Origin of the sequence: Streptomyces sp. NPDC026673 (genome assembly GCF_040638135.1) — a bacterium.
Lineage (GTDB): Bacteria > Actinomycetota > Actinomycetes > Streptomycetales > Streptomycetaceae > Actinacidiphila.
On record NZ_JBEZXR010000001.1, the window covers coordinates 56,432 to 114,102 of the forward strand.

Below are 57,671 nucleotides of genomic sequence, written 5' to 3' on the forward strand. Positions count from 1 at the left end.
TCTTGACACGCGTTCACGATGTGGAACGGGCCCTCGGGTGAGAGTCCCGGTCCGTAGGGCTTCAACGGTACCTGCTTCCGAGGCCGCACGGTACGTCGCCCGCACGACGCGCGTCGGAGCAGGGGCTCGCCGCGGCCCCGTCCTGGCTGGTCAGTCGCGATTTTACCTTCTTCCGCCACGGTCTGGCTGCCGGGGCGTGGTAACGGTCGAATGTCCAGCCTGCAGTCCTCGACGCGGCTGCCCGCCGGGAGCCGCCGGGAAGTTGTGGAGGACGCGCACACCGTACGTCGCGGACGGCCCGCGCGCGTCCGCTTTGTGACGGAAGACACGCCCCCCGTCCGACGCGGACGGGGGGCGTGTCGACGGGTCCGCGGGGGACTACCGCGGCGCCCGGCAGGTCACGGGCGCAGCCAGCTCTCCGCCGGGGTGCGCTCGGCCATGCGCTGCTCGGCCAGCCGGTCGGCGGCGGCGGCCGGCGGAATGCCGTCGGCCGACGCGCGCTCGAAGATGGCGAGTGTGGTGTCGAAGATCTTCGTCGCCTTCGCGCGGGCCCGCTCGAAGTCGAAGCCGTGCAGCTCGTCGGCGACCTGGATCACGCCGCCCGCGTTCACCACGTAGTCGGGCGCGTACAGGATGCCGCGATCGGCCAGGTCCTTCTCGACGCCCGGGTGGGCGAGCTGGTTGTTGGCCGCGCCGCAGACGATCGTGGCGGTCAGGGCCGGCACCGAGTCGTCGTTGAGGGCGCCGCCGAGCGCGCAGGGGGCGTACACGTCCAGCGGGGTCCGGATCAGGACGTCAGCGTCGGAGACCGCGGTTACCTGCGGGTGACGGGAGGTGATCCGGTCGACGGCCTCGCCGCGAACATCGGTGATCACGACCTCGGCGCCGTCCTTGAGCAGATGCTCCACCAGGTGGTGGCCGACCTTGCCGACCCCGGCCACGCCGACCCTGCGGCCGCGCAGCGTGGGGTCGCCCCACTTGGCCTGGGCGGAGGCGCGCATGCCCTGGAAGACGCCCCAGGCGGTCAGCACGGAGGAGTCGCCGGCGCCGCCGTTCTCGGGCGAGCGGCCGGTGGTCCACCGCGGGGCCGTGCGGGAGACCACGTCCATGTCGGCGACGTAGGTGCCGACGTCGCAGGCCGTGACGTAGCGGCCGCCGAGCGAGGCCACGAAGCGCCCGTAGGCGAGCAGCAGCTCCTCGGACTTGTCCCTGTCCGGGTCGCCGATGATGACGGCCTTGCCGCCGCCGAGGTCGAGCCCGGCGAGCGCGTTCTTGTACGACATGCCGCGGGCGAGGTTGAGCGCGTCCTCGACCGCCGCTTCGTCGGAGGAGTACGCGTGGAAGCGGGTGCCGCCGAGGGCCGGGCCCAGGGCGGTGGAGTGGATCGCGATGACGGCCTTGAGGCCACTGGCGCGGTCCTGGCACAAGACGACCTGCTCGTGACCGCCCTGTTCCGATCGGAACAGCGTGGAGACGATGCCGGGTGTCTGACGTACGTCGGTCACTGTGGTGACTCCCGAATGTCCAGAGGTCGCCCTCCGGGTGGGTGGGGGAGGGCCGGTTGGCAGAAGAGTAGAGCCACCCGACCCAGAGCATGTTCCCAGTGTCGTGGATCACTCCCCGTGCCGGAAACGACGTGGGACGATGCCAGGGCGGAAGCCGTCACGAGGGAGCGGGTGTGGGCTTGTCATCGGTGCTGGTCCCGTACGCGGCGTATCTGCGGGTGTACGAGCCGCTGGCGGCCTTTCCGGAGCCCGATCGCGGCTACTGGTACCGGTATGCCGCCCAGGGCCCGGAACGGACCGCACAGGACGAACTGAGGCAGTCGCTGGCCGGTCTGCTCTCCGTCCCGCCGATCGCCGTACCGGTGCGCGAGAGCGGGGACGCCTTCGTCGCGGTCGTGGACGGCGTGACGCACGTCTGCCCCTGGCGCACCCGGCTGCGCGGCTGGCTGGCCCTGTCCGAACTGGCCGACGAGTTCCCGGCCCCCGTGGTCGACGCGGTGCTGCCCAGGGCCGTACGCGAGCAGGCGGAGGCCGACTTCGAGACGTGGCGGGCCGAGAAGCCCGAGAACGCCGACGCCCGGCCCTGGATCCGCGGCGCGACGTGGCACGTCCCGGTGCGCTGGTTCGTGCTGTTCGAGGACTCCGAGCGGGAGTACGAACCGGCGGGCGCCGGTGAGTCCAAGCAGCCGGTGATGCGCTACCGGACCCCCATGGTCCAGGCCCGCCGGCGGACGGCCCGCGCCCTGCGGGTGCTCAAGGATTCACTCGAAGAGGGACCCCTGATCGACGGCCTGGTAGATGTAGGGCGTTGGCTCGAGGAGTTCCACCCGCGCTCGCTGGTCGAACTCGACTACGGCGGGCTCGTCCACGCCATCCCGCAGGACTCCCTCGCCGGGGACCGTTCCGCCGTCGACGTGGCGGACGCGTTGGCGGCGCTCCGGGAGGGGGACGGCACCAGGGCGGGCGAGGCCTACGAGCGGCTCACCGACCGGTGGCGGGCCGTTCGCGAGCTGCAGTACGCGAGTTGAGGGTCCGCCGGCCATCCGGCGCCGGGGGCAGGGACTTTGGTCCTGAGTCCGGCGACCGGTACCTTTGGCCTAAGCGTGACCTAAAGCACGTTTAGGGGTCTTGCCCTCATCCCCACAGCCCATGACAATATGGGACATCGGGTCCGTAAGGACCTCTTTCCACTCGCTCTGGGTGGAATGTCCGGGATTGCATCCCTTGAGGTGGGGCTGTGGCTCGTGGTTCGGCTGTGACTGATCGTCACTCAGGTGTGACTGTCCGTTATAGCCCGGTCCATCGGCTTCCGTCGAGCTTAGACACCTCGGAGGGCAAATCCATCGGTTTGGCCGACACGGCTGGACAGATGGTGTAGTTGTAGTGCCAAGGACAAGCCGTTCGTCCTATTACCGACTCGGCCCGCGTCCGCCATTTCGGGCAACGCGGGTCAAGGTGCAGAATTTAGAGGAAAGAACCGTGTTGGTTCGGTTCTCTCGAGGAGGCCGCTCATGACCGCTCGCACCCCTGATGCCGAGCCGCTGCTGACCCCCGCTGAGGTTGCCACGATGTTCCGCGTGGACCCGAAGACGGTCACGCGCTGGGCCAAGGCTGGCAAGCTCACGTCCATCCGCACGCTCGGCGGGCACCGCCGCTACCGCGAGGCGGAGGTCCGTGCACTGCTTGCGGGCATTCCGCAGCAGCGCAGCGAGGCCTGACCTGAACAAACGGGCGTCCACGCGGGGCCCCCAACCCGCCGCAACGCCCGCTCCGAAGGGTCCCTGCCCCCATCAGGGACGTCCGTAGGAACGTTGATCGCACCGGAGTCCGCCGGCTCCGGTGCGATCTTTTTTGTGCGCGCGATGTGTCCGTCTTGTGAGGGCTGGGCCCCGTGTGTGGTGTGCAATTGCACATATTAAATTGACGGTCCCACAGGAGACCCCAGGTTCCCCCAGAGTCAAAACTCTTCGCGTGACTCCCGTCACATGCCCGGGTCTTGTTGCGTGCTCGCCTCGTGCGCTAGAGGCGCCTCCGGTCGCCGCAGTGCCAGCCGCATCAGCCGGTGACACACCGGGCAGTGCCGGGTGAGGTGCCGTCGCCCGCCCCCCGCGGCGGCCGCCAGATGCGCGCGCAGCAGCGCCCGCGTCACGTCCCGGGGCGTCGGGCCCGGATCCCTCGGCGTCGCCGTCATGTGCCAGGCGTACCACGCGGGAACGTTCCGAACCAGGGGACCCGCTTCCTCCGCCTCCTGCCTCCGGCCGGAGGCACCCCCTCCCGGTTCCGGCCGCGTCGCCGCCCGCGGGACGCTTCCGCCGGCGCTCGTCCTGCCGGGGGCCCACCCTCCGGTCTGCGCCTCCGCCGTGCGCCGGAGGTGTCCCGTACGCAGCGAAAAGGCCCGCATCCCTCACGGGATACGGGCCTTCATCTACTGCGGTCCTGACGGGATTTGAACCCGCGGCCTCCACCTTGACAGGGTGGCGAGCACTCCAAACTGCTCCACAGGACCTTGCTTCGCGGCCGTTGTTCCTTGGCCGCGAGGAAGACTGTACAGCAGGTCAGAGGGTGATTGCGAACCCGATCAGCCCCAGGCTTCGTCGAGGGCCTTGAAGATGCGTTTGTCCGAGACGGGGAACGCCGTCCCGAGGGCGTGCGCGAAATAGCTGACCCGCAGTTCCTCGATCATCCAGCGGATGTCACGCACCCGCTCGGGGACCGGCCGCCCGGCCGGCCGGGCGGCCAGCAACTCGGCGTACTCGGACTGGATCTCCCGGACCTTCTCCATGCGCGTGGTGTCGCGCTGGACGCCCGTGGGCATCTGCTGGAGCCGGCGGTCGACCGCCACCAGGTAGCGGAGCAGGTCCGGCAGCCGGCGCACGCCCGCGGCGGTCACGAAACCGGGCCCCACGAGGGCCGCCAGCTGCTCCTTGACGTCCGTGAGGTTGGCGACCAGGGCGAGGCTCTGGGTGGCCTTCAGACGACGCTCACAGGCCTGCCAGGCGGCCAGCACCTGGCGCACCTGGGCGACCGTCCTGACGGTCAGCTCGACGAGGTCGGCGCGCACCGAGTCGTACAGCTTCCGGAAGGACTCCTCGTCCCAGGCCGGGCCGCCGTGCTCGGCCATCAGCCGGTCGGCGGCCGCGGTGACGCAGTCGTCGAACAGGGCGGCCACCGAGCCGTGCGGGCTGCGCGACAGGGCGAGCTTGTCCTGGTTGGACAGCCGGTCCGCGGCGAACTTCGCCGGGTTCGTGGGCACGTTCAGCAGGATCAGCCGGCGGGTGCCGCGCCACATCGCCGCGGCCTGTTCGGCCTCGGTGTCGAAGAGCTGCACGCCCACGGTCTCGCCCTCGTCGACCAGCGCCGGGTACGCCTTGACCGGCTGCCCGGACCGCCGGGTCTCGAAGGTGCGCGGCAGGGCGCCCACCGTCCACTGCGTCAGCCCCGTACGGCGCTCGATGCCGATGGAGCCCGCGGCGTCGAAGGCCTTGCTGATGGCGGCCTTGGTCTTCGGCCGCAGCTGCAGCTTGAGCGCGTCGAGGTCCTTGTCCTCGGCCAGCTTGCGGCGGCGCTCGTCGGTCACCCGGAAGGTGATCTTCAGATGGTCCGGGACCCTGGCGAGGTCGAAGTCCTCGGCGGTGACGGGCACGCCCACCATCCGCTGCAGCTCCCGCGCGAGGGTCTCCGGAAGGGGGTCCTGCACGGGGACGACGCGGTCCAGGAAGGCCTTCGCGTAGTTCGGCGCCGGCACGTAGTGGCGGCGGATCGCCTTGGGCAGTGAGCGGATCAGCTCGGTGACGACCTCCTCGCGCAGGCCCGGGATCTGCCAGTCGAAGCCGTCCGGCGTGACCTGGTTGAGCACCTGCAGCGGGATGTGGACGGTCACGCCGTCCGCGTCCGCGCCCGGCTCGAACTGGTACGTCACACGGAACTTGAGCTTCCCCTGGCGCCAGGAGTCGGGGTAGTCGTCCTTGGTGACGGCCTCGGCGTTCTCGTTGATCAGCATGGAGTGCTCGAAGTTGAGCAGCTCCGGCTCCTCGCGGCGCCTGTGCTTCCACCACGAGTCGAAGTGCGCTCCCGAGACCACGTGTTCGGGGACCAGGCGGTCGTAGAAGTCGAAGAGCGTCTCGTCGTCGACGAGGATGTCGCGGCGCCGCGCCCGGTGCTCCAGCTCCTCGACCTCGGCCAGCAGCTTGCGGTTGTCGAGGAAGAACTGGTGGTGGGTGCGCCAGTCGCCCTCGACGAGCGCGTTGCGGATGAACAGCTCGCGACTCGTCTCCGGGTCGATCTTCCCGTAGTTGACCTTGCGGTCGGCGACGATCGGCACGCCGTACAGCGTCACCTTCTCGAAGGCCATGACCGCGGCCTGGTCCTTCTCCCAGTGCGGCTCGCTGTAGGACCGTTTCACCAGATGCTGGGCGAGGGGCTCGATCCACTCGGGTTCGATGCGGGCGTTGACCCGCGCCCACAGCCGCGAGGTCTCCACCAGCTCCGCCGACATGATCCACCGCGGCGGCTTCTTGAAGAGCGAGGAGCCGGGGAAGACCGCGAACTTGGCGCTGCGGGCGCCCAGATACTCGTTCTTGCTGTCGGTGTCCTTCAGTCCGAGGTGCGACAGCAGGCCGGCCAGCAGCGACTGGTGCACGTGCTGGAGGTTGACCTCGTGGTCGCCCTCGGCCAGCTGGATGCCCATCGTCTTGGCGACCGTGCGCAGCTGGCTGTAGATGTCCTGCCACTCGCGGATGCGCAGGTAGTTGAGGTACTCGGTGCGGCACATCCGGCGGAAGGCCGAGGAGGACAGCGCCTTCTGCTGCTCGCGGATGTAGCGCCACAGATTGAGCAGCGCCATGAAGTCGCTGGTCTCGTCGGCGAAGCGGCGGTGCTTCTCGTCGGCCTGCTGCTGCTTGTCCTGGGGGCGCTCGCGCGGATCCTGGATCGACAGCGCCGCCGCGATCACCATGACCTCGCGCACCACGCCGTTGCGCTCCGCCTCCAGCACCATGCGGGCCAGCCGCGGGTCCACCGGCAGCTGGGAGAGCTTGCGGCCGGTCTGGGTGAGCTTCTGCCCGTCCAGCGCGCCCAGCTCCTGGAGCAGCTGGACGCCGTCCTTGATGTTCCGGGCGTCCGGCGGGTCGATGAAGGGGAAGCGGGCGACGTCGCCGAGGCCGGCGGCGGTCATCTGCAGGATGACGGAGGCCAGGTTGGTGCGGAGGATCTCGGCGTCGGTGAACTCCGGCCGGGACAGGAAGTCGTCCTCGGAGTACAGCCGGATGCACACGCCGTCCGCGAGGCGGCCGCAGCGGCCCTTGCGCTGGTTGGCGCTGGCCTGGCTGATCGGTTCGATGGGCAGCCGCTGCACCTTGGTGCGGTGGCTGTAACGGGAGATGCGGGCGAAGCCCGTGTCGATCACGTACCGGATGCCCGGGACGGTGAGCGAGGTCTCGGCGACGTTGGTGGCCAGCACGATGCGGCGGCCCGCGCCGCGCTGGAAGACCCTGTGCTGCTCGGCGGAGGAGAGCCGCGCGTAGAGCGGCAGCACCTCGGTGAAGCGCAACTGCCGCTTGTTGAGGGCGTCGGCGGTGTCGCGGATCTCCCGCTCGCCGGAGAGGAAGACCAGGATGTCGCCGGGGCCCTCGGCCTGGAGCTCGTCGACCGCGTCGCAGATCGCGGTGATCTGGTCGCGGTCGTCGTCGGACGCGTCCTCCGCCAGCAGCGGGCGGTACCGCACCTCGACCGGATACGTACGTCCGCTGACTTCGACGATCGGCGCGTCGCCGAAGTGGCGGGAGAAGCGCTCCGGGTCGATGGTCGCGGAGGTGATGACGACCTTGAGGTCGGGGCGGCGGGGCAGCAGCTGGGCGAGGTAGCCCAGGATGAAGTCGATGTTGAGGCTGCGCTCGTGGGCCTCGTCGATGATGATCGTGTCGTACTGCTGCAGCTCGCGGTCGGTCTGGATCTCGGCCAGCATGATGCCGTCCGTCATCAGCTTGACCAGCGTTCTGTCGCCGACCTGGTCGGTGAAGCGGACCTTCCAGCCGACCGCCTCGCCCAGCGGGGTGCGCAGTTCCTCCGCCACCCGCTCGGCGACCGTGCGGGCCGCGATCCGGCGGGGCTGGGTGTGGCCGATCAGACCGCGGACGCCACGGCCCAGTTCCAGGCAGATCTTGGGGATCTGGGTGGTCTTGCCGGAGCCGGTCTCGCCCGCGACGATCACGACCTGGTGGTCGCGGATCGCCTCGAGGATCTCGTTCTTCTTCTGGCTGACCGGCAGCTGCTCGGGGTAGTCGATCGCGGGTATGGCGGTGCGCCGCGACTCGACCTTCAGGGCGGCCTTGTCGATCTCCGCCCCGATCTCCGTCAGCACGGCGGAGCGGGCCTCGGGCTTGCGGATGCGGCGTGCGCCGTCCAGGCGACGGCCGAGGCGGTGCGCGTCGCGCAGGGTGAGCTCGGCCAGTCGTGCGCCGAGCTCGCCGAATGCGGGGGAGGGGGGCTGCGTAGACATACGCGTTCCAGCATCGCATCCGCCGCAGCCCGCGGGCGAACGCATTAAGAGGCCGCGCGGACAGGCGGGGCGGCGTCGCGTTCCGACGGCTCTCGCCCGGCGGCGTTGTGGTCGGTCGCCGGTCGCCGGCCCGGCCGGCGTTCGTGGGCTCGTCCGGCGATGCCCGCGCGGGCACGGCGGCTCGGACTCCGGGCACAGCGAAACGCCCGCCTCGAGAACCTCGAGACGGGCGTTCCTCCCTTTGCAGGGGCTGTGGCTGGGGCCGGGGTCGAACCGGCGACCTATCGCTTTTCAGGCGATCGCTCGTACCAACTGAGCTACCCAGCCAGCGCGGTCCTGACGGGATTTGAACCCGCGGCCTCCACCTTGACAGGGTGGCGAGCACTCCAAACTGCTCCACAGGACCTTGCTTTGCGCTCTGCGCGAGAGACATCCTCCCACACGTTTGTGCGTGCTCCCAACGGGATTCCGCCGCGCCGTGCGAGCTGCGGATCGCCTGAGTGTGACTGCCGGTCGGTGATTCTCGGTGACCGGTCGGACACGCACTGGCGGGCCGATCTCGCTGGACCAGCGTATCAGACCCCGGACGGTGCCACGCACGTGTGACCTGCGGCCCTGTCCGGGGCGGCACCTCTTTCGGGTCCGGAAAACACAGAAGGCAGCGCCACCGGTGGACCGGTCGCACTGCCTACGCGTGCATGGTCTGCGGGACGACGCAGACGATGTGGGTGCCCCCAACGGGATTCGAACCCGTGCTACCGCCTTGAAAGGGCGGCGTCCTGGGCCACTAGACGATGAGGGCTGAACGGCCCGCCGGGCGGAAGTCGGCCGTCGGGACAGGTCAGCAGCATATGGGATGCGACGGGGGATCGCCAAAACGGTTTACGGGCTGGTCGTCGCCGTGGCGGAGGGCGTTGGGGAGGGGGTGGGCGACGGCGGGCGTCCCGGCGTGACGTCCTCCGGGAGGTGCCGGGAGACCTCGGCGGTGGACAGGCCGAGCCCGCCCAGGGTGATCTCGTCCCAGGCCTGGAGCGTGTGGGTGTCCCGGTCCAGATAGAGCACGGAGGCCTCCACCTTCTGGGGGGTGTCCCCCTCCACCGCGCGCAGTCCGCCGCCGCCCGTCGTGCCCTGGACCATCAGCCGGCTGCCCTGCTTCAGGACGCCGACGTCCCGGGTGTGGGTGTGCCCGGCCAGGAGCAGCGGGACGATGCCGTCCGACTGGGCGGCGGCGATCGGGTTGTGGGCGATGGCGATGTCGACCTTGGCGCCCGTGGCGTTCTGCCGCCGTACGGCGTCGGCCAGCTTCTGCCCGGCCACCCGTTCCGCCGGGTCGCCGGCCGCCGCGACCGAGCGGTCCGGGGTGAACTGGGGGTCGCCGATGCCGGCAATGCGCAGTCCCTTCACGACCACGGAGCGGCCGTCGTCGACCACGTGCGCGTTGGCCCGGCTCGCGACCGCGCGCTGGCTGTCCATGGAGTCGTGGTTGCCGCGGACGAAGACGTAGGGCGCGCCGAGGTCGGGGATGGCGGAGGTGAAGCCGTTCTCGGCGGTGGTGCCGTGGTCCATCAGGTCGCCGGTGTCCACGATCACATCGATCTTGTACTCGGTGACGACGGACTCGATGATCTGCCAGGCCACCGGGTTGAGATGGATGTCCGAGACATGCAGCACGCGCAGGGTCGTCGGGTCCGGGTTGTACGCGGGCAGCGTGGACGTCGCGTCGTACAGCCGGGTCATGTTGGTCACCAGGCGGGCGAGTTCCTGCTGGTAGATGTCGAAGTCGCTGACGATGCTGCGCGCGTTGCCGACCACCGAGGGGGCGCTGCTCAGCAGCCCGGAGAAGCGGGGCTCCAGGACGCTGCGCGGGTTCCAGGTGCCGTACGCGGTGCCCGCGCAGGCCACCAGCACGGCCAGGGACAGCCCGCCCGCGGCGAGCGCGCGGCGGGGCCTGCGGTAGACGACGAGGCCAAGGGCGGTCGCGCCGGTCAGCGCGGCCACCGAGGAACGCAGCGCGAGTTCGGCCGTGCTGCGCTCGACGTCGGCGGTGACCTCGCTCTGCAGTCCGCTGAGCCGTTCGGGGTGCCGTACGAGGGTCCTGGCCCGCTCGGGGTCGAGTGTGTCGACGTCGACGACCAGGCGGAGCGGGCCGTCGTGGCTGTCCAGCTGGAGGGCGCCCAACGGTGAGACGTTCACCTTGGTGTCCCCGGTCCAGGACGGATGCAGCGACATCCGGGTGTTCATCGGGCCGACCGGTTCCTCGACGCTGCCGAGCACCACCAGGCCGAGCCAGCCGCCGACCAGCGTCACGGCCAGCAGCCCGAGCGCGCCGAGGTACGGGCGGGCGGGGGCGGCGGGCAGTGCGGGCGCGGGCGGGGCGGCGGTGCGGCGACGGCGCCACAGGTCACGGATGCGGGGCACACGAGAGCGAACACGGACCATTGCCGACGTATGCCCCGGGCCGTCACGGGCCATGCCCCGCCGCCGGGGTCCGGCGCGCCCCGTGCCGCGAGCGCGCGCAGTCCGGACGCCGGGGGTCCGCGGCGCCAACGTGCCGGGAGCGGGCGCCTCAGCCCCAGCCGAGTTCGTGCAGGCGCTCGTCCTCGATGCCGAAGTGGTGCGCCACCTCGTGGACGACGGTCGTGGCGACCTCGTCCACGATCTCCTCCTTCGTGCCGCACATGCGCAGGGTCGGGCCCCGGTAGATCGTGATCCGGTCCGGCAGGACGCCTGCGTACCACTCCCCGCGCTCGGTCAGCGGCGTCCCCTCGTACAGCCCGAGCAGCTCCGGGTCGGAGGGGTCGGGCTCGTCCTCGACGAACACCGCCACGTTGTCCATGACCCGGGTCAGCTCGGGCGGGATCCGGTCCAGCGCGTCGCTGACCAGTTCCTCGAACGCTTCGCGTGACATCTCCAGCACACCGCCATTGTCCGGGACGGACGGCCGTTCGGGCAGCGTTCGACGCGGATTGGCGTCGGGCGGGCGAGGTGCCTTCGACGGCGGCGCCGGCCCTGCGCGGCGGGGTGCGGCCCGTACCGGCGGGTGCGGCGGACGAGTTGGAGCCGCGCGCGGCGCGTCGCCCGGGCGGGAGACCGGACCGCGCGGGCCGTCGGGGTGACCGTCGGGGTGACCGGTGGGGGCGTGCGACGGGGGCGTGCGACGGGGCGTCGGCGCCCCGCGCATCGTCCCTGCCCGTGGGCCCGACGCCGGCGGAGCGGCGGGTGCGCGCCGCGCGGGGCGTGTCCCCGAGGGCCGCGTGCCCGTTGGACAGCGCGGAACCCGATTTCCCGACGACCGCCGGTGGATCCGCCGGTCTCGTCAGATTCCCCAGAGGTGCCCCCGTGACCCCTGCCACCGCCCGCGCGCGTACGGCGGCCGTACTGCTCCTGCCCGTGTTCGCCCTTGGCTCCGTGACCGGCTGTGTGAGCGTGGACGGGAAGGGCGGCGACGCCCAGCCGAAAGGTGCCTCGTCCGGTGTGGCCGGAGAGGCGGGCGGGACGGGGGGTACCTGGGAGGACGGCGGCATGGTGATGCCGGGCGCGGGCGGCCCGGGCGGGGCGGAGGGACGGTCGGGGGGACACTCCCCGGGGTCCGGTTCGCCTTCGGCGTCCGCCGAGGAGTCGGTCCCGGGGCCGACCCAGGGGCCGGGCTCCCACAGCGGGAAGCCCTCGGGACGGCCGTCGTCCTCGGGGCGGCCCTCGCACTCCGCGCCCCCGTCGGACCGGCCCTCGACGACCCCCTCGCCCGGCGACACCTCCCCGCCGCCGTCCGGGGGCCCGTCGCCGGAGCCGTCGCCGTCCAGCGCCCCGTCGGTGAACGGGGCAGCATGAGGCATACAGGGGACCGAGAGGACCGAATTGGCCAAAGCGGTCTCGTATGCGTATGCTGGCAGATCGTTTGATCCCACTGCCCGGCGCCGAACCGAAGCGCGCCGCGTTGGCGCGTTCCTTTTCTCCTGTGGCTGACCGCATCGAGGCGGTTGTAAGCAACCTCCGGAGCTGGCGCGTGCCGAAATCTCCGAGAGGTTTTAGCTTCAGCATGTCTATTGACACTGCCGACCGTTCCGCCATGCCCATCGACACCGACGGCACCGACGAGGCCGTCACCGAGGAGCACTCCGCTCCCGAGACCCCCACCGTGACCTTCGGCGACCTCGGTCTGCCCGAGTCCATCGTCCGCAAGCTGGCGCAGAACGGGGTGACCACCCCCTTCCCGATCCAGGCGGCGACGATCCCCGACGCCCTGGCCGGCAGCGACATCCTCGGCCGCGGCCGCACCGGGTCCGGCAAGACCCTCTCCTTCGGTCTGCCGCTGCTCACCTCGCTGGCCGAGGGCCGCACCGAGCGGAAGCGCCCGCGCGGCGTGATCCTCACCCCGACCCGCGAGCTGGCGATGCAGGTCGCCGACGCGCTGCAGCCGTACGGTGACGTGCTCGGCCTGAAGATGAAGGTCGTCTGCGGCGGCACCTCCATGCAGAACCAGATCTACGCCCTGGAGCGCGGCGTCGACATCCTCGTCGCCACCCCGGGCCGGCTGCGCGACCTGATCGAGCGCGGCGCCTGCTCGCTGGACCAGGTACGGATCGCCGTCCTCGACGAGGCCGACCAGATGGCCGACATGGGCTTCCTGCCCGAGGTCACCGAGATCCTCGACCTGATCCCGCAGGGCGGTCAGCGGCTGCTGTTCTCCGCCACGCTGGAGAACGAGATCGACACCCTGGTCAAGCGGTACCTGAAGGACCCGATCACGCACGAGGTCGACCCCTCGGCGGGCGCGGTCACCACCATGACCCACCACGTCCTGGTCGTGAAGCCCAAGGACAAGGCCCCGGTCACCGCCGCCATCGCCGCCCGCAAGGGCCGCACCATCATCTTCGTCCGCACCCAGATGGGCGCCGACCGCGTCGCCGAGCAGCTGCGCGACGCGGGCGTCAAGGCCGACGCCCTGCACGGCGGCATGACCCAGGGCGCCCGCACCCGCACGCTGGCCGACTTCAAGGACGGTTACGTCAACGTCCTCGTCGCCACCGACGTCGCGGCCCGCGGCATCCACGTGGACGGCATCGACCTGGTCCTCAACGTGGACCCGGCCGGCGACCACAAGGACTACCTGCACCGCTCGGGCCGTACCGCCCGCGCCGGCCAGTCCGGCACGGTCGTCTCGCTCGCCCTGCCGCACCAGCGCAAGCAGATCTTCCGGCTGATGGAGGACGCGGGCGTCGACGCCTCGCGCCACGTCGTCGGCGGCGCCGGCGCGTTCGACGAGGACGTGGCCAAGATCACCGGTGCCCGGTCGCTGACCGAGGTGCAGGCCGACGCCGCGGGCAACGCCGCCCAGCAGGCCGAGCGTGAGGTCGCCGACCTCACCAAGTCGCTGGAGCGCGCGCAGCGCCGCGCCGCCGAGCTGCGCGACGAGGCCGACCGCCTCACCGCGCGCGCCGCCCGCGAGCGCGGCGAGGACCCGGAGGCCGCCGTGGCCGCCGCCCAGGCCGAAGCCGCGGAGGCGGCCGCCGCCGCGGCGGCCGTCCCGGCCCAGGCCGCGGAGGAGCCGCCGTCCGAGCAGCGCGGTTTCCAGCGCCGCGACGACCGGGGCAACTACGAGCGCCGCCGCGACGACCGCCCGTCGTTCCGCGACCGGGACCGCGGTGAGCGTGGCGACCGCGGGTACGAGCGTCGTGACGACCGTCCGTCGTTCAACCGGGACCGTCGTGACGACCGTCCGTCGTTCAACCGGGATCGCCGTGACGACCGTCCGTCGTTCAACCGGGACCGTCGTGACGACCGTCCGTCGTTCAACCGGGACCGTCGTGATGACCGTCCCTCGTTCAACCGGGACCGTCGTGACGACCGTCCCTCGTTCAACCGCGACCGCGACCGTGACCGCGGCTTCGACCGTCGTGACGACCGTCCGGCGCGCTCCCACGAGTCGCGCGACCGCCACTTCGGCGGCGACCGCCCCGTCAACCGGGACCGTCGGGACGACCGCCCGTCGTTCAACCGCGACCGTGACGCCAACGACCGCCGCCCGTACGGCCGTCGTGACGACCATCGCCCCGGCGGGTTCGACCGCCGTACGGACAAGCCGCGCTGGAAGCGCAACGGCTGACCGAGGTTCACCGGGAAGGGCCCGGCGGATGGACATCCATCCGCCGGGCCCTTCGGCTTTCCCGTTCTGTCGCGTCCCGTCCCGTCTCGTTCCGGTCGGGCCCCCAAGGCCGTCTTCGGCGCCGGGCGCCCGAAGGATAATTACGGTCAATTTCGGCCAGGCGTAGACGCATGTCATGCCCCCAGCGAGGGAATCGCTGGGGGCATGACAATTCCAAAAGGCACGGACGAGGCCGGGACTCCCCCGGCCCCGGTCTCCGACGAGGAACGCCTCCGCCAGCTCGGCTACACCCAGGTGCTGGCCCGCCGCATGTCCGCGTTCTCCAACTTCGCGGTCTCGTTCACGATCATCTCGGTGCTGTCCGGCTGCCTGACGCTCTACGCGTTCGGCATGAACACCGGCGGCCCCGCGGTCATCACCTGGGGCTGGATCGCCGTCGGCCTCATGACGCTGGTCGTGGGCCTGGCGATGGCCGAGATCTGCTCCGCCTACCCCACCTCCGCCGGCCTGTACTACTGGGCCCACCGGCTCGCCCCGTCGCGCAGCGCCGCCGCGTGGGCGTGGTTCGCGGGGTGGTTCAACGTGCTCGGGCAGGTCGCCGTCACCGCCGGCATCGACTTCGGCGCCGCGAGCTTCCTCAACGCCTACCTGGACCTGCAGTTCGGCTTCGCGAGCACCCCGGGCCACACGATCGTGCTGTTCGCCGCGATCCTGGTGCTGCACGGTCTGCTCAACACCTTCGGCGTCCGCATCGTCGCGCTCCTCAACGACATCAGCGTCTGGTGGCACGTGCTCGGCGTCGGCCTGATCGTCGGCGCGCTGGCCTTCGTGCCGGACCGGCACCAGTCGACCTCGTTCGTCTTCACCCACTTCGTCAACAACACCGGCTGGGGCAGCGGCTTCTACGTCGTCCTGCTCGGCCTGCTCATGGCGCAGTACACCTTCACCGGCTACGACGCCTCCGCCCACATGACCGAGGAGACCCACGACGCGGCCACCGCCGGGCCGCGCGGCATCGTCCGCTCCATCTGGATCTCGTGGATCGCGGGCTTCGTGCTGCTGCTCGGCTTCACCTACGCCATCCAGTCGTACGGCAAGGTCCTCGACACCCCGACCGGGGTCCCGCCGGCGCAGATCCTCATCGACGGCCTCGGCGACGTCGGCGGCAAGCTCCTGCTGCTCGTCGTCATCGGCGCCCAGCTCTTCTGCGGCATGGCCTCCGTCACCGCCAACAGCCGCATGATCTACGCCTTCTCGCGCGACGGCGCGCTGCCCTTCTCGTCGCTCTGGCAGCGCATCAACCCGCGTACCAAGACGCCCACGAACGCCGTCTGGCTGGCCGCGCTCGGCGCGCTCGTCCTCGGCCTGCCGTATCTGATCAACCTCACGGCCTATGCCGCCGTGACCTCCATCGCGGTGATCGGTCTCTACATCGCGTACGTCATCCCCACCTTCCTGCGCCTGGGGAAGGGGGACGACTTCGAGCGCGGCCCCTGGCACCTCGGCCGCTGGTCACGGCCCATCGGCGTCGTCGCCGTGATCTGGGTGGCCTTCATCACCGTGCTCTTCATGCTGCCGCAGGTGAGCCCGGTCACGGTCGACACCTTCAACTACGCCCCGATCGCGGTCCTCGTCGTCCTCGGCTTCGCCGCGACGTGGTGGTTCGCCTCCGCCCGCACCTGGTTCCTCCGCGACCGGGGCCCGGCCTCCGCCGAGACCCCCGCCGCGGCTCCGGCCGACACCCCCGGCTGACCCGCAGGCACCCCCTCGCCGGCGGCGGCCGCGCCGCACGGGCCGAATGCGCTCGGAGCCACGGCCGCCGTCCGGCTATGCTGCGGGGTGCGGGCCGTTAGCTCAATTGGCAGAGCAGTGGACTTTTAATCCATTGGTTGTGGGTTCGAGTCCCACACGGCCTACCGGCAGCGGCCCTGTCCAGGCGTCATCTGGACGGGGCCGCTTGGCGTTTCACCCCATGGGAACGGGCGTCTGCCGGCCCGCTGCCTGTGGCATGCCGAAGGCCCCGACCGGGGGGCGGGGCCTTGGAAGCGGCCTGATTCAGGGTGTCGTCGCAGCGTCGTCCGTGGCGTTGCTTTGGATCTTTTCCCACTCGCTGACAGCTTCGACGCCGAGGTGAGCCGTGGTGTCGTCGTCGAGCCCCTCACACTCTGCGGGCCATTCGCCGTTCTTGCCCTCGAGGTCGTGGTCCTTGAGCAGCTGGACCAGGGCGGCCTTGCAGGCGGCCTCACTGGGTTCGGATGTGCCGCAGGCCGTGATGGGCGCGGCGAGGAGCAGAACGGCGATGGTGGCGGTGCGGATGCGCATGGTTCCCTCATGATCTTGCTGGTTGAGGGGCATCATGTGCGGGATCGTGGCCGGGCGTCTACTGGGTGATCGTTCTGTGACATGCCGAAGCTCCCGGGGACCGGTTCTCCGCCGGGGGGCTTTTGGGTATGGCGATCTGCCGCGCGTGCCTTCCTCGTGAAGGAGCGGCTGTGGCATTTCGGCGACGCGCCCGGGGACGGAGCGGCCCGGGCGGGTGGCGCGTGCGTCGGCGTCGCCGCGGGGCGCGTCGAGTGGAGGCGCGGGCATGGCACGGCCCGGCCTCGCTGCCGCGTGGCCGGGCCGAGGTCGGTGCGAGGGTCAGGCGTCGCAGAACTTGAGGCGCTTCAACGCCTCGTTGATGGCCTTGCCCTGCGCATCGGTGATCTCGTTGCCGTGGTACGTGAAGCGCTGGCTGGCTTCCCGGTCCACTTGGGCGCTGTTGCTGTTGATGGCGGCGCACTGGTTGCGTGCCGCGTCGATGGACTTGTCGGGATCCTTGGCGAAGTCGGGGTTGATGGCCTGAAGGGCGGCGATGAGTGCGGCCCGCTCGGCTCCCGTGGGGATCGGTGGGATGCCGGCGTCGGCGGCGGCCTTGTCGCGGTCGACCTGGGACAGCGGGGCCTCGGACGACACGGCGGACTTGACGGACTCGGGCCCCTCGGCCGCGGTGTCCTTGGTGGAGCCGCAGCCGCTGAGGGTCATGCCCGCGGCGGCGAGCAGCAGTGAGGTGGTGACGATGTGCAGGCGCATGCCGGGATTATGACGTTTCGCCCCGGCTTTGGTGTCGGAGGCGCGTGGCGGCATGGCACGCGCGTGCCGTGCCAGGACCGGCCTTCCGGCGGCGGGAGCCTCCCGGCATCACCCGAATGGCCTAATCGGTACGGCGGCGGCAGGCCGCTCGTGCTGGCCTGGAAGGGGGCGTAAGAGCGAGGTGACACCGCGCGTGACCTGTGCCAACAACATGTCGGCCGCCCCCGTTCGCCGACCGGCGCAGTCTCCGTTCCGCCGTGCGTCACCCGCAGAGAGCACGACCACGGGAGTAACCCATGGCTGACCCGACGAAGAGCAGCGGCGGCGGCATGATGGACGAGCTGCAGGCGCTACTCGAGGGTGCGACGAAGCTCCTGAGCGACAGCGGCCTGAAGGGCGTCGTCGACTCCTGGCTCGGCAACGGCCCCAACGAGCCGGTGACCACGAGGCAGATCGAGAACGCCTTCGGCGCGGACAAGGTGGCCGAAGCCAGCAAGCAGGCAGGCGTCAAGCCCGACGCCCTCGCCGCCGAACTCCCGGACGTCATCGACAAGGCGTCGCCGTCCGGGAAGATCGACGTACGTCACAGCTCTCTCGAGCCGTCCGCGGATCCCCGTAAGGAGACGCTGATCGACGTGCTGGGTCGCACCATCACCGACCGCAAGGGCTAGGCCGCGGCCACCACGAGGGGGCCGTCGCTCGTCACGGGCGACGGCCCTCCGTGCCGCGTACCGGCGCCCGCCCCGGCCTGCGCGCGGCGAGCCGTCACCCCGGGGTCGTGCCGCGACGCCGGGCCTCCTCGGGGATCGGAAGCTCGAACCAGACGACCTTGCCCGTGCCCAGGCGGCGCGCGCCCCAGTGGGCGGCGAGCCGGTCGACGACGTGGAGGCCCCGGCCGCTCTCGTCGTCGGGCCCGGCCCGGCGCAGGCGCGGGACGAGGGAGGAGTCGTCGCCGACCTCGCAGCGCAGCACGTCGGTGCGCAGGAGGCGGAGGGTGATCGGCCGGGAGGCGAACCGGACCGCGTTGGTGACCACTTCGCTGACGAGGAGTTCGGTCGTCTCCAGCATCGGGTCGAGGCCCCAGCGGTGCAGCGCGCGGCGCGTGAGGCGCCGGGCGCGGCAGGCGGTCTCGGGCTGGGGGGCGAGGTACCAGTAGGCGACGCTGTGCGTGGGGAACCCGTCGAAACGGGCGGCGAGCAGCGCGATGTCGTCGTCGCGGGAGCCGCCGGGGCCGAGGTCGCCGAGTGCCTGGTCGCACAGGACCTCCAGGGGCGGCGGCAGGAGGTCGCGGCCGGGGGTCTGGACACGGGCGAGCAGGTTCTCGACCCCGGTCCAGATGTCGTGGCCGCGGGACTCGACGAGGCCGTCGGTGTAGAGGAGCAGGGTGGCCCCGCTGGGGGCGGGCATCTCGACGGTCTCGAAGTCGATCCCGCCGACGCCGATCGGCGCGCCAGCGGGGACCGGCAGCACCTCGCCCTTGCCGCCGGGCAGCAGGAGCACCGGTGGCAGGTGACCGGCGTTGGCGATCAGCAGCCGGTGCGAGATGGGGTCGTAGACCGCGTACAGGCAGGTGGCGATGTGCTCGATGCCGAGCCGCTGGGCCTGCTCGTCGAGGTGGTGCAGGACCTCGTCCGGCGGGAGGTCGAGCCCGGCGAGGGCCTGCACGCTGGTGCGGAGCTGGCCCATGATCGCGGCGGAGGTCATCGAGTGGCCCATGACGTCGCCGACGACGAGTGCCACGCGGCTGCCGGGCAGCGGGATCGCGTCGTACCAGTCGCCGCCGACCCGGGCGGTCTCGGAGGCGGGCAGGTAACGGCTGGCCAGCCGGACACCGGTGGGCTCGGGGAGGGAGGCCGGGAGCATGGTGCGCTGCAGCGCGTCGGCGACGGAGGCCTCGTGGCCGTACATCAGGGCCTTGTGGGCGCCGAGCGCGGTGTGCGTCGCGAGTTGCGAGGCGACGAGCAGGTCGTCGGCGGTGAAGGGCGCGCGTTGGGGGCGGCGCAGCAGGGAGAGGGTGCCCATCAGGCGGTGGCGGCCGTGCAGCGGGGCGATGATCAGGCGGCGGTCGGGCGGCAGGGCGCCGGGCGGGCCGACCACCGGGCCGAGCAGTTCCCTGGCGGCGGGCGCGAGGCCGGGGGCGTCGCCGAAGACCGGGCGGCCCTCCATCAGCAGCCGGGTGAGCCGGCCGCTGACGCTGAGCCGGACCCACTCGGACACCCCGCGCTGCGCCGGGTGGTGGACGCAGCGCAACGCGATCGGCGGCGGCTCCGGCGTGACGGCCTCCGCGTCGGGCGACGGGAGTCCGGGGGCCGGCCGTTCCGGGGGGTGCCGCTGCAGGGGGTGCAGATGCAGGACGACGGGATCGGGGATGTCCCGCTCCTCCGTCTCCTCCCCGCCCAGGAGCGGATCGTGCAGATGGACGAAGATCGCGTCGGCGAAGGCGGGGACGGCCGCCGCGTCCAGTTCGCGCAGTGTCTCGTCCAGGTCCATGCCGGCGGCGATGCGCCGGGTCGCCGCGTCGAGGTAGCGGAGCCGGTCGGTCTGCGGCCGGCCGGGCGCGCGGGGAGCGTCGGCGTCACGGGGCCACAGTGCGCGCCGCTCGGCCGGTTCCGCTCCGCCCCCGGTGGCGCCGGGGTCTTCGTCGGGGGTGCGGTGCCGCGCCACGTCCTGGTCCCGTCCCGTCTCAGCCGATTCGCCGGCAGCAGAGGAAGACCTGTTCCTCGGGCGGTACGTCGCTGAAGGCCGGGGCGTAGGTGTACGAGAACTCCTTGACGATCTCGAAGCCGCCCGACTCGATCACGTGGAGCAGTTCCTCCCGGAGGTAGCCGGAGACGCGGATGGTGCAGCCGAGGAACGGTATGGCGAAGTCGTCCACATCGGCCTCCACCATCGACAGGGCGAACAGCCCCTCCGGCACGAGCAGATGACGGATCGTGCGGAGCGCGTGCGGGATCTCGGCGCGCGGCAGCATCAGCAGGGAGAAGAAGGCCGCGACGGCGTCGAAGTGGCCGAGGGAGGCCGGGCCGCCGGGGCGCAGGTCGGCGATGTCCAACTGGTGGAAGGTGGCACCGGGGACGTACGTCCGTGCGAGCTCGAGCATGCCGGCGGACAGGTCGACGCCGACGACGTCGAACGCCGCGTCGCTCAACTGCCGTGCGGTGGGGAGCCCCGTGCCGCAGCCGAGGTCCAGTACCCGGGACCCGGGCGGCAGGCTGTCCACGAGCCAGAGCCCGGCGGAGGACTGCCCCTCCTTGTGCGGGAAGGCCTCGTCGTAGCGGTCGCCGATGGCGTCGAAGGCCTCGGCCTGGCCGCTCCGGTCAGGTCGGCCGCTCTCATAACCGCGCCACACGGTCTTGTCGATCACGAAAAAATCCCTTTCGTGCCCAACTCCGATTATCCCATGGAGGTCTTATGTCGCCTCTTGGTGGAAATCGTCCCCTCTCTGCGCAGGGGTCGTGGCGGGTGCGGGGGCTCCGGGAGAGCGCTGGGGTCACATGGGGCATCCGGCCCTTCTCTCTCCGTGCACGGCCGCGATCCGCCGGTCCGTCCGTAACGGACGGGGCGCGTGCGCCGGGGTGGACCACGCCCGTATCGTGGGGCCACCGCACGCCGGCCCGGGGCCGCTCCGCCGCGCGTACGCCGCCGCCGCCCACCGCACTTGCCAGGAACCGGACCTCATATGACCGCACCCTCCTTGCACAGCACCGCCGACATCGCCTCCCTCCCCGCGGAAGTGCGCGACGACCTGCGCGCCTACGCGGAGCTCGGCGGCTTCACGGTGACGACCGACACCCACGCCTGGTACGCCGCCGTGGACACCGTCGCCGGCCCCGAGGAGGCCCGCGCGGCCTCGACCGCCCTCGCCGAACTGCGCGGCCGTGACCTGCCCGCCCTGAGCGCCGCCGCGCGCAGCCTGGCGGAGGCCGAGGCCCTGGGCATCGACGCCCCCCGCACGGTGGCCGAGAGCAGCCTGGCCGTGGCACTCCTGCTGCGTGTGCGGCTGACGCTGCGCACGCTCACCCCCGACACCTACGACGTGGCCGACGCCGAGCTGGACGAGCTGGTCGCCGCCACGGCGAGCGCCGCCTGGCGCCGCGAACGCGGGGTGAAGGTGACCTGGCTGCGCCGCCGCGCCCTGCGCGGACGCGTCCGCGGGCTGGCCACCGGGCGGCCGCGGCGCGACGCCGTCCACGCCGCCCTCGCCTCGGCGGCGGCCGAACGTACCGACTGGGCCGCGCTCGGCGGTGCCGGCCGCCCTGCCGTCCCCGCGGACACGGACTTCCTCGACGAAGCCTCCCGCGCCGCCGAGGCCGCCGTCACCGGGCTCGGCGAACTGAGCCGCCTCCTGCGCCCCGAGAGCGCGCTGGACACCCTCCCCTTCGAGGAACTCGCGGAGCTGCTCGAGCGCCTTGCCGCGGACGAGGGCACGCTGTACCGGCTGCCCAACCTCAGGGCCACGCGCGCCCGCCTGGAGGAGCAGGGCCTGGGCGCCGTGCTCGCGGAGCTGACGGAGCGTCGGGCGGACGCGGCCGAGGTCGTCGCGCTGCTGGGCGAGGCGGAGACCGCCGCCGTCCCCGAGCCCCGGACCGCGTCCGAGCCCGAGGGCGAAGCCGTCGCGGAGGTTGTGGAGCCGGAGGCGGTTGCCGAGGCTGAGGCAGAGGCGGTTGCCGAGGAGCCCGTGGTTGAGGCTGCGGAGGAAGTTCCTGCCGCGGTGCCGGTTGCCGAGGCGCCCGTTGCCGAGGAAGCGGTTTCCGCGGAGGCCGTGTCGGCCGCGCCGGAAGCGGTTGCCGAGGAGCCGGCAGCCGAGGCCGACGAGAAGGCTTCCGTGGCGGAGGTCGAGCCGGCCCCCGTTGTCGAGGTTGCGGTTCCGGTCACGGAGGCGGAGCCTGCGGCTGAGGCTGTCGAGGCCACCCCCGTTGCCGAGGAGCTTTCTGCTTCGGAGGCGGAGGTCGTGGAGCCGGCGCCGGTTGTCGAGGCCGCCCCCGTTGCCGAGGCGGAAACGGTTGCCGAGGAGGTTTCTGCTCCGGAGGCGGAGGCTGTGGAGGCCGCTGCGGAGGTGGAGCCGGAGCCGGTCGTTGAGGCCGCTGTTGTCGAGGTCGAGGCGCCGGTCGCGGTGGCGGAGCCGATTGTCGAGGCCGCTCCGGTGGTTGCGGAGGCTGAGCCCGCGGTTGAGGCTGTCGAGGCCACCGCCATTGCCGAGGAGCTTTCTGCTCCGGAGGCGGAGGTTGTGGAGCCGGCGCCGGTTGTCGAGCCTGAGGCCGTTGTTGAGGAGCCTGTGGAGGAGGCTGCCGAGGCGGAGGTCGTGGAGGCCGCTCCGGTGGTCGCGGTGGCGGATCCGGTTGTCGAGGCCGCCCCCGTTGCCGAGGAGGTTTCTGCTCCGGAGGCGGAGGCTTTGGAGGCCGTTGCGGAGGTGGAGCCGGAGCCGGTCGTCGAGGCCGACGTTGCCGAGGTCGAGGCTCCGGTCGTGGTGGCTGAGCCCGCGGCTGAGGCTGCACCCGTTGCCGAGGCGGAGCCGGTTGCCGAGGAGCCCGGGGGGCGGCCGGGGAAGCCGTCGATCACGCCGGGCAAGGCCGTGACGGCGTACTCGGCGGAGGAACTGACCGCGCTGGTGCGGTGGATCGACGGCGACGGCGAGAAGCGGTCGGACGACGAACTGCTGCGTGCCGCCATGAAGGAGCTGGGCTTCGCCCGGCTCGGTCCGCGCATCAAGGAGGCGCTCGGCGCGGCGGTCGCCGAGGCGCGCGCCTGACAGGACCGCACCGTACGTCATCCGACGCGGGGGCGCCCGGGGTTCCGGGCGCCCCCGCGTCGGCTTTCGTCGGCCGGGAGCGGCTTGGCCGCGACCCGCACCAGGACCGTGCGGGTCGCCGTGGCGCGGCAGGCGTCGGTGATGTCGGCGGTGAACGCGTCGGTGCCGGAGAAGCCGTCGCGCGGGGTGTAGGTGAAGAGGCCGTTCGCCTGCTGGACGAGGACGCCCTGGGCGGGTTCGCTGTGGCCGCTGACGGTCGTCCCGTTCCCGCTGACGCCCTTGAGGACGTCGCCGGTGGCGTGGCCGTGCGGGCCCGCCGTGACGCGCAGCAGGCCCGGTACGCGCACGGGCCGGGCGACGACGTAGACGCGATGGGCCGCCCGGTCGGCGACGTAGAGCCGGCCGCCGGGGGCGAGGGCGGTGCCCCAGGGACGGCGCAGGGCGGTGGGGGCCGTCCGGGCGCGCGGGGCCGGGTAGAAGACCGCGCCGTCCTCGGTGACCGCCAGTCCGCGTACGTCGTCGGTGGCGGGCCATGCCGCGCCCGGTACGGGGGTGACCCGGCCCTTGCGGTCGATGCGCCGGACCTGCCCGTCGACGACGGCGTAGACGTTGCCGGCCCGGTCGGCGGTGAGCGCGCCGACGGTGGCGCCGGGGAAGTAGCGGGCCGGCGCCTTGCCGCCCCCGGGCGGGATCCGCCGCAGACCGCCCGCCGCGCCCCCGGTGACGTAGACCGAGCGGTCGCCGCCGACGGCGACGGCGTCGTGCCGGCCGGCCTCGGTGAGCAGCGTCTTCGTGGCGCGGCCGTCGGCGCCCATGGAGACGATCTTGCCGTCGCCGGAGACGTAGACCGTGCCGTCCTTGCCGACCGCGAGCCCGTACGGGGCGAAGTCGGTGGTCGCGAAGGTCGTGATGACGGGCGGGGCGCCGGGAGCGGCGGAGGCGACGCGGCGGATCGCGCGGTTGCCGGAGTCGGCGATGTAGAGGCGGCCCGCGGTGTCGGTGGCGAGCCCGGCCGGGTCGCGCAGGCCGGCGGCGACGGCGGCGGCGCCGTCCCCGCCCCGGCCGGGCGTGCCGGTGCCGGCGTAGGCGACCGGGGCGCAGCCGCTGCCGGGGGCCGGGGCGGCGGTGCCGGGGGTGAGGAGGACGGTGGCCGCGGCCAGCAGGGCGGCGGCGGGGAGGGTGGCGGGGAGGGCGGGCCGGTGGCGGCGGCCTGGCCGTCCGAGGGGTGGGCGCACGTCGGGCTCCGCGGGGTGAGGTGGGGCGACCGGCACTGACGGGACGTCATCAATGTGGCAATCCCCGCCGGTCCCGGCCCCCCGGGTGACCCATCGGGGGGTCGCCCGAACGGTGGCGCGTCCGCGCCAGGGCGTCCACGGGCGGGTCCGGTGTCGCGGTTACGCCACCGCGGACTCGCAGAATTAACCTCATTGCCCTTGTCATGTCCGTTTCTACGCGCGTAACTTGAGCCGGTCCGCCGTGCGCTGCCCGTGGTTGACGGGCTGTTGGACCCGATAGGAGAAACCCTCGTGCCGATCGCCAGACCGAGCCGACACCGCAGCCGCGCCGCGGCGCTCGCGCTCATATCGACCGGAATCGCCGCGTCCGTCGTTCTGACCGGGCTGCCCGCCGCTCACGCGACCCCCTCCAGCGAGGCGGTCGTCGCCGAGGTGTACGGCGGCGGTGGCAACTCCGGCGCGACGCTGACCAACGACTTCGTGGAGCTCGCGAACGCCGGCTCGGCCGCGTACGACCTGTCCGGCTACAGCGTGCAGTACCTGCCCGGTACGCCGTCCGCCTCCTCCAAGTGGCAGGCGACCGCGCTGACCGGGGCGATCGCCCCCGGCGGCCGCTACCTCGTGTCGGAGTCCGCCGGCACCGGCGGCACGACGCCCCTGCCGGCCGCCGACGCCAGTGGCTCGATCGCGATGAGCGGCACCGCCGGCACCATCGCCCTGGTCAACGGCACCACCCCGCTGACCTGCATCACCGCCGCCGACTGCACCGCCGACCCGCGCGTGGTCGACCTCGTCGGCTACGGCACCGCGGTCGTGCGCGAGGGCAGCGGCCCCGCGGCCGGCGCGAGCAACACCGCCTCCGTCGCCCGCGGCGCGTCCCTGGCCGACACCGACGACAACGCCGCCGACCTCACCGCCGGCGCGCCGACCCCGGTCAACGCCGCCGGGCAGACCCCGGGCGGCGGCACCCCGGACCCGACGCCGACCCCCGAGCCGACCGAGCCCGGCACCACCCGGATCCACGACATCCAGGGCACCACCCGGGTCTCCCCGCTCAAGGGCCAGACCGTCACCCGGGTCCCGGGCATCGTCACCGGCGTCCGCACCACCGGCTCCAAGGGCTACTGGATCCAGGATCCGGAGGCCGACGCCGACGCCCGCACCAGCGAGGGCGTGTTCGTCTACACCGGCTCCGCCACGCCCACCGTCGCCGTCGGCGACAAGGTGCTGGTGACCGGCAAGGTCACCGAGTACTACCCGAGCAGCACCACCCAGTCGGTCACCGAGATCACCGGTCCGACCTCCACCGTGCTCTCCGGCGGCAACGCCCTGCCCGCGCCCGTCACCCTGGCCGCGGAGACCGTCCCGGCGGCGTACGCGCCCGACGCGGGCGGCGGCAGCATCGAGGACCTGCCGCTCGACCCGGCCGCGTACGCGCTGGACTTCTACGAGGCCCACGAGGGCGAGCTCGCGCGGTTCTCCGACGCCCGTGTCACCGGCGGCACCACCCAGTACCACGAGGTCTGGGTGACGGTGAAGGCCGCCGAGAACCCCACCCGGCGCGGCGGCACGGTCTACGGCTCGTACGAGCAGCCCAACACCGGCCGGCTCAAGGTCATGTCGCTCGACTCGGCCGCCGACGTCCCGACCGCCGACGTCGGCGACAAGCTGGCGGGCACCACGACCGGCACCATCGACTACGACGGCTTCGGCGGCTACAACCTGCAGGCCACCCAGCTGGGCACGCTGGTCGACAACAACCTCAAGCGCGAGGTCACCCGCAAGCAGAAGGGCGGCGAGCTCGCGGTCGCCACGTACAACGTGGAGAACCTCGACCCCACCGACCCCGCGGACAAGTTCGCGCGGCTGGCCGACGGTGTCGTCACCCACCTCTCCTCGCCCGACATCGTGGCGCTGGAGGAGATCCAGGACAACAACGGCGCCACCGACGACGGCACCGTCGCCGCCGACCAGACCGTCCAGAAGTTCGTCGACGCGATCGTCGCGGCCGGCGGTCCCCGCTACAGCTGGCGCTCGGTCGACCCGGCGAACGGCACGGACGGCGGCGAGCCGGGCGGCAACATCCGGCAGGTCTTCCTCTTCAACCCGCACCGCGTGCAGTTCACCGACCGCGCGGGCGGCGACGCCACCACGGCGGTCACGGCGGTCAAGACCCGCAAGGGCCCGCAGCTGTCCGTCTCGCCCGGCCGGATCAACCCGACCAGCGAGGCCTGGAACGCCAGCCGCAAGCCGCTGGTCGGCGAGTTCCGCTTCCACGGCGAGCCGGTCTTCGTCATCGCCAACCACTTCAACTCCAAGGGCGGCGACCAGCCGCTGCACAGCCGCTACCAGCAGCCCGTGCGCAGCTCGGAGACCCAGCGGAAGCTGCAGGCCACCGAGGTCAACACCTTCGTGAAGTCGCTGCTGGCCGCCGACAAGCACGCCAACGTCGTGGTCCTCGGCGACCTCAACGACTACGAGTTCTCCGACACGGTGTCCACGCTCACCTCGGGCGGCGTGCTGAAGGACCTGCTGACCACGCTCCCGAAGTCCGAGCGCTACACCTACGTCTACGAAGGCAACTCGCAGTCGCTGGACCACATCCTGCTCAGCCCGGCGCTGCGCGACTTCGACTACGACGTCGTCCACATCAACGCGGAGTTCGCCGACCAGGCGAGCGACCACGACCCGCAGATCGTCCGCATCAAGCCGGACGGCTGCTGACGCACCCATGGTGAGGGCGGCACCGGCGCGACGCCGGTGCCGCCCTCACGCCGTCACCGGGGGTCGGGCTCGGGGTCGGGGAACCCGCTCGCCGTCGCCTCGGATCCCGTCCAGGCGGCCAGCAGCTGCAGGGCCGCCTCGGACGTGGAGCCGGGTTCGGCCGTGTGGATGCACATGACCTGGTCGCTGTCGCCGGGGAAGAGCACGTTCTCGTACGACAGGGTGAGGTCTCCGACGACGGGGTGGTGGTAGAGCCGCACCCCGTGCGACTTCTGCCGCACGTTGTGGTCGGCCCACCAGGTGCGGAACTCGCCGCTCTTGATGGTCAGCTCGCCGACCAGCTCGGTCAGCCCCGGGTCGTCCGCGTGGCGCGCCGCGTCCAGCCGCAGGGCGGCGACCGTCTCGGCGGCGTGCTTGTCCCATTCGCGGTACAGGTCGCGCGCCGCGTCGTCGAGGAACATGAAGCGGGCGACGTTGCGGTCCCGGTGCGGAAGCGCGTCGAAGTCGGTGATCAGCGTGCGGGCCAGCCGGTTGGCGGCCAGTACGTCCGTGCGGCGGCCGACGACGAGCGCGGGGGTGCGGTCGTCGAGCAGGTCCAGTACGCGGTAGACCTCGGGGCGCACGCGCTGCGGCCGCTGCGGCCGGCGGCGGGGCGGGGTGCGGTGCCGCGCCAGCTCGAAGAGGTGCGCGCGCTCTGCGGCGTCCAGCCGCAGGGCGCGGGCGACGGCGTCCAGCACCGCCTCCGAGACATTGAGGTGCCGGCCTTGCTCCAATCGGGTGTAGTAATCGGTGCTCACCCCGGCCAGCCGCGCCAGCTCCTCCCGCCGCAACCCCGGCACACGGCGCGGCGCACCGCTGACGGTGATGCCGGCGTCCTGCGGGCTCAGCCGGTTCCTGCGGGCCCGCAGGAAGTCCCTGAGCTCGGCGTTGTGCTCCATGTGTTCCAGTATGGGCGGCCGATCATGAGGCGGCCCGGCGCGGATCGGCCCGCAGGTCACGTCCCGGGTCACGTCCCGGGCCGTGCCGTTGGGGGCGTCCGCGGTGGCGTCCGCGGTGACGTCCGCGGTGACGTTCCCCGGGGCGCGGCCGGGCGTGCGGCGCGGGCGTTCCTGGGCCGCACGCCCCGCCGGTGGGCGCGGTGGTCCGGTTCCGCGCGTACGGGGCCCGGCGCGGGTCGGGGCCCGCGTTCCGGCGGCATCGGCCGCACAGGGCGCCGTACGCGGTGCCGTGCACGATCCGCCCGGTCCCGCGGCGTGTCCTCCGGAGGCCCGCCCCGGAAGCCGCGTGTGCGCCTGCCGTGCGGCGCCCCGGGACGGGCCGGCCCGGGGTACATGGGAGGGGCCGACGCCACGGGGACGGGACGGGTCACCGGTGCCGCCCGCACCACCCAACTGCGGGCGTATGAGGGCCTGACCGTCAACACCCTGGAGACCTTCTGGGCCGCGGGGGTCGAACTCGCCGACGGCGACGGCCCGCTACATCGGCACCGAGGACGGGCTGCGCGAGGGCCTGGACGAGCTCGGCCGGCTCGGTGGCCGACAACCTCAACCCGGAATCCCCGGAAGCGGACTGAGCGGTCGTCCTCGCCCGGTTCACGGAGGGCGGAGTGCGCTGATGCGCAATTGGTCCCACGCCTGCAACCGGCTCGACGCCAGCCTCGCCCCGGTGTCCGCTTCGGTGTGGCCCGGCTCCCCGGGGGCGCCGCCCACGGCGGGCAGAGCCTGGGCGTCGCGGTGACCAGTGACGGGTGACCGGTGACCGGCGACTGGTGACCGGCGACTGGTGACCGGCGACGCCGCGGACCCGATCCGCTTCCCGACCGGACGCGATGCCCAACATGACCCGCTCCGGGCGGGTTTAGCCCTCGCGCGGCAGTCTGCATACGGCACCGGGGATGTCAACTGTGACGATCCTCACGACCCCCGCGCCTGGTTCCGCGACCGCCCCGAGGGTCGCGGCTCGGAACCCTCGCCCGCGCCGTCCGCCGCGGCCTCCGATTGCGCGGCCTCGCCGCGGTGCGCGCCGCAGGCCGCCAGGGCGCGTCCGGCGACCGCGCACTACGTCACGTTCTCCCCGGTCCCGCGGCGTGAAGTGCACGGAATGCTCTCGGCGCACCGCGGCGCCGACGTGGCGACCGGGCGTCTCGACGGCCGTCTGGGCCGCGCGTTGGGCGGCGGGATCCCGGGGTGACCATCACTCCTCGTGAGCAGGCCGCTCCCTTCCGCATAACGACTGACGCACACTCACATCTCCCGTAGGTCACGGCTGTCACGCCCTGATGTCCGTTAATGTCCTTTCCATCCCCATAGATTCCCGTCATGAACTCGCTTGAGTGGCTTGGAATTGGCGGGCGCCTCTATTAACGTTCGATAACGCAGCGCGGTCGTCCCGCCGCCGACAGGGCGGCGCCGTGCGCTTGCCGAATCCCGTCCGCGGGAACCGGGGAACCACTTCCTGGGGTGAATCGGGGGCCGTTCGCGGTCCTCGTAGGAGACCTTCCTGCTCCGAACCCGTCAGCTAACCCGGTAGGCGAGAAGGAAGGAAAGGAGCGCGCCCGAGTGGCGTCGAACGAGCCTGCCCTGATACCCGGACAGCAACAGGGGTCCGTCACCTCGTACCCCGAGTGGGACACCGCCGAGTGGAACATCGCAGCCGGCTGGAACCCCCCGGCTGCCGAGCAGGCGCCGCCGACGAAGAACGCGATCGACGGCTGGGACACCGGCCAGTGGAACATGGCCGCCGGCTGGTTCGAAGCCGCCAACGCCACGCAGTCCGAGGCCCCCACGCAGTCCGAGGCCGCCGCGGAGCACGAGCCCGTCACGGAGCCCGAGACCGGTGCCGCGGGCGAGGCGTACGAGACAGCCGCCGTCGCGCACCCGTTCGGCGAGATCGAGCCCGAGGACGGCCCGCAGTCCGGCGCCGCACTCTACGAAGGCCCGCAGGCCGAGCCGTGGAACCCCACCGAGGAGTCCACCGCCCCCGTGCGCGGCCGGCACCGCGTCGCCAAGCAGCGTTCCATGGGCCGCGGTTCCGCGGTCTTCGGAGTGGCGGCCGTGGCCGTGCTGGGCGTCGGAGGGGTCGCCACCGCCGAGGGCAAGAACCCGCTTCCCGTCTCCCTTCCCCACCTGCCCGACGCGTCCCAGCTGCCCGGCATCGGCGCCCTGGTCGACGACGACAGCGCCCCCGAGGCCAAGCCCGTCGCCGAGGCCCTGCGTCCCGACGCGGGGGAGGCGCTGCGCAACCGCATCCTCGACCAGGCCCAGCAGCAGCGGAACGCCGCCGACCGGGCCGCCAGGAACGCGGCGCAGCAGGAGGCCACCGCCAAGGCCGCCAAGTCCGCGGCGGCTGAGCGGGTCCGCGCCGAGGCCGCCGCCAAGAAGAAGGCCGCGGCGGAGGCGGCGAAGAAGCTCGAGGCCGAGCGCCTGGCCGAGCTCGCCAAGAGCTTCGTCAAGCCGGTCTCCTCGTACACGCTGACCGCCGGCTTCGGCGAGTCCAGCTCGCTGTGGGCCAACACCCACACCGGCCAGGACTTCGCCGCCCCGACCGGCACCCCGGTCAAGGCCATCCACAGCGGCACCATCACCGAGGCCGGATGGGCCGGTTCCTACGGCTACCGCATCATCCTGACCCTCGACGACGGCACCGAGCTCTGGTACTGCCACCTCTCCTCGATGATCGTCACCTCCGGCAAGGTCAACACCGGTGACACCATCGGCCGCGTCGGCGCGACCGGCAATGTCACCGGCCCGCACCTGCACCTGGAGGTGCGCCCCGGCGGCGGCGACCCGATCGGCCCGATGGGCTGGCTGCGCAGCAAGGGCATCTCCGTCTGAGTCCGTCCGGGGCAACCCGACGGCGAACGACGCCACAGACACCGGCGGCCTGGTGACACCCCCCGACACCAGTGCCGCCGGTCCGTCGTCTCCGCTCCCGCGGGCCCCCTCGCGGTCCGCCTAGGGAACGACGAAGTTGTACAGCTCCGAGACCCTCGGCGGCCCGCTCGGCTCCGGGAACCCGGACTCCTTGGCGGCGGGCATCATGATCTCCATGAAGGCCTCCAGCGCCTGCGCGGACTGCCACACATTGACCAGTCGCAGACCCTCGTTGGTGATCACGGCGGCATGCGAGAGCAGTCCCGCGGGAGGGTGCTCGGGCCCGAACCCCGCGCGGTGGTTCGCCTCCTCGTACTGCAGGGCCGTCACGCCGGGGAACTCGACCTCCGCCAGGACCGCCATGGGAACCTCCCGCCTCCCATCGACTCGCCTACGCCCCAATTTCCTCCGGCTGCACTCCGGCCGCAATCCGGCCGGGATCCCGCCGGGATCCCGCCGGGATCCGCGGCGTCCGGCTAGAGGGCGGCTAGAGGGCCTCGAGCCGTACGTCCGCGGAGTCGCAGGCCGCCGTCTCGTCGGCGTACACCTCGCACACCGGACGCCCGTCGGGGGTCATCGTGTGCTCGACCTCCCAGAGGCTGACCTCCTCACCGGTGGAAAGGAGGAAGGCGTGCTCGTACAGCGTCCAGCCGGCGACCCGGCCCGTGCCGATCCGGGTGTGCCGCCCGGTGACGTACGCGATGTCATGACCCACCGCCGAACCCAGCCGGGTGAGCAGCTCCTCGCCCGGCACGTCGGTGTTCTCGGCACGCCGCAGCACCCGCCAGGCATGCTCCGCGGAGTGGGCCTCCGTGTACTGCCGGGGCCCGGGTGTCAGCTCCATCGCCAACTGCGGCAGCCGGGCCAGCCACTCCGCCGCCTCCGCCTCCAGCTCCTCCGGCGAGGGCTCCCCGAAGCGCGCGTCGATCACGTGCTGGGCCGCGGCCAGCGTCGCCGGGTCGGAGTAGACCTCGTACAGCGGCTCGTCGCCGGGACCGGTGTTGTGCTCGATCTCCCACAGAAGCTGCGTGCTGCCGTCCGCCAGCAGGAACGCGTGCCGCAACGTCCGCCGGCTCAGCCGCCGCGGCGGTCCTTTGCGCTGCCGGAAGGAGGCCAGCTCCGTGCAGCCCATCAGCGCGGTCGCCAGCCGCCCCAGCACGTCGTCGTCGATGTCGAAGGCGTTCTGCGCCCTGGCCAGCACCACCTCGACGTCCGCCGGACCTGCCCCACCTGGTCGCGCGTTCCCCATGCGGTCCTCCTGCTCACGGCATTCCCCGCGCACCATTGCGAGCACTCAGCGTAGTGGTTCCGACGCACTGCGCGTTGGGTCTCCCGGAAAAATGGTGCACCCCCACCCGTAGGAGGCGCGTAAACCGCGTACCGCACGCCCCCTGCTGCCACTATGCGCCCATGCGCGCACTCTTCGTAGGCCTCTGCACTCTCGATGTCATCACGCTCGTCGACCACGTTCCGGCCCCGAACGAGAAACTCGACGCCCGCACCCAGACCGTCGCCGCGGGCGGTCCCGCCGCCAACGCCGCCGCAACCTTCGCCCACCTCGGGGGCGAGGCCGTCCTGCTCACCGCGTTCGGCGGCCACGCCCTCGCCGGCGCGATCGACGCGGACCTCGCGGCTCTCGGCGTCGACGTCGTCAACCTCACCGCGGAGTCACCCGAGCCCCCGGCGGTGTCGACGATCCTGGTCACCGCCGCCACGGGCGACCGTGCCGTCGTCTCCACCAACGCGGCGTCCCGGACCTCCGTGTCCCCGCCCGGCGACCTCTCCGCCCTGGTCGCCGACGCCGATGTCGTCCTGGTCGACGCCCACCACCCCGCCCTGGCCGTCCCCGCCGTCCGCCACGCGCGGGCCGCCGGGGTCCCCGCCGTCCTGGACGCGGGCAGCTGGCGCCCCGCCACGCCCAATCTGCTCCCCTACATCGACGTCGCCGTCTGCTCCGCCGATTTCCGCCCTCCCGGCGCCTCCACCCCGGCCGAGGCCCTCGCCTTCCTCTGCGACGCCGGAGTGCGCTGGCCCGCCGTCACCCAGGGCCCGTCTCCCATCCTCTGGCCCGGCGGGGAGGTCCCCGTGCCCGAGGTCTCCCCGGTCGTCGACACCCTCGGCGCGGGCGACGTCCTCCACGGCGCCCTCGCCCACTACCTCGCGGCCCACGTCACGACCCGCCTCACCCCGCCCACCTTCGAGGCCGCCCTCGCCTTCGCGGCGGACATCGCCGCCCGCTCCTGCGGCTCGTTCGGCACGCGTGCGTGGATGCGGGCGTGAGCGCCGCGCCGGGGGTGGGTGCGGTGCGGGTTGGTCAGGACCGCCCGCGACTGCGCCCGGCGAACAGCGTGAACAGCACCACGCTCACCCCGAGCACGGCCCACCCCACGGCGGTCTCCGACAGCGACGTCTGCGTGTGCTTCGGCAGCAGCGACATGCACCCGAGCACGACGAACATCGCCCCCAGGTAGCTGAGCCCGGCCGTCAGCACCCACCGCATCAACCGGCCCGTCCGCACATTCGGCGACTTGTTGCTCATCGGGATTCCGCCTTGCTCTTGACGATGTCGCGACACCGGGGGCCGACTCGCGCCGGGCCCCTCCGCAGTGCTTCAACGCCCGCCCACAGTCCCCGACACGGGCACACGGCGTCACGAATTCGCGGGTGTTGCTCACGGGACTGGTGTGAATGAGCTACCGGCGTCCGGGGCGCCTGGCGCAAGCGCGGGAACTGTATACACAGTTGGGCGCCGGATAGGCCGCCCCGGCGGCCACCATCAACGTTGGCGGGACCTGGTTACCCAGAAGACGAGGGCGCTGAGTGCTGTGCCGATCAGGAACACCAACCAGCCGACTTCGGCATCGGAAAATGAGTTCTGCGTGGCATCCGGGAGCAGAGCTAGGCCGACAGGCACAAAGATGGCCGCGACCACGTACCCCCCCACGACTGTCAGTACGCCGCGAAGAATCTTGCTCCGCATCGCCGATTGCGTGCCATTGCTCATTCTGATGCTCCGCTTTTGCTACTTGATGATGTTGTGACACTGGGTTCCGCGCTTGGCTCCGGCGGCGAAGAAGTCGGCGCACGCCTTTCCGTAGTGCTTCAACGTCCGTCGTGTCGTGTCGATGCGGCCCATCGAGCTCAGGTCTGCGCAGCTCTGGTGAACTTGCCCCTTGCTGACGAGGTAGGTACGGCCATCCGTGTCGGAGTACCGCCAGTCGATGTGCCAGTTGCACCACCGGCCGCCAGCCGTGTCACCGCCGAGAGTGTCCTGGACGGAAGCCTCCTGTCGGGTGATGGTGCGCCCTGAACCCTGGATGAAGTGACCAATGGACGTCGTTGGCAGGCAGAGCTCGACGCCCTTTGCGTCGAAGCAGAATCCGGTGACCTTTCCGTAGCCCACCGCACTGGCCGATGCGGGCGTCGAGAAACTGATCACCGTCGCGACTGCCGTCGACGTGGCAAGCGCGACCTGCGACACGTAGCGCGTCACCGCGTTGGCTCGACCCATGGGATTCCTCCGGTGCTCTGGATGTCGTGACGCACCAGGAACGTCGGATCCGATTCGGGCGATACGTGGTGTTGCGTGCCGGTGACAGAAGGTCGCTCGGGGGAGTGGTGCAGGAACCTTTAAGCCACAGTCCTGCAATGGAAGTTGTGACGTGGGTCGTGCATCTGCCTGACGATCCCGAGAGAGAGTGCTCTCCTCCGATGGGCGGGAAGTGCGGGGCGTAAGCGTCCGTTGAGTTCGTCATCTCCCCCTGGATCCCGGGGGCGTGGAGATATTTGCCTCTCCGGTACGTTGTGGGCGCCGACTCGGCATGGCGGGACGCGCGCAGCGACCCCGGCATCATGCCGAAGCCGGTGATCGGTTCGGGCGAGGCGACCGGGAAAGCCGGGTGTCAGTCCTTGGCGCGACGCCGTTCCACGGCCGCGCGCACGCGGACGACCGCGGCGTCCACGGTCTCGTGCTCCCACACTCGGACCGACAGCCATCCCGCTTCTGTCAGACGGGCGTCGGTTTCCAGGTCACGGGCGCGGTTGCCCTCGATCTTGGCGCGCCAGAAGTCCTCGTTGTTCTTGGGCCATGTCGCATGCTGTGGGCATCCGTGCCAGAAGCAGCCGTCCACGAAGACAGCGACACGCGTGGGTCCGAACACGATGTCCGCCTCGCGGCGCACCCCTTTCACCGGCCTCTTGTGTACGCGATAGCGCAGTCCCACGGCGTGGAGGGCGCGGCGCAGGGCCATCTCCACCCCTGTGTCCCGGCTGCGCTGCCGGCTCATCCGGGCTCGAATCTGGGGGGTCGTCTCCAAGCGCCTCACACGCCCATTCTGCCGCCTGCGGCAAGGGCGACGGTCGGCGTTCGAGCGGTTCGCGGCTCGCGTGCTCGTTCGGCGCGACGCGCACGCCCCTCGGGCGCAGCATGGGCGCATGGAGCAGAGCGAGACGCCGGTGACGGATGGGTTCGAGCAGGCGATGGAGGCGTTGCGGCGGGCGCCGTACGGGGTGGTGGACGAGGCGTTGTGGGAGGTGGAGGGGAGCGCGTTGCGGGAGGCGCGGGGGCATTTGGAGGAGTGGGAGCGGGTGGTGCGGCGGCTGGAGGCGGGGCGGGGGACGCAGCGGGGGGAGCTGAAGTGCCGGGACGGGGTGGCGGCGCTGGTGCGGAGGCTGCCGGGGCCGGTGGCGGAGCTGTTCGGGGAGTCGCTCGGGGAGGTGGACGGCCGGTACCTGGAGTTGACGGTGGAGGACGCGGCCGCGCCCGGCGGCGAGGGCGGCTGGTGGTGGGGGCGGCGGCCGCGCACGGGGTGGGCGTGACAGTGGTCGCGGGCACACTGGAGGCATGTGCCGAAGCATCAAGACCCTGCGCCCGCCCATGACGCCCGAGGTCGGCGAAGAGGACATCCGGGCCGCGGCCCTGCAGTACGTACGGAAGATCTCCGGGTTCCGGGCGCCGGCGGCGCACAACCGGGAGGCGTTCGAGGAGGCGGTGGACGCCGTGGCCGCGGCCACGCGGGAGTTGCTGGCCGGGATCCAGGTGCGGGGGCAGCGGGCCTCCTGAGCCCTCGTCCCCGCTCGGGCGCGAGGGTCCGAGAGCCCGGAGCCGGTACGTCCGGACGGGTGGCACACCGCAGCGGCGTGACGCTGGGTGGCGGATTGGCTTCGGTAGGTTATGGCCTGTTCGAACCATCCGTCGCTGCACCGAGGTGTGTCATGTCCGTTGTCCGCAGGGCTCTTGTCGTCACCGCTTTGACCGCCGTGCTGCTGGCCGGGGCCATCGTCTGCCAGTCAGTGGAGTGACGCCCGCTGGTGCAGGCCGGGGATCGAGAGCCGGTTCGCGGTCAGAAGCCGGTTGTACGCCACGACCTGTGTGAAGAAGAGCGGGATGGGGATCGTGAGCCCCGGCGGCAGCGGGGGCGGCATGTCCGGGGTGAAGGTGACCGGGAGCAGGCCGAGGAGGTTGCCGCTGAGGACGCGGGTGAGCAGGACCACGGGGCGGCCGGTGGCGGTCGTGGTGCTCCAGGGCCGGGCGTCCGACTCGAGTTCGCCCTGGCAGGGGGCCCAGGGCGTCGGTTCGGGGGAGACGCGGCCGATGCCGGGCAGCCCGATGTCCAGCAGGGGCAGGCCGATCCCCGGGAGCCCGTGGAAGGGCGGCGTCCAGTCGCGGGCGCCGTGGCGGGCGCAGGCCGGGGAGAGCAGGCCCGCGGTCTGGCGGAGGCTCGCGATGTCGGCGCGCCAGGCGGTGAAGACGAGGACGCGCTCGGCGCCGGCGCGGGTGGGGACGGCCGTGATGCCGCGGTACGTCAGCCCGGTCAGCACCAGCAGTGGGGTGAGCACGCGGAACGGCTGCTCCGCCGTGAGCCCGTGGGCGCGGTAGCGGGCGGCGCCGATCGACAGGTCCAGGGAGACCTTCGGCAGGCACCAGGGGGACTCCGGGGTGCCGAGGCGGATGCGGGCGGGGAGCAGGGAGAGCGGTTCGTCCATGCCGCCGTCGGAGGGCTGGCGGGGGACGATCAGATCCAGCAGCGAATCGGGGCCGACCTTGTTGCCGGACAGGATTCCGGTGGGCGGTGTGCCCGGGGACGGTGCCGGGGCCTCGGCCGGGGCGGTACGGCCCGGTGAACCGCCCGTGCGGGGAACGGGCGGTGCGTACGGGGCGGCGCCCTGCCGCGGTTGTGCGGGTGCCTGCGACGAGGGCTGTCCGCCGCGCAGGCCCAGCAGGTCTCCGACCGCGCCGAGCAGTCCGCCCGACGGGGGCTGCGGGGCCGTGCGCTGGGATGGTACGGGGGCCGGGCCGTGGCCCCTCGGGGCGGGACCGGGGGATCCGGCGCCGCCCGGCGAGACGTCGGCGGAGCCGCGGACGGGCAGCGGGGCCTGCGCGTCGGCCCGGAGGTGGAGACCGCCCGGGGCGGCCCGGTGTGCGGACTTCCCCGTGGCGGAGCCCGTGCCGTGCACAGTGGGGTTGCGGGAGTGGTACAGGCCGTCCAGCACGTCGCACATGGCCTCGCCCGCACTGCTGTAGCCCTCGGCGGACCTGGCGGACCCGGCGGACGCGGTGGTGCCGTCGCCCCTGGGGGAGCCGCCGTCGTGGGCCAGGGCCATCGGCGCCATCGGCTGCAGCCCGCCGGCCAGCAGCGCCCCGCCGACCGGGAGCGCCCCGATGGCTCTCAGCCGTACGGCCCGGTTGCGCAGGACCGCCGGGCGCAGCGCCGCCGGTCGGAGGGCCGTGGGGCGTACGGGCGGGCGGTCGGCCGAGCGGCTCGCCCCCGTGCCCGTGTTGCCCGCGCCCTCGGACGCGGCCGGCCCTTCGGACGCGGCCGGCGCCTCGAGCGAGGCCGCGGGCGGCGCGGGCTCCCCCGTACCGCCGCCGGGGGGCGCCGCGGGGGCCGGGGGCACGTCCTCTCCGCCCTGCGGGGTGCTCGGCCCGGGCGCCCCGGCGTCGCCGCTCCCACCGCCCCCGCCCCAGTCGGGCAGCGGCCGGGACCGTCCACTGCGTCCGCCGTCCCCGTCCGGCACCCAGCTCACGGCCATGGCGCCGCCGATGACGCCCAGCAGGAAGCCGACGAGGAATCCGCCGAAGTTCGACAGCACCAGGGAGGCGACGGAGAAGACCAGGGTGGCGATGCCCGCGAAGGCGCGGTAGTGCGGGGCGAGCCACAGCGTCAGCCCCAGGATGACCAGGAAGAGGCCCATGAGCAGGCCGGAGACGCCGGCGATGCCTTCGTGGATCAGGAGCGAGAGGGGGGCGAGCGGGATGGAGAGGATCTCCACCCCGGCGAGGAGGGTCCACACGCCGGCCCAGAAGGGACGGCTGCGGCGCCAGGCGCGGAAGCGGGACCGGACGGCCCCGGCGCGGCTCAGCATGCGGGTCATGGTCGGCGCCCCTCCTAGAAGCAGGAGTGGTCGCCGCGCAGCACCTGCACATGCAGGTCCGGCAGCCGGAATGTGGCCGCGCTGACCGACCGGTTCGTCTGCCGGAGGTCACGGACGCGGATACTGGCCGCCTGCTGGGCGAAGGCCCCGGCCGGGCCCCGGACGCCGGGGACCTCGTCCACCGTCGAGGCGTCCTGGCCGATGTGGATGTCCTCGAAGACGGCGTCGCCCTTGATGTCGTGGGCGTCCGCGATCAGGCGCTCGGCGGAGGCCGGGTCCGCGGTCAGCCTGAGCGTGACCGGGCCGATGACCGGCACCGGCTGGACGACGGACTGGCACAGGTCGTGCAGGACCGCGCGGCGGATGCCGGACAGCGCCTCCGGGTAGACCGCGTCACGGCTCCGGTCGAGGACGCCGAACTGGACGAAGCCGTCGCCCTCCAGAAGGGACGAGGAGATCTGGAAGCTCTCGCCGGCGACGGTGAAGGAGTTGGCGGAGACCCCGAAGGACGCGGCCAGCGCACCGGTGGCCATCGTCGCGACGACGGCTCCCGCGGCGGCCAGCGTCGGCACCATGACGAGGGCGAGTCGCTTCCAGCTGGTGCGGCCGGAGGCGTCGGCGGCGGCCTGGGACGTGGCGGGCCGGGACCCGGTGGGCTCGGTGGTCAGCACGTCCGGTCAACCGTGGGAAAGTCTGATCGGTCGCTCGGTGCCGGCCCGTAATCACCCCGATAGCCGTACGCACTCGCCCATTCGGGTCAGAAGCAGGGCTTGGCGCCCCTGTCGACCGTCATGTGCAGGCCGTTCAGCGTGAACGTCGCGGCGCTCACGGACTTCGCGGTTTGCCGCAGGCGGTCGATGCGGACGCTCTCGGCCTGTAGCCCCGGGGCCCCGGCCGGACCCTTGGCCCTGCCCTCGGTGTCCGTACGGGAGGCGTCCACTCCGATCCGGATGTCGTGGAACTCGGCGTCGCCGGTCAGGTCGTCGGTGTCGACGATCAGCCGTTCGGCGTGGACGGGCCGGCCGTCGGTGCCCGCCGTGATCCGCAGGGTGATCTCGCCGAAGCCGGGGAAGACGCCGACCACGGACTGGCACAGGTTGTGCAGGTCGGCGGAGCCGATGGCGGAGACGGCCTGGGGGAAGTCGCCCGCGGCGGTGCTGTCGACGGTGACGTACTGGGTGAAGCCCCGGCCGGTGAGGGTGTCGGCGGCCACCTGGATGCTGTGGCCGGACAGGGCGGTCGCGGCCGGTGAGATCGCCATCGAGACGGGCACCATGCCGGCACCCATGCCGATCACCGCGGCGGTGGCGACGGCGAGCGTCGGTACGAGGACGACGGCCGTCCGCGTCCAACTGGTGCGGCCGGAGCGGCCGGTGCGGTCGGAGGGACACGGGCCGGAACGGCTCCTGCGTCGGGTCGGCGGGATCACACGGTCATTGCAACCCCGGCCGGGGGGCCCGGCAACCGGGGTCAGCGGTGGCGTCCGCCCCGGGGATCCCGGTAGGACTCCCAGGCCTGCGGGTTCCACCCCTGCGGCGGCACCTGCGGCTGCCGCGGCCCCCACCGCTGCGGGTACGCCCCCGGCTGCGGCTGCGGCTGCGGCTGCTGAGGCCACCCTTGCGCATACGGCTGTGTGTAGGGCTGCGTGTAGGGCTGTGCATACGGATGGGCATACGGCTGGGCATAGGGCTGGGCCTGCGGATACGGCCCGTACGGCGCTCCCGGCTGCGGCGCCGCCCAGGCGTACGCGGGCGGGAACGGCGGGCGGATGACATGGGCCGCGTGGGTGAGCGCCGGTTGGGCGACGCCCTTGCGCTCCCACAGGTGGTGCAGCAGCTCCTGCTCCCGCGCCTGGAAGTCCGAGCCGGCCGCGCCGCGGTTGGCGCGGGCGCGCAGGAAGGCGAGCGAGGTCGCGAAGGACACGTACTCGCGGACGGTACGGGAGGCGGCCTTGCCTTGCGCGCGGAGGGCGGTGGAGCGGGCGAGGCTCCGGCCCTTCATGGAGCCGATCGCGGCCGGTTCGGGCAGGGAGAGCCAGCCTGCCATGGCGTACAGCGGCAGCTGGGTGCGGATGGTCTTCAGCTCGTTGGAGCGGGACCAGATCGCCAGCCAGACCAGCAGGCCGAAGAGCGGGATCATCAGCGTCGCGTACACGGCGAGGAAGCCGAGCGGGCTGAGCGAGGCGGAGCCGTTCCAGGTGCCGTGCAGGACCATCGCGAGCAGCCAGCCGCCGAACGGGGCGAGCCAGCGGCGGGCCCGGCCGGGGCGGGAGGTGGCGGCGATGGCGAAGCCGATGCCGGTGAGCGAGGTGAACAGCGGATGCGCGAAGGGCGTCATCACGATCCGGACGAAGAACATCGCCGCGGTCGTGGAGCCCAGGCCGTCGGTCCCGTACGCCTGGTCCTCCGCGAAGCCGGAGCCGAGGTAGAGGATGTTCTCGGTGAAGGCGAAGCCGGTGGCGGTCAGCCCGGCTATGACGACGCCGTCGACGATGCCGGTGAAGTCGCGGCGGCGGAAGAGGAAGAGCAGCAGGATGGCGGCGCCCTTGGCGCTCTCCTCGACGACGGGGGCGACGAAGGTGGCGCCCCAGATGTCGCTCTGCGAGTCGCTGGCCGTGAACGTCGTGGCGAGCAGCTCGGTCGCGTACTCGTTGGCGAGGAGGGCGACCAGCGTGGCGGCGCACGCGCCCCAGGCGAAGGCGAAGACGGCGTTGCGCAGGGGGGTCGGCTCCACCCGGTCAAGCCACAGGAAGGCCCCGGCGAGCAGCGGGACGGGCAGGACCGCCAGGAAGAGACCGACCAGGAAGCCCTCCGTGCCGGTCTGCCGGCGCACCAGGGCGAGGATGATCACCCCGCACAGCGCGAGCACGGCGAAGAGCACCACGAGCCGGAAGGTCCTGTTCTCCCAGAAGTGCCGGCGCGGCTTGTAGTGCCACTGCCCGGGCGCGGGCAGCGCGAACTGCGGTTGCTGCTGGTGTTCCGGATACTCGGGTACGGCCGGTCGGGCTGCCGGGCTCGGGAGGGGCGAGTCGGACGAATGCGAGTACGAGGACACCCGATGACCTTACGGGGCGCCGGCCGCATGGCGCGATGGTGTTGCGGATTACCGCGCGGCCGAACGTTCACCGCCGCTTGAAGAGCAGGTCGTGTACGACGTGGCCCTTCGCGATGCCCTGGCGCTCGAACTTGGTCATGGGGCGGAAGGCCGGGCGCGGCTCGGCGTAGCCGCTCTCCGTCTCATAGGCGTTGACCAGGTCGGGGTCCGCCCGCAGCACCTCGAGCATCTGCTCGGCGTACGGCTCCCAGTCGGTCGCGCAGTGCACGGTCGCGCCCGGTCGCAGCCGCGACACGGCGAGCGCCACGAACTCGGGCTGGATCATGCGGCGCTTGTGGTGCCGGGCCTTGGGCCAGGGGTCGGGGAAGTAGACGCGCAGTCCGGCCAGCGAGCCCGGGGCGATCATGTCGCGCAGCAGGACGACGGCGTCGCCGTTGGCGACCCGGATGTTGCGCAGGCCCTCGCGCTCGGCGAGGTGGACGAGGTTGCCCTGGCCGGGGGTGTGCACGTCCGCGGCGAGGATGCCGGTGCCGGGGTCGGCGGCGGCCATCGCGGCGGTGGCGTCGCCCATGCCGAAGCCGATCTCCAGGATCACGGGGCGGTCCGCGTCGAGGTCCGCGTCGGCGAAGAGCTTCCCCAGGTCCAGCGGGGTGCCGTCGATGTCGACGCCCCAGTGAGACCAGCGCCGCTCCAGCGCGGCCCGCTGCCCGTGGGTGACCCGGCCGCGGCGCGGGTGGAAGGTGCGGATGCGCTGTTCGGTGTGCGCGTCCGGATGCGGGTGGGAGGCGGGGCCGCCCGGGAAGTGGGGGGTGCGGGGCTTCGACATGATGCGTCGATTTTACGTACGCCCCAGCACCTCCAGAGCCCTGCGGGCGATCTCCCGGCCGATGGGCAGTGAGGCCGTGGCGGCGGGCGAGGGGGCGTTCAGCACGTGGACGAAGGGTCCGCCGCCCGTGATGAGGAAGTCGTCGACGAGGGTCCCGTCGCGCAGCACGGCCTGCGCCCGCACCCCGGCCTCCGCGGGCACCAGGTCGTCGGCGGTCACGTCGGGCAGCAGCCGCCGCACGGTTTCGGTGAAGGCCCGCTTCGACAGCGACCGGCGGATCTCGGTGGCCTCGTACCGCCAGTGGCGGCGTGCGATCCGCCAGGTGCCGGGGAACGACGCGGTCTCGACGAGGTCGCGGGGGTGGACGGTGCGCCGCCGGTAGCCCTCGCGGGCGAGGGCGGGCACGGCGTTCGGGCCGATGTGCACGGAGCCGTCGACGCCGCGGGTCAGGTGTACGCCGAGGAAGGGGAACGCGGGGTCGGGGACGGGGTAGACCAGACCGCGGACGAGGCCCGCCCGGGAGGGGCGCAACTCGAAGTACTCGCCGCGGAACGGAACGATGCGGACGCCTGCGGCGCCCTCGTCCGCGCCGCCGGCCATGCGGGCGATGCGGTCGCTGTGCAGGCCGGCGCAGTTCACCAGGGCCCCGGCCCGGACGGGCGGCCCGTTGTGCGGCTCGACGATCACGGTCCGCCCGTCGCGGTGGAGCGCCCGGACCTTTGTGCCGTACGCGATGCGGGCTTCGCCGCGGCTGCCGTCGGTGGTGAGGCGGGCCATGGCCGCGGCGACCGCGGTGAAGTCGCAGACCCCCGTCGTGCCGACGTGGATCGCCGCCAGTCCGCGTACGTGCGGTTCCCACTCGGCGATCTGGGCCGGGCCCAGCTCCCGTACGGGGATGTCGTTCTCCCGCCCCCGCTGGACGAGGGCGTGCAGCCGCGGCAGTTCCTCCCGCTCCGTGGCGACGATCAGCTTGCCCGTCACGTCGTGCGGGATGTCGTTGCCGGCGCAGAACTTCACCATCTCGGCGGCGCCCTGTGTCGCGTACCGGGCCTTGAGGGAGCCGGGGCGGTAGTAGATCCCGCTGTGGATCACACCGCTGTTGTGGCCGGTCTGGTGGCGTGCGGGGCCGTCCTCCTTGTCGAGGACGAGGACGGATGTGCCGGGCGATGCGCGGGTGATCGCGTACGCGGTGGACAGGCCGACGATGCCGGCGCCGATCACGACGACGTCCGCGGTGTCCATGCGCGCGGTCACCTCCCGGGTAAGGCTTGGCCCGTCCGGGCCCGCGGCAAACCTGTGAAGGCGCTGTTGGTTCGGCTGTCGCGCCGTCTCGCTCGCTTTGGTGGTGGAGATGCGGGCTGCGGATGGGGAGGTGGGGGCGGGCCTTCGCTGCGGTGTGCGGGTGGGTGGTCGGCGGGGTGCGGGGTGAGGGGTGCGGTGGTGCTGCCGGTGTTTCGCTGTCCCGCCGTCTCGCTCCCTTCGGTCGCACGGCGGCGGGCTGCGGGTGGGGAGGGTGGGGGCGGGCTTTCGCTGCGGTGTGCGGGCCGGTGGGTGGCGGGGGTTCAGGCGCCGGAGCGGGGCGCCTTTCCGGTGGTGCCGGTCTCGTTGCCGTCCGCGCGTATAGATGACCGCTTCCACGCCATCGGTGGGTGGTGGGCGCGCCCGCCGTAACCGGCGTCTGCGGCTGATTCGGGGTGCTGTTGAGCCGTTGAAGGGGACATCGGGCTCGCTTTCGCCGAAATACTCGGCGAAACAGAGCCCGATCTCGGCAGACCACCCGCCGGGCCCTTCGCCAGTCGGGGAATCACCCGCAGACGCCGGTTACGGCGGGCGCGCCACCCACGAAGGGTGGGCGTGGCAACCGGCCATCTCTACCCGCGGACGGCGACGAGACCGGCACCCCACGAACAATCGGCCCCGCTCCGGCGCCTGAACCTCAACCGAACACCGGCCCGCACACTGGCGACCAGCCCCAGGCCCTCACCCTCCCCATCCGCAGCCCGCATCTTTGCGACCGAAGGGAGCGAGACGGCGGGACAGCCGACCCACCGGCAGCACCCCACCGCACCCCGTACCCGCACCCCCGCACCCGCACCACCACACGCCGCAGGCGACCCGGGCCGCCCCCTACGCGGGAGCGGCCAGGAGCGGACGCGCGCGTTCGCGCAGCTCCGCCACGCGCGGTTCGTTGCCGTAGGGCTCCAGCCGGTGCAGAAGATCCCGCACGTACTCCGTCGTCCGGGCCGAGGAGATGCGCCCGGCGACCTCGACGGCCTTGACGCCCGCCGCGCAGGCCGCGTCGAGGTTGCCGGATTCGAGCTCCGCGACCGCGGAGACGACCAGCCGCAGCCCGTGCGACCGCACGAACTCCTCCGTGGGCCGGGCGAGCGCCGTCTCGGTGAAGCGGCGCACCTGGCCGGGTACACGCAGGTCGCGGTAGCACTCGGCGGCGTCCGCGGCCAGGCGGTCGTAGGAGTAGAAGCCGAGCCAGGGCGGGTCGGCGTCGCCGTCGCGGGCGCGGTCGAGCCAGGACTCGGCGGCGGCCAGTGCCGTGGCGCAGGCGGCGCTCTCGCCGGCCTTGGCGTGGGCGCGGGCCTCGACGAGATGGAAGAAGGACATCGTGCGCGCCGTGGCGAGGCCGCGATTGCGTTCCAGGGCGGCCTGGGCCAGGTCCACTCCCTCGTCCGCGAAGCCGCGGTACGTGGCCTGCAGCGACATCGACGCCAGGACGTAGCCCCCGAGGGGCACGTCGGCCGCGGCGCGCGCGAGCCGCAGGGCCTGGATGTAGTACCGCTGGGCGGCCTCCTGCTGGCCGGTGTCGAAGGCCATCCACCCGGCGAGCCGCGTGAGTTCGGCGGTGGCGCCGAAGAGGGAACGGCCGACCTCGTCGCTGTAGGAGCCGAGCAGCAGGGGCGCCGCCTCGACCCGCAGACACTCCGGGACCATGCCGGAACGCCAGTCGCCACCGCCGTACTTGGAGTCCCAGCGGCGCGCGTCCTCGGCGGCCTCGCGGAGCTTGGCGACGTCGGAGTGGCCGACGTGGTGCGTGCCCGGGGCCGGGTCCTCGCGGGCGACGCGGGCGTCGGCCGGGGTTATGAGCCAGCGGGAGGCCGGGGTGACGTACGCGCTGACCGCGAAGGAACCGGCGAGGCTCTGCCAGATGCCGCCGCCTCCGGGGCCGCGCCGGCCGGGGTCGAGTTTCCACAGGTCGGTGGCGGACTTGACGGCCTCCCCGACGTCGCGTGGGAAGGCGAGGCCGACCTCGGGCGCGGGGTCGGCGTCGGCGAGGCCGATCTCGTGCAGCGGCACGGGGCGGCCGAGCTTGCTGCCGATGGCCGCCGCGATGAGGTGCGGGGCGGCGCCCTGCGGCACCATGCCCTTGGTGACCCAGCGGGCGACGGAGGTCTTGTCGTACCGCAGGGTCAGACCGCGCTGGGCGCCGAGGTCGTTGACCCTGCGGGCGAGTCCCGCGTTGCTGATGCCGGCCAGGGCGAGGAGGGTGCCGAGCTTCTCGTTGGGCCCTCGGGGTTCTTTGGTCACGACCACTACCACCTCTCGCCGTAAGCGCGAGGGCCGCGTACGCCTGCCACGCCTGTCACACCCTCTCGACGCACAACAACGGCTGGCCCGGCGCCTCTTGTGGAGGCGTGCCGGGGCCGCCGCCACCCGTCACCGGGCATGCGCCGGACCCCGAGCTGCCGGGACATCGCTTCTCGGGTGAACCCAGCGTAGTTCGCCGTATCCCGCCCGTTAAGAGCTGTTGTCCCGGATGGCGAGATTCCTGCCCTGAATGCGGCCTGACGACTCCTGCTGGTGGCGCGTGCTACCGGCGTATGCGGCTGTGCGCCCATCCGCGCGCTCTGTGCCGGTTCGGGCGGTAGGGGTTCCATGGTGCCGTGGGTTGGCCCGCGGCTCTCATTTGCGGCTATGGGGGGCGGCGGCGGGTCAGGGGGCTCCGCCACCACAATCCCCGCGGGTGGCGGACCGGTCCGGGAGGCGCGCCACGCCTCCCGGACCGCGGCTCCCACATGTCGCACAAGGGACGAATGCGGGCTGCCCGGACATTGACCGGAAAATGACGTTTGAAATCCGGGAAGCCGTTCCAAGTGACCATGATCAGGGGGGAGTTGGGCCGAACCGGCCCCGCGCCGGGCCGCACGTGACGTGCGGCCCGGCGCTCAACCATGTCCTCATGCGCCTCTTTGTGCGCCGCTCCGTGGCAGCATGTTCCTCGGACGGGGCGGCAGTTCGGCCTGCCGCAGGGCCGGTTGGCCACGATGGCCCACGTAATCCACAACCTGTGGAGGCGGCGATGCGGTGGTTGGTGGGGTGGAGCAGCGCTGCCGTGGGGCAGGTTCCCGGCGCGCGCGACGACCGCACACTGCAGCCCATCGGCGCGCAACTCCTGTGGGGCGACCCCGACCCGCTGTGGATGGTGGGCGACTGGCGCGCCGACGAGGTGCGGGTCGTGCACGCCGAGAACGGTTCCGTGGCGCGGCTGGCCGTGCTGGGCCGCTGCGCCGCCTCCGACGCCGACCTGCGGGTGGGGCTGTTCGCGGCGCGCGGCGGGGCGTTGCGCCATCTGACGGCCTGGGCCGGGAGCTACACCTGCGTCCTGCAGATGGGCCGCCGTGTCACGGTGCTCGGCGATCTCGCGGGCGCCCGGCCGGTGTTCCACACCCGGTGGGCGCGGGGCACGGCGTACGGGACGGCCGCGCTGCCACTGGCCGACCTCACCGAGGCCGCCCTGGACGTCACCTACCTGGCGGCGCTGCTCGCCTGCCCCGACTCGCCCGAGGCGCTCGGGGAGGGCACCCCGTACGCGGGGGTGCGCCGGGTGCCGCCGGGGCACGCGCTCATCATGCGCGACGGGGTGCCCGAGGTCAGCGGGTACGAGCCCACCGCCTCGCTCGCCGTCGCCGGCACCCCGGCCGCCTCCGTCGACCCCGACCGCGCGATCGCCGGCATACGGGACGCCCTGGTGGACGCCGTGCGGGCGCGGCTCGCGCAGCCCCGTTTCGTCCCCGATCCGGGGGAGGACCCGGCGCCGGGGATCGGTGCCGACCTGTCGGGGGGCAGCGCGTCCTCCACGCTGGCCCTGCTCGCCGCGGGCCTGCCCGGGATGCCGGGCACGCCGCTCGGGCACGGTTCCGCGGCGGGGCAGCGACTGCTCGCGGTGACCTTCAACGACCTGGCCACGGGCGGCGTCCAGGCGCGCGAGGCGGAGCTGGAGCGCGCCCGCAGCATGGCCGCCGACCCCCGGCTGCACCACGTCGTGGTGCCGGGCGGCGCGGAGGCCCTGCCGTACGCCGACCTCCTGGACAGCGGGCCGCTCACCGACGAGCCGGGCCCCTCGCTGATCACCGCGGAGCGGCACCGGCGGCGCCTGGCGGCCGGGGGCGCGGACCACTTCGTGGGGCACGGCGCCCGGCAGGTGCTGGACGCCCATCCGGCGCGGCTGGCGGACCTGCTGATGGACCGGCGGCGGCGCGGCCTGCTGCGTCCCGTCACGGCGCTGGCGCGGGCGGACGGCCCCTCGGGGCGTTCGGTGTTCGTGCCGTTCACGGTGTACCGGGCGGCGCGGCGGCTGGCGCGCACGAGTTACCGGCAGGGTGTGGAGGACGCCGCGGCGCGGCTGCTGTCCCGGCGCTTCGAGGAGCACGGGGACGCGCTGGCCGCGTCCTTGGCGGCGCTGACGTGGTGCAGACCGGGTCCGGCGGCGGGTTGGCTGACCGGTGAGGCCCTGGCTGAAGTATCGGTTCGCCTCCAGGAGGCGGCGGCCCGGCCGGGCGGGACGGTGGAGCGCCCCGGTGAGCGCCGGGCGCGTGCCGTGCTGGCCCGGCACGCCGCCGACCACCGGGTTTTCGAGCAGGCCGCCGAGGTGCGCAGCCAGCGGCTGCACGCGCCCTTCCTGGACAACCAGGTGGTACGGGCCTGCCGCGCGCTGCCCGAGACGCTGCGCGTCCAGCCGGGGGCCCGGGCCACGATCCTGCGCTCGGTGCTGGCGGGTGCGGGCATCCGCGAACTGCCGCCCGGCTGGGGCGCCAACTCCCATGTCTCCACGGCGGTCGCCGTGCGCGCGGGCCTGCGCGCGGCCGTCGACGACCTGCTCGACCTCTTCGACGCCCCGCTGCTCGCGGACGCCGGGCTCGTCGAGGCCAGGGTCGTGCGGGCCGCCCTGCGCGCGGCGGCGGAAGGCGAACCGGTGCCCATGGACGGCCTCGCCGATCTGGTCGCCACGGAGGTGTGGCTGCGCAGGCTGCTGGCGCGGCGCGGTTCGTGCTGGACGGGCACCAAGGTGCCGGAACAGCGCGCGGTGGCGAGCGGGGTGCACCGGCTGACCCTGTAGGCGGCGGCCCGTTCCCGGATGCCTGGATGCCCGGGCGGCGCAAGGGGGCGGTCGCCGGGGCGGGTCGGCGTTCCGGGCCCGCGGCCGGACGGGTGCGTTCCGCGCCGGCGGGACCGCCGGGCCGCTGCCGGCCTTGTGCGGCCGTCCCCAACGCCCGCCCCCAACGCCCGCCTCAACCCCGCCCTCAACGCCCGCCCTCAACGCCCGCTTTCACGCCGCGCGTTGCCACCGTGCGCCCCCGCTCGCGCCGCCCGGGGACATGGACGCCGTTGCTCCGCATATGTCGGTGGCCGGAAAGGGACCCCGGCGCAGCCCCCCGGGCCGGTCTCCGGGACACTCGGAGCATGCGCATCCGTACCAAGGCGACGGCCTCGGCCGCCGCTGCCGGCGCCGCGGCCCTTCTGGGCCTGGCGGCGCACGCCTCCGGCGCACCCGCCGACCGGCCCGGAGTCCGCCTCTACGACGAGGCGCTGGGCGGTGTGCGCGGCGACGGCGCCAGGGTGTGCACCTTCTACTTCAAGGCCGAGGGCTTCGCCCCGGACCAGCCGGTCAACTGGACGGTGGCGCACGCGCGGGGCGAGGACGCGATCATCGGCACGCTGGTCACCGGCGACCAGGGCACCGGGAGCACCGGCCGGATCGTGCTCGCCGACGGCGACTACCGGCTGCGGTGGGTAGGTTCCACGGCCAAGCCGCAGCGCTTCACCGTGGCCTGTCCGGACGGGACGGGGACGCCGTCGCCGGGCACCGCGTCCGCCGTGCCGTCCGCGTCGGCAGGAGCCGTGCCCGGCGTGACGGCCGCGGCGTCGACCGGACCGGGAACGGGGCTTCCCGGGGCGGGGCTGACGTCCGTGTCGACCGCCTCGGCCCCGTCCGGCGTCTCGGGGGTCACCGCGGGCGTGGCCTCCGTGCTGGCCGCCCTGGGCATCGCCTCCGTCGCCGCGCTGGTGATGCTGCGCCGCAGGCCCGCGCCGCGCCGGCACCGCCGCGTCTCGGGCTGACCCGGGGACCGGGCCCGTACGGCGGCACGTGCCGGCGGCCGCGGGGGGAGGGCGCTCGGTGCCGTGCCGCCCCGGCGGGCCGGGTTGTCGGTGGCGTACCGGACAATGGTGGAGCCGTAGGACACAGAGGAGCACCAGGACGGGCGGGCGCGATGGCGGTATGGGACGACGTGGTCGGCCAGGACCGGGTGACGGAGCAGTTGGCCGCCGCCGCGCGTGACGCCGACGCCTTTGTGACGGCGGCCGCCGGGGGCGCCCCGCTGCCGACGGCGTCGAAGATGACCCACGCCTGGCTGTTCACCGGTCCGCCCGGCGCGGGCCGCGACACGGCCGCACGGGCCTTCGCCGCCGCGCTGCAGTGCGTGAGCCCGGACCGGGCCCTGGGCGGGGCGCCGGGCTGCGGCTTCTGCGACGGCTGCCACACGACCCTGGTCGGCACGCACGCCGACGTCGAGGTGGTCCGCACCGATCTGCTCTCCATCGGCGTCAAGGACACCCGTGACCTCGTCCGCCGCTCCTCCCTGTCGCCGGCCTCCGGCCGCTGGCAGGTGATCGTGCTGGAGGACGCCGACCGCCTCACCGAGGGCGCCGGCAATGTGCTGCTCAAGGCGGTCGAGGAGCCCGCGCCCCGGACGGTGTGGCTGCTGTGCGCGCCCTCCATCGAGGACGTGCTGCCGACGATCCGCTCCCGCTGCCGGCATCTGGTGCTGCGCACGCCGCCCGTGGCGGCCGTCGCCGACGTGCTCGTCCGGCGCGACGGCATCGACCCCGTGGTCGCCGAGGCCGCCGCCCGCGCCACCCAGGGCCACATCGACCGCGCGCGCCGGCTGGCCACCGACGAGGCGGCGCGCAGCCGGCGTGCGGCCGTGCTGCGGCTGCCGCTGCGTGTGGACGACGTCGGCGGCTGCCTCAAGGCCGCCCAGGAGCTGGTGGACGCGGCGACCGAGGACGCCAAGCAGGTCTCCGAGGAGATGGACGCCAAGGAGACGGAGGAACTGCGCGCGGCGCTCGGGGCGGCCGCGGGGGCGGGCAGCCGCATGCCGCGCGGCACGGCGGGGGTGATGAAGGAGCTCGCCGACCGGCAGAAGCGCCGCTCCACCCGCACCCAGCGCGACACCCTCGACCTGGCCCTCACCGACCTGGCGGGCTTCTACCGGGACGTGCTGGCCGTGCAGGTCGGCACGTCCGTCGCCATCGCCAACATCGAGGCGCGGGACGCCGTCGAGCGGATCGCGGCGGCTTCCCGTCCGGAGAACACCCTGCGCCGCATCGAGGCCGTGCTCGCCTGCCGGGTGGCACTGGACAGGAACGTCGCGCCGCTGCTGGCCGTCGAGGCCATGACGCTGGCCCTGCGCGCGGGCTGACCTCGGGTTCCGCCGCCGGCCCCGGCTCCGGGGCCGGCCCCGCGGCCCGCGCCCCGCCCTTGATCATCCGGCGGACGGGTGATCGTTTGCGGTGCCCCGCGTTGCCGCTCCCCGCCGCGCCGGGGCTTGCCCCAGGCTGCTGTGCGGTGCCCCCGGTCCCTGTCCCCGCGGGGGTGATCCCAGCACACGGGGGGCGCTCACCCCTGCCTTCGGCGCGGGAGCCCCATCCGTGCCCGAAGCGCCGTGGGGAACGTCCCGAGGTGGTGCCGCACGTGCCCGAGGTGGCCGAGGTCGTCGTTCTGTACGCGCTGCTGACTGTGGCCGGGGCCGTCGCGGTGGCGCTCGCCCGGTCGGCGCTGCGGCACTGGTGGGAGCAGCGCGCGGGCCGCGTGTACGAGCTGCCCGTCGAGCGCGCCCGCACGGTGCTGCGCGGCGCGGGGTCCGCGCTGGCCGCCGCGGTGGCGATCACGTTGGCCGTCTGCTTGCCGCCCGGCGCGGGGGACCGGTCGCACTCGCCGCCCCGCCCGGTGACCGCCGCCGCACCGCCGTCCGCCCGCCCGTCCTCCGCGCCGCCGCGCGTGCCGTCCGATCCCGTGGACGCCGGGCTGGAACCGCCGCGGACCCTCGGTCACCCAGCCGGGGGTACGCTCCAGGAATTGTCCGACGGCACGCGCGTCTGGCTGCCTCCGCAGTACGACTACCCCCGCTCCGCCGACCTGTACTTCCCCTTGGTGGTCGCCCACATCGACCCCGCCGACCCCGATCTGTTCGCCGGCTTCGCCGCCCAGGTGCTGCGGGGCGGCGCCGACCCCTTCGTGGTGGTGCTGCCGGCCCGCTGCGACTCCGGCCCGGGATCCGGCCCCGCGGCCCTCCCGGCCGAGGTCTCCCGGCTCTACCGCGTCCTGCCCGGCCGCCCCGCGCGGGCGCTGCTGGGCGTGGACGAGTCCGCGGCCTGCGTCGTACGGCAGCAGTTGGCCGACCCCGAGAGGTATGCGACGGCGATCGGCGTCTCGGGTGGTTACAGCCCGTTCGAGCGCCCCGAGCCGCCGCGGTACTCCTCCGCGGACCGGTACGCCGGGCGGGGCGTGCCGCGCCCGGCGCTGCTGCTCGCCGTACCCTCCGGAGAGGAGGACGCGCGGCGCTCCGCCCTCGCCCTGCGGGCGTGGCTGCGCGGCGCGCCCGCCGAGGTCCGGGTGCTGGACGGCATCGCCCCGCGGCGGAGGCTCTTCGCCCTTGTCGCCGGCTACGCGACCGAGAAGCTCGACGGCCCGGACCGTCCCTGACGGCACGGGTGGAATCACCCATATGAGGACTGTGGAGGACGGTTCGTCACCGGCCCTGCGGATACGCTCCAGATCACCATCACGAGGAACCGAGGCCCTGATGCTCACCCCGCGCCTGCTCCGCACCTCCGGCGCCGTCCTCGCCGTCGCCGGGCTGATGCTGTCCGCGTGCACGACGGGCGGCAGTACCCACAGCGCCGCCGCCTCGTCCCCGGCCGGTTCGCTGGGCGGGCCGCCGCCCTCGGGCGCGCCGGCGGATTCCTACGGGAACCTCCGGCCGTACTACGAGCAGCGCCTGTCCTGGCACGAGTGCAAGGACATGCCGGGCATGCAGTGCGCCACGATGCGGGTCCCGCTCGACTACCGCCACCCCTCCGCCGCCACCGACCTCAAGCTCGCGGTCACCCGGAAGAAGGCCGAGGACTCCGCCAAGCGGCTCGGCACCCTGCTGGTCAACCCGGGCGGCCCCGGCGGTTCCGCGATCGACTACCTGCAGTACGCGGCCTTCGGCTATCCGACCGCGGTCACCTCCCGCTTCGACATGGCGGCCATCGACCCGCGCGGCGTGGCCCGCAGCGAGCCCGTCGAGTGCCTCAGCGACCACCAGATGGACGCCTTCACGGCGACCGACGTCACCCCGGACGACGGCGCCGAGGTCAACGCCCTCGTCGCCGCCGACAAGAAGTTCGCCGGGGGCTGCGAGCAGCGCTCGGCCAAGCTGCTCGAGCACATCAGCACGGTGGACTCGGCCCGGGACATGGACGTCTTCCGCGCGCTGGTCGGCGACCGCAAGCTCAACTACGTCGGCAAGTCCTACGGCACCTTCCTGGGCGCGACCTACGCCGAGCTCTTCCCCGACAAGGCGGGCCGGCTGGTCCTCGACGGCGCCGTCGACCCGTCGATCTCCGCCCTCGACGCCAGCCGCGGCCAGGCCTCCGGCTTCGAGACCGCCTTCGACGCCTTCGCCGCGGACTGCATCACCCACCGCGACTGCCCGCTCGGCACCAAGAGCACCGCCGACGCCGGGCACCGGCTCGACACCTTCTTCAAGCAGCTGGACGCGAAGCCCCTGAACACCGGCAGCGACCGGAAGCTGACCGAGGCGCTCGGCACCACCGGCGTGATCGCCGCGATGTACGACGAGTCGATGTGGCCCACCCTGCGCACCGCCCTCACCAAGGCGAACAAGGCCGACGGAAGCGGTCTGCTGGCGCTCTCCGACACGTACTACGAGCGCGACGACCGCGGCCACTACGACAACCTGATGTACGCCAACGCCGCCGTGAACTGCCTCGACCTGCCCCCGGCCCTGTCCGGCCCGCAGGCCGCCGAGCAGTCCGTCTCGGCGTTCACCGCCGAGTCCCCGCACTTCGGCAAGAACCTCGCCTGGTCCAGCCTGATCTGCGCCTACTGGCCCGTTCCGCCGAGCGGCAAGCCCCACCGCATCGAGGCGACCGGCGCGGACCCCATCCTCGTCGTCGGCACCACCCGTGACCCCGCCACGCCGTACGCCTGGGCCAAGTCCCTCGCCGGCCAGCTCGACTCCGGCGTCCTGCTGACGTACGACGGCGACGGCCACACCGCGTACGCCCGCGGCAGCGACTGCATCGACACCGCCGTCAACCGCTACCTCCTCCAGGGCACGCCCCCGCAGGACGGCAAGACCTGCTGAACCCGCCGGGGCCCCCGGCCGGCCTTCGATCCGACGCCGGTCCGAGCGCGGCTCGACCCTGGTCAGGGGCCCCTCGATAACTGTGTAGACTTGTGCCCGCTGCCGATGCGAAGCTGTCTCGGCAGCCTGCCGCCTTAGCTCAGTCGGCCAGAGCGACGCACTCGTAATGCGTAGGTCAAGGGTTCGATTCCCTTAGGCGGCTCCGACAAGGCCAGGTCAGAATTTCTGACCTGGCCTTTCGTGTTGCCCGGGGCGCGTCATGCGGCCCCGAAGGCGCGAGCGGGCTTGCGAGCGAGGCGTGGGCGCCTGCTCCTGACCGGGTCCGGATCCGGGTTCTCGCCGGTCTCCTGCCACTTGGCGACCCGTTCGCCGGTCCATACGAGGGCTTTCGACCTGCGGACCGGATCGATCTCGACGTGGGCCGCGGGATGGAACGTGATGATGTGCCGGCCGACCGCGTTGCTGAGGGCCGCCCGCAGAGTGGCCTTGATGTGCTGACGCGTGCGGGCTGGCAGCGGCAGTCTCTCCCGGCTGATTCCATCATTGCCGTGCGGTGAGCTGTGTCACCTGAGGCCGGTGTTTCTGCTGGTCCGCGATGTGGTTACAGTGTCGCCGCCACCTGTGCGGGGGAGTGACACGGAGTGTTTCCCACCGGGGGATCGCTGTGGTGGCCTTTCATCCTTCTGTGGGGGCAGTGTGAACACCTCTCTGCGCCGCGGTCTCGCGGTGCTCGCATCGGCGTCTGCTCTGGCGGCGGGCGTCCTGGCGCTGACGGCGCCTGGCGCGTCCGGTGCCGACCCGGTCGGGTGGCCGGCCACGGACGGCAAACTGGCTTGGGGTTTCGGCACCGACTACGTGTCGGTCGGGTCCAACTCGTCATTCCTGTTCACCGATGGCAAGCAGCCGTCGTGGTCACCGGACGGCAGCCGTATCGCATACGTACAGGTCAGCAGCGGCCGGATCATGACCCGCCGCTACACCGGCAATGCCTCGGTCAAGCTCCGCGAGGCGTCCGGGATCGGGGCGGCCAGCAACCCGACGTACTGGTACCACGGTGACAGCCTCGTCTACTCGGCCAGTGGGCGGTTGCGCATCGCGCCCTCCGACGGCTCCCTCGTCGGCCGGGCGCTGTTCTCCACCGCCGAGGACGGCTGTGACGGGCAGCCCAGCGGGGCCGTCAACGGCCTGCTGGCGTTCACCCGCACCGGCGACACCTGCGCTGCGGCCGGTACCCCGGCGGTCTGGCTCTACAACGGTGAGACCGGCGTCTTCAAGCGTCTGGCGACCAGTGCCGAGCACCCGGCGATCTCCCCGGACGCCACCAAGGTCGCCTTTGTGCGGTCGGTGAGCGGTGTCAAGCAGTTGTTCACGATTGGCGTGGACGGCGCCGGGCTGACGCAGGTGTCCCACGGCACCGAGCCGGTGACCACTCCGTCCTGGTCCGGCTCGGGCACCAAGATCGCCTACAACACCACCGTCGCCGGCACCCTGTACACCCGGGTGTTGGACCTGGCCACCGCGCAGGTCACCACCCCCGCCTACAGCAACAAAACCCGGGACGCGGCCTGGCAGCCGCTGCGCAGGAACGGCACCGCTCGCGTGTGGGGTGCCGACTCTGCCGGCACCAACATCGCCGGTTCCAAGTGGACCTGGAACACTGTCGGCCAACACATCCCCGGCCTCTTCGACGCCAAGTCGGCCGTACTCATCAACGCGGCCAGCCCGTCCTACGCCCTCACCGCGGCCGCGCTCGGGGGCAAGAAATGGGGCCCGGTCCTGACCACACCGGCCGGTTCGCTGTCCACGGCGACGCAGACCGAGTTGAAACGGATGCTCAAGCCCGGCTCGACGGTCTACCTGGTCGGCAACACCGAGGTCCTCAGCAGCAGCGTCGCCTCCAAGGTGACCTCCCTCGGCTACACCGCCAAGCGCCTGTCCGGTACCTCGCGCTACTCGACCTCCGTCGCCGTCGCCAAGTCGATCACCAGCGCCCCGGAGTACGTGTTCCTCGCCACCGGCAACGACTACCACTCCGCGCTCGCCGCGTCCTCCGCCGCCGGCGCCCTCGGCACCAGCGGCAAGGCAGTCGTCGTCCTCAACGACGGTAACAAGCTCACCTCGTCGGTCAAGTCGTACCTCAACAGCCTCGACCCCGACGAGACCATGATGATCCCCGTCGGTGACTCCGCTGCCTACGCCCTGACCCACACCTCGTTCTCGAACTGGCCCAGCAGCTGGCACTACTACCCGGTCAAGGGCGAGGGTCACGACGGTACGGCGAGGGCACTGGCCAAGTTCTGGTGGCGCGCCCCGAACTTTGCGGCACTGGCGAACATCGACAGCTGGCGCGGCGGCGTGACCGCGTCCTCCGCGATGGCCACCTTCGGCCCGCTGCTGTGGACCACCGACGACGAACTGTCCTACTGGTCTCAGTACTACCTGATCGAGCAGGCTGCCGGCGTCAACACAGTCGTCGCCTTCGGCGGCACCACCTCGGTGTCCGCCGCCGCACTGGAGACAGCGGGCTCCGCGATCAGCGCAAGCCGCAGCCTGATCGACTACCGGCCCTACCAGAACGGTGAAATCTCCAGTGTGTCCAGGCTTTCGGCCGGACCCCGTTCTCTCACCACCCCTATGGGCGGCAACGGGAAGAGCACCAGCGCCCCCGAGCCCGACCTGGGGTCGCTGAGGACGGCCAACACGAGGTAACGGTCATCCACGCGTCTGGTGATCGCAACCACCGGCTGCCGCACCGGAACCCCGGCGCGGCAGCCGGTGGTGATGAGGCGCGGGAGGCAGGCTTACAGCAGTGGCGGGAGGGCCCAGGTCACCACGGTGACCTGGGCCCTTCGGCCTGTCGCACACAGCGACGGCGGCGGGCGCACGCGTTCCGCGTGGGCGGGTCGCATCTCCGGTCCCGGTGCCCGGCCGCGAGCGTCGCCCAGCCGGCGGTGCGGCGGGGGGCCATGCCGCACCCGCGTTCCGGCTCCGCCGCACCCCGGGCCGGTACGGGCGGCGCCCGGAAGTCAGCTGGAGAGGTGGACGGTCAGCCTGGCATGCGAAACGTCGATGTTGACGCCGTCCATGTAGCCGCGGGCGTCGCGGTAGGCGCCGGTACCGCCGGTGATCGCGAGCGTGAACCTGGTGGGGAAGCTGACGATGAAAGGCGCGAAGCCCTGCAGGGTGATGTCGCCCTTGGCCAGCCGGAGGGTGGACTCGCACTGCCGCAGACGCTTCTCGAGGCTGACGACGGTGCAGACGAAGCCGCCGGTGCCCACCCTGCGGCCGTACTGGGAGAAGTCCGAGAAGCCGATGGCCTGGTCGCCGAGGCTCAATCCCGTCGAACCCACGTCGACGGTGGAGAATTCCTTCACGGAGTCGTCCAGTTTGATGACCCTCTCGCCGGCACCGTGCGGGCCGGGGTCCCGGTCCGGGGAGGCGGCCTGCGCGAGCGGTCCGTATGCGAGGATCCCGGCGAGTGCGGTCGCCGCGACCGGCGCCATTGCCTTGAAACGACGCATTGTGCGTCTCCTTCGAGCTTGGTGGAGTGACAAGCGGCAATTAATCCGACTTATCGCTCCATTCATGGCTCAATCGGGAGACCGATTCATCAGGCGCGCATCGGTTGTGCGGAAAGACGACCCGATCGGACGCCGGGGCCGATCCGCGGCAACGGATCGCGGCATCCCGCGTGGGGGACCGCACATCGTTCGGTCTGCCTCCCGATCGCGGAGGCTATGTGGATATGCCGATGACCAGCGGGAACGTGACCGAAGCCGAGCCCTCGGCGTCTCTGGTGGGGGGTGCTCCGTGCCGCCGCGCTGTAATCGCCGGCGCGTGGCCGGACATTACCCGGTGACAGCTGGTTCCGGGGAGGAAGGGCGCGCATGCCGGCACGTGAGGATCCGCAACGGCACGAGATATTGGAAGAGTGGTACAGGGCTCACGCCGACCGGGTGATGGGCTATCTGCTGCACCGCACGGATCGTGAG

42 protein-coding genes, 6 tRNA genes, 2 pseudogenes and 1 riboswitch (1 of these 51 cut by a window edge) are annotated in these 57,671 nt (G+C 72.7%); of the genes and pseudogenes, 20 read left to right on the forward strand and 30 right to left on the reverse strand.

Features of this window, described 5'->3' with window-relative positions; genetic code table 11:
• Positions 1–398 precede the first annotated feature (398 nt).
• Positions 399–1,505, reverse strand: coding sequence for a Glu/Leu/Phe/Val dehydrogenase dimerization domain-containing protein (locus tag AB0F62_RS00285; protein ID WP_361790124.1), 1,107 nt, complete (start codon positions 1,503–1,505; stop codon positions 399–401).
• 173 nt (positions 1,506–1,678) lie between these two features.
• Between AB0F62_RS00285 and AB0F62_RS00290 the strand changes: the two genes are divergently transcribed.
• Positions 1,679–2,533, forward strand: coding sequence for a hypothetical protein (locus tag AB0F62_RS00290; protein WP_361790127.1), 855 nt, complete (start codon positions 1,679–1,681; stop codon positions 2,531–2,533).
• A 483-nt stretch (positions 2,534–3,016) separates the two neighbouring features.
• The gene (gene bldC / locus AB0F62_RS00295; RefSeq protein ID WP_003949541.1) at positions 3,017–3,223 is read left to right on the forward strand and encodes a developmental transcriptional regulator BldC; all 207 of its coding nucleotides are present in this window, start codon (positions 3,017–3,019) and stop codon (positions 3,221–3,223) included.
• Positions 3,224–3,522: 299 nt separating this feature from the next.
• On the opposite strand, the pseudogene AB0F62_RS00300 reads toward bldC, so the two are convergent.
• The 8 genes and pseudogenes from AB0F62_RS00300 to AB0F62_RS00335 all read right to left on the reverse strand — a co-directional run.
• A pseudogene (locus AB0F62_RS00300) lies at positions 3,523–3,696 on the reverse strand (DUF6274 family protein); the annotation flags it as partial.
• A 240-nt stretch (positions 3,697–3,936) separates the two neighbouring features.
• Positions 3,937–4,011, reverse strand: a tRNA-Asp gene (locus AB0F62_RS00305).
• A gap of 72 nt (positions 4,012–4,083) precedes the next feature.
• On the reverse strand, positions 4,084–8,001 hold the full coding sequence (hrpA, locus tag AB0F62_RS00310) for an ATP-dependent RNA helicase HrpA (RefSeq protein ID WP_361790130.1): 3,918 nt from the start codon (positions 7,999–8,001) through the stop codon (positions 4,084–4,086).
• 253 nt (positions 8,002–8,254) lie between these two features.
• A tRNA-Phe gene (locus AB0F62_RS00315) sits at positions 8,255–8,328 on the reverse strand.
• A gap of 4 nt (positions 8,329–8,332) precedes the next feature.
• Positions 8,333–8,407 (reverse strand) — tRNA-Asp (locus AB0F62_RS00320).
• 323 nt (positions 8,408–8,730) lie between these two features.
• Positions 8,731–8,803 (reverse strand) — tRNA-Glu (locus tag AB0F62_RS00325).
• An 80-nt stretch (positions 8,804–8,883) separates the two neighbouring features.
• The gene (locus AB0F62_RS00330; RefSeq protein ID WP_361790133.1) at positions 8,884–10,419 is read right to left on the reverse strand and encodes a metallophosphoesterase; all 1,536 of its coding nucleotides are present in this window, start codon (positions 10,417–10,419) and stop codon (positions 8,884–8,886) included.
• Positions 10,420–10,567: 148 nt separating this feature from the next.
• Positions 10,568–10,918 carry a metallopeptidase family protein gene (locus AB0F62_RS00335; protein ID WP_361790136.1) on the reverse strand — a complete coding sequence of 117 codons (351 nt, stop codon included), beginning with the start codon at positions 10,916–10,918 and terminating at the stop codon, positions 10,568–10,570.
• A 1,119-nt stretch (positions 10,919–12,037) separates the two neighbouring features.
• On the opposite strand from AB0F62_RS00335, the gene AB0F62_RS00340 reads away from it, so the two are divergent.
• The 3 genes from AB0F62_RS00340 to AB0F62_RS00350 all read left to right on the forward strand — a co-directional run bounded on the left by AB0F62_RS00340 (position 12,038) and on the right by AB0F62_RS00350 (position 16,020).
• A complete protein-coding gene (locus AB0F62_RS00340) occupies positions 12,038–14,104 on the forward strand; it encodes a DEAD/DEAH box helicase (protein ID WP_361790139.1) in 2,067 nt (688 codons plus the stop codon).
• Between the two features lie 204 nt (positions 14,105–14,308).
• Positions 14,309–15,856: an amino acid permease gene (locus tag AB0F62_RS00345; protein ID WP_361790142.1), complete on the forward strand. Its 1,548-nt coding sequence runs from the start codon at positions 14,309–14,311 to the stop codon at positions 15,854–15,856.
• A gap of 91 nt (positions 15,857–15,947) precedes the next feature.
• Positions 15,948–16,020: transfer RNA gene (locus tag AB0F62_RS00350), tRNA-Lys, on the forward strand.
• 139 nt (positions 16,021–16,159) lie between these two features.
• Here AB0F62_RS00350 and AB0F62_RS00355 read toward each other — a convergent pair.
• Both AB0F62_RS00355 and AB0F62_RS00360 read right to left on the reverse strand, forming a co-directional pair.
• A complete protein-coding gene (locus AB0F62_RS00355) occupies positions 16,160–16,462 on the reverse strand; it encodes a hypothetical protein (RefSeq protein WP_361790145.1) in 303 nt (100 codons plus the stop codon).
• A gap of 282 nt (positions 16,463–16,744) precedes the next feature.
• Complete coding sequence (locus AB0F62_RS00360) at positions 16,745–17,176, reverse strand: hypothetical protein (RefSeq protein ID WP_361790148.1); 432 nt, start codon at positions 17,174–17,176, stop codon at positions 16,745–16,747.
• 296 nt (positions 17,177–17,472) lie between these two features.
• Here AB0F62_RS00360 and AB0F62_RS00365 point away from each other — a divergent pair, with 296 nt between their 5' ends.
• Complete coding sequence (locus AB0F62_RS00365; RefSeq protein ID WP_361790151.1) at positions 17,473–17,847, forward strand: YidB family protein; 375 nt, start codon at positions 17,473–17,475, stop codon at positions 17,845–17,847.
• A 94-nt stretch (positions 17,848–17,941) separates the two neighbouring features.
• Here AB0F62_RS00365 and AB0F62_RS00370 read toward each other — a convergent pair whose 3' ends face one another.
• Together AB0F62_RS00370 and AB0F62_RS00375 are read right to left on the reverse strand one after the other, a co-directional pair.
• Positions 17,942–19,840, reverse strand: a complete 1,899-nt coding sequence (locus AB0F62_RS00370) for a SpoIIE family protein phosphatase (RefSeq protein ID WP_361790154.1) — start codon at positions 19,838–19,840, stop codon at positions 17,942–17,944.
• 19 nt (positions 19,841–19,859) lie between these two features.
• Positions 19,860–20,540, reverse strand: coding sequence for a class I SAM-dependent methyltransferase (locus AB0F62_RS00375; RefSeq protein WP_361790157.1), 681 nt, complete (start codon positions 20,538–20,540; stop codon positions 19,860–19,862).
• 315 nt (positions 20,541–20,855) lie between these two features.
• On the opposite strand from AB0F62_RS00375, the gene AB0F62_RS00380 reads away from it, so the two are divergent.
• On the forward strand, positions 20,856–22,925 hold the full coding sequence (locus tag AB0F62_RS00380) for a hypothetical protein (protein WP_361790160.1): 2,070 nt from the start codon (positions 20,856–20,858) through the stop codon (positions 22,923–22,925).
• 17 nt (positions 22,926–22,942) lie between these two features.
• Here the strand turns inward: AB0F62_RS00380 and AB0F62_RS00385 are convergent, their stop codons facing one another.
• The gene (locus tag AB0F62_RS00385; protein ID WP_361790163.1) at positions 22,943–24,160 is read right to left on the reverse strand and encodes an Ig-like domain-containing protein; all 1,218 of its coding nucleotides are present in this window, start codon (positions 24,158–24,160) and stop codon (positions 22,943–22,945) included.
• Positions 24,161–24,451: 291 nt separating this feature from the next.
• On the opposite strand from AB0F62_RS00385, the gene AB0F62_RS00390 reads away from it, so the two are divergent.
• Positions 24,452–26,884, forward strand: a complete 2,433-nt coding sequence (locus AB0F62_RS00390; protein WP_361790166.1) for an endonuclease/exonuclease/phosphatase family protein — start codon at positions 24,452–24,454, stop codon at positions 26,882–26,884.
• Between the two features lie 53 nt (positions 26,885–26,937).
• On the opposite strand, the gene AB0F62_RS00395 is transcribed toward AB0F62_RS00390, so the two are convergent.
• Complete coding sequence (locus AB0F62_RS00395; protein ID WP_361790169.1) at positions 26,938–27,822, reverse strand: helix-turn-helix transcriptional regulator; 885 nt, start codon at positions 27,820–27,822, stop codon at positions 26,938–26,940.
• A gap of 1,469 nt (positions 27,823–29,291) precedes the next feature.
• Positions 29,292–29,431, forward strand: a riboswitch (cyclic di-AMP (ydaO/yuaA leader).
• Positions 29,432–29,772: 341 nt separating this feature from the next.
• On the opposite strand from AB0F62_RS00395, the gene AB0F62_RS00400 reads away from it, so the two are divergent.
• Positions 29,773–30,717, forward strand: a complete 945-nt coding sequence (locus AB0F62_RS00400; RefSeq protein WP_361790768.1) for a M23 family metallopeptidase — start codon at positions 29,773–29,775, stop codon at positions 30,715–30,717.
• 120 nt (positions 30,718–30,837) lie between these two features.
• Here AB0F62_RS00400 and AB0F62_RS00405 read toward each other — a convergent pair whose 3' ends face one another.
• Together AB0F62_RS00405 and AB0F62_RS00410 are read right to left on the reverse strand one after the other, a co-directional pair.
• Positions 30,838–31,119: a hypothetical protein gene (locus AB0F62_RS00405; RefSeq protein WP_361790171.1), complete on the reverse strand. Its 282-nt coding sequence runs from the start codon at positions 31,117–31,119 to the stop codon at positions 30,838–30,840.
• 124 nt (positions 31,120–31,243) lie between these two features.
• Positions 31,244–32,005, reverse strand: coding sequence for a DUF6227 family protein (locus AB0F62_RS00410; protein WP_361790174.1), 762 nt, complete (start codon positions 32,003–32,005; stop codon positions 31,244–31,246).
• Positions 32,006–32,166: 161 nt separating this feature from the next.
• Between AB0F62_RS00410 and AB0F62_RS00415 the strand changes: the two genes are divergently transcribed.
• Positions 32,167–33,036: a PfkB family carbohydrate kinase gene (locus AB0F62_RS00415; protein WP_361790177.1), complete on the forward strand. Its 870-nt coding sequence runs from the start codon at positions 32,167–32,169 to the stop codon at positions 33,034–33,036.
• A 34-nt stretch (positions 33,037–33,070) separates the two neighbouring features.
• Here the strand turns inward: AB0F62_RS00415 and AB0F62_RS00420 are convergent, their stop codons facing one another.
• The 4 genes from AB0F62_RS00420 to AB0F62_RS00435 form a co-directional block, all read right to left on the reverse strand.
• The gene (locus tag AB0F62_RS00420; protein WP_361790180.1) at positions 33,071–33,295 is read right to left on the reverse strand and encodes a hypothetical protein; all 225 of its coding nucleotides are present in this window, start codon (positions 33,293–33,295) and stop codon (positions 33,071–33,073) included.
• Positions 33,296–33,532: 237 nt separating this feature from the next.
• On the reverse strand, positions 33,533–33,760 hold the full coding sequence (locus AB0F62_RS00425; protein ID WP_361790183.1) for a hypothetical protein: 228 nt from the start codon (positions 33,758–33,760) through the stop codon (positions 33,533–33,535).
• An 18-nt stretch (positions 33,761–33,778) separates the two neighbouring features.
• Positions 33,779–34,267 (reverse strand): hypothetical protein, encoded by a 489-nt coding sequence (locus AB0F62_RS00430; protein ID WP_361790186.1) that lies wholly within the window; start codon positions 34,265–34,267, stop codon positions 33,779–33,781.
• A 391-nt stretch (positions 34,268–34,658) separates the two neighbouring features.
• Positions 34,659–35,081 carry a very short patch repair endonuclease gene (locus AB0F62_RS00435; RefSeq protein WP_361790189.1) on the reverse strand — a complete coding sequence of 141 codons (423 nt, stop codon included), beginning with the start codon at positions 35,079–35,081 and terminating at the stop codon, positions 34,659–34,661.
• 109 nt (positions 35,082–35,190) lie between these two features.
• Between AB0F62_RS00435 and AB0F62_RS00440 the strand changes: the two genes are divergently transcribed.
• Together AB0F62_RS00440 and AB0F62_RS00445 are read left to right on the forward strand one after the other, a co-directional pair.
• Positions 35,191–35,574 carry a hypothetical protein gene (locus tag AB0F62_RS00440; protein WP_361790192.1) on the forward strand — a complete coding sequence of 128 codons (384 nt, stop codon included), beginning with the start codon at positions 35,191–35,193 and terminating at the stop codon, positions 35,572–35,574.
• A gap of 25 nt (positions 35,575–35,599) precedes the next feature.
• Positions 35,600–35,818: a DUF2277 domain-containing protein gene (locus tag AB0F62_RS00445; RefSeq protein WP_361790195.1), complete on the forward strand. Its 219-nt coding sequence runs from the start codon at positions 35,600–35,602 to the stop codon at positions 35,816–35,818.
• A 227-nt stretch (positions 35,819–36,045) separates the two neighbouring features.
• Here the strand turns inward: AB0F62_RS00445 and AB0F62_RS00450 are convergent, their stop codons facing one another.
• The 7 genes from AB0F62_RS00450 to AB0F62_RS00480 all read right to left on the reverse strand — a co-directional run bounded on the left by AB0F62_RS00450 (position 36,046) and on the right by AB0F62_RS00480 (position 45,550).
• A complete protein-coding gene (locus tag AB0F62_RS00450; protein ID WP_361790198.1) occupies positions 36,046–38,130 on the reverse strand; it encodes a DUF6114 domain-containing protein in 2,085 nt (694 codons plus the stop codon).
• Positions 38,131–38,144: 14 nt separating this feature from the next.
• Positions 38,145–38,801: a DUF6230 family protein gene (locus tag AB0F62_RS00455; RefSeq protein ID WP_361790201.1), complete on the reverse strand. Its 657-nt coding sequence runs from the start codon at positions 38,799–38,801 to the stop codon at positions 38,145–38,147.
• 86 nt (positions 38,802–38,887) lie between these two features.
• A complete protein-coding gene (locus AB0F62_RS00460; protein ID WP_361790204.1) occupies positions 38,888–39,559 on the reverse strand; it encodes a DUF6230 family protein in 672 nt (223 codons plus the stop codon).
• A gap of 41 nt (positions 39,560–39,600) precedes the next feature.
• The gene (locus AB0F62_RS00465; protein WP_361790207.1) at positions 39,601–41,184 is read right to left on the reverse strand and encodes a PrsW family glutamic-type intramembrane protease; all 1,584 of its coding nucleotides are present in this window, start codon (positions 41,182–41,184) and stop codon (positions 39,601–39,603) included.
• A gap of 67 nt (positions 41,185–41,251) precedes the next feature.
• Positions 41,252–42,010, reverse strand: coding sequence for a tRNA (guanosine(46)-N7)-methyltransferase TrmB (gene trmB / locus AB0F62_RS00470; RefSeq protein WP_361790210.1), 759 nt, complete (start codon positions 42,008–42,010; stop codon positions 41,252–41,254).
• A 12-nt stretch (positions 42,011–42,022) separates the two neighbouring features.
• A complete protein-coding gene (lhgO, locus tag AB0F62_RS00475; RefSeq protein WP_361790213.1) occupies positions 42,023–43,252 on the reverse strand; it encodes an L-2-hydroxyglutarate oxidase in 1,230 nt (409 codons plus the stop codon).
• 885 nt (positions 43,253–44,137) lie between these two features.
• The gene (locus tag AB0F62_RS00480) at positions 44,138–45,550 is read right to left on the reverse strand and encodes a hypothetical protein (RefSeq protein ID WP_018558441.1); all 1,413 of its coding nucleotides are present in this window, start codon (positions 45,548–45,550) and stop codon (positions 44,138–44,140) included.
• Positions 45,551–46,322: 772 nt separating this feature from the next.
• Here AB0F62_RS00480 and AB0F62_RS00485 point away from each other — a divergent pair.
• The 6 genes from AB0F62_RS00485 to AB0F62_RS00510 all read left to right on the forward strand — a co-directional run bounded on the left by AB0F62_RS00485 (position 46,323) and on the right by AB0F62_RS00510 (position 53,881).
• Entirely contained in the window at positions 46,323–48,359 is a 2,037-nt protein-coding gene (locus tag AB0F62_RS00485) for an asparagine synthase-related protein (RefSeq protein ID WP_361790216.1), read from the forward strand.
• A 344-nt stretch (positions 48,360–48,703) separates the two neighbouring features.
• Complete coding sequence (locus AB0F62_RS00490; RefSeq protein WP_361790219.1) at positions 48,704–49,360, forward strand: hypothetical protein; 657 nt, start codon at positions 48,704–48,706, stop codon at positions 49,358–49,360.
• A 152-nt stretch (positions 49,361–49,512) separates the two neighbouring features.
• Positions 49,513–50,724: a DNA polymerase III subunit delta' gene (locus AB0F62_RS00495; protein WP_361790222.1), complete on the forward strand. Its 1,212-nt coding sequence runs from the start codon at positions 49,513–49,515 to the stop codon at positions 50,722–50,724.
• A 260-nt stretch (positions 50,725–50,984) separates the two neighbouring features.
• Complete coding sequence (locus AB0F62_RS00500; protein ID WP_361790225.1) at positions 50,985–52,007, forward strand: hypothetical protein; 1,023 nt, start codon at positions 50,985–50,987, stop codon at positions 52,005–52,007.
• 100 nt (positions 52,008–52,107) lie between these two features.
• Complete coding sequence (locus tag AB0F62_RS00505; RefSeq protein WP_361790228.1) at positions 52,108–53,679, forward strand: alpha/beta hydrolase; 1,572 nt, start codon at positions 52,108–52,110, stop codon at positions 53,677–53,679.
• A 128-nt stretch (positions 53,680–53,807) separates the two neighbouring features.
• Positions 53,808–53,881, forward strand: a tRNA-Thr gene (locus AB0F62_RS00510).
• Between the two features lie 133 nt (positions 53,882–54,014).
• Here the strand turns inward: AB0F62_RS00510 and AB0F62_RS00515 are convergent.
• Positions 54,015–54,182, reverse strand: a pseudogene (locus AB0F62_RS00515) (site-specific integrase); the annotation flags it as partial.
• Positions 54,183–54,375: 193 nt separating this feature from the next.
• Between AB0F62_RS00515 and AB0F62_RS00520 the strand changes: the two are divergent.
• A complete protein-coding gene (locus AB0F62_RS00520) occupies positions 54,376–56,388 on the forward strand; it encodes an LpqB family beta-propeller domain-containing protein (protein WP_361790231.1) in 2,013 nt (670 codons plus the stop codon).
• A gap of 317 nt (positions 56,389–56,705) precedes the next feature.
• Here AB0F62_RS00520 and AB0F62_RS00525 read toward each other — a convergent pair whose 3' ends face one another.
• On the reverse strand, positions 56,706–57,200 hold the full coding sequence (locus tag AB0F62_RS00525; protein WP_361790234.1) for a hypothetical protein: 495 nt from the start codon (positions 57,198–57,200) through the stop codon (positions 56,706–56,708).
• A 366-nt stretch (positions 57,201–57,566) separates the two neighbouring features.
• On the opposite strand from AB0F62_RS00525, the gene AB0F62_RS00530 reads away from it, so the two are divergent.
• Positions 57,567–57,671, forward strand: partial view of an RNA polymerase sigma factor gene (locus AB0F62_RS00530; protein ID WP_361790237.1) — the beginning only. The gene runs 438 nt beyond the window's last position; only the first 105 of its 543 coding nucleotides appear in the window; the start codon lies at positions 57,567–57,569; its stop codon lies beyond the right edge, outside the window.

Excerpts from the sequence above, each read along its gene's own strand:
- bldC (WP_003949541.1), top strand. The coding sequence starts at position 3,017 with ATGACCGCTCGCACCCCTGATGCCGAGCCGCTGCTGACCCCCGCTGAG.
- hrpA (WP_361790130.1), bottom strand. The coding sequence starts at position 8,001 with ATGTCTACGCAGCCCCCCTCCCCCGCATTCGGCGAGCTCGGCGCACGA.
- AB0F62_RS00340 (WP_361790139.1), top strand. The coding sequence starts at position 12,038 with ATGTCTATTGACACTGCCGACCGTTCCGCCATGCCCATCGACACCGAC.
- AB0F62_RS00345 (WP_361790142.1), top strand. The coding sequence starts at position 14,309 with ATGACAATTCCAAAAGGCACGGACGAGGCCGGGACTCCCCCGGCCCCG.
- AB0F62_RS00355 (WP_361790145.1), bottom strand. The coding sequence starts at position 16,462 with ATGATGCCCCTCAACCAGCAAGATCATGAGGGAACCATGCGCATCCGC.
- AB0F62_RS00360 (WP_361790148.1), bottom strand. The coding sequence starts at position 17,176 with ATGCGCCTGCACATCGTCACCACCTCACTGCTGCTCGCCGCCGCGGGC.
- AB0F62_RS00365 (WP_361790151.1), top strand. The coding sequence starts at position 17,473 with ATGGCTGACCCGACGAAGAGCAGCGGCGGCGGCATGATGGACGAGCTG.
- AB0F62_RS00380 (WP_361790160.1), top strand. The coding sequence starts at position 20,856 with ATGACCGCACCCTCCTTGCACAGCACCGCCGACATCGCCTCCCTCCCC.
- AB0F62_RS00395 (WP_361790169.1), bottom strand. The coding sequence starts at position 27,822 with ATGGAGCACAACGCCGAGCTCAGGGACTTCCTGCGGGCCCGCAGGAAC.
- AB0F62_RS00405 (WP_361790171.1), bottom strand. The coding sequence starts at position 31,119 with ATGGCGGTCCTGGCGGAGGTCGAGTTCCCCGGCGTGACGGCCCTGCAG.
- AB0F62_RS00410 (WP_361790174.1), bottom strand. The coding sequence starts at position 32,005 with ATGGGGAACGCGCGACCAGGTGGGGCAGGTCCGGCGGACGTCGAGGTG.
- AB0F62_RS00415 (WP_361790177.1), top strand. The coding sequence starts at position 32,167 with ATGCGCGCACTCTTCGTAGGCCTCTGCACTCTCGATGTCATCACGCTC.
- AB0F62_RS00420 (WP_361790180.1), bottom strand. The coding sequence starts at position 33,295 with ATGAGCAACAAGTCGCCGAATGTGCGGACGGGCCGGTTGATGCGGTGG.
- AB0F62_RS00425 (WP_361790183.1), bottom strand. The coding sequence starts at position 33,760 with ATGAGCAATGGCACGCAATCGGCGATGCGGAGCAAGATTCTTCGCGGC.
- AB0F62_RS00430 (WP_361790186.1), bottom strand. The coding sequence starts at position 34,267 with ATGGGTCGAGCCAACGCGGTGACGCGCTACGTGTCGCAGGTCGCGCTT.
- AB0F62_RS00440 (WP_361790192.1), top strand. The coding sequence starts at position 35,191 with ATGGAGCAGAGCGAGACGCCGGTGACGGATGGGTTCGAGCAGGCGATG.
- AB0F62_RS00445 (WP_361790195.1), top strand. The coding sequence starts at position 35,600 with ATGTGCCGAAGCATCAAGACCCTGCGCCCGCCCATGACGCCCGAGGTC.
- AB0F62_RS00450 (WP_361790198.1), bottom strand. The coding sequence starts at position 38,130 with ATGACCCGCATGCTGAGCCGCGCCGGGGCCGTCCGGTCCCGCTTCCGC.
- trmB (WP_361790210.1), bottom strand. The coding sequence starts at position 42,010 with ATGTCGAAGCCCCGCACCCCCCACTTCCCGGGCGGCCCCGCCTCCCAC.
- lhgO (WP_361790213.1), bottom strand. The coding sequence starts at position 43,252 with ATGGACACCGCGGACGTCGTCGTGATCGGCGCCGGCATCGTCGGCCTG.
- AB0F62_RS00485 (WP_361790216.1), top strand. The coding sequence starts at position 46,323 with ATGCGGTGGTTGGTGGGGTGGAGCAGCGCTGCCGTGGGGCAGGTTCCC.
- AB0F62_RS00490 (WP_361790219.1), top strand. The coding sequence starts at position 48,704 with ATGCGCATCCGTACCAAGGCGACGGCCTCGGCCGCCGCTGCCGGCGCC.
- AB0F62_RS00495 (WP_361790222.1), top strand. The coding sequence starts at position 49,513 with ATGGCGGTATGGGACGACGTGGTCGGCCAGGACCGGGTGACGGAGCAG.
- AB0F62_RS00505 (WP_361790228.1), top strand. The coding sequence starts at position 52,108 with ATGCTCACCCCGCGCCTGCTCCGCACCTCCGGCGCCGTCCTCGCCGTC.
- AB0F62_RS00525 (WP_361790234.1), bottom strand. The coding sequence starts at position 57,200 with ATGCGTCGTTTCAAGGCAATGGCGCCGGTCGCGGCGACCGCACTCGCC.